Origin of the sequence: Agromyces sp. NPDC058064 (assembly GCF_042885275.1) — a bacterium.
Taxonomy (GTDB): Bacteria; Actinomycetota; Actinomycetes; order Actinomycetales; family Microbacteriaceae; genus Agromyces.
Genome location: NZ_JBHVSE010000005.1, coordinates 244,371 through 302,041 on the forward strand (window position 1 = coordinate 244,371; position 57,671 = coordinate 302,041).

At 72.3% G+C, this 57,671-nt stretch carries 51 protein-coding genes (2 of these 51 cut by a window edge); 46 read left to right on the forward strand and 5 right to left on the reverse strand.

Translation table 11 applies throughout. The features are described from left to right. From dapA to ACFVSL_RS16735, 7 genes are all read left to right on the forward strand, one after another. A protein-coding gene (gene dapA, locus ACFVSL_RS16705) for a 4-hydroxy-tetrahydrodipicolinate synthase (RefSeq protein WP_386942101.1) crosses the window boundary here: on the forward strand, positions 1–560 show its 3' portion. The gene continues 415 nt to the left of window position 1, outside the view; the window shows 560 of its 975 coding nt (coding positions 416–975); its start codon lies beyond the left edge, outside the window; its stop codon occupies positions 558–560. Positions 561–646: 86 nt separating this feature from the next. Then, positions 647–2,323 (forward strand): ribonuclease J, encoded by a 1,677-nt coding sequence (locus ACFVSL_RS16710; protein ID WP_386942102.1) that lies wholly within the window; start codon positions 647–649, stop codon positions 2,321–2,323. 105 nt (positions 2,324–2,428) lie between these two features. Continuing rightward, a complete protein-coding gene (locus ACFVSL_RS16715; protein WP_386942103.1) occupies positions 2,429–2,920 on the forward strand; it encodes a GNAT family N-acetyltransferase in 492 nt (163 codons plus the stop codon). Between the two features lie 147 nt (positions 2,921–3,067). Continuing rightward, a complete protein-coding gene (locus ACFVSL_RS16720; protein WP_386942104.1) occupies positions 3,068–4,708 on the forward strand; it encodes a collagen-binding domain-containing protein in 1,641 nt (546 codons plus the stop codon). Positions 4,709–4,786: 78 nt separating this feature from the next. Further along, the gene (locus ACFVSL_RS16725) at positions 4,787–7,705 is read left to right on the forward strand and encodes a DNA translocase FtsK 4TM domain-containing protein (protein ID WP_386942105.1); all 2,919 of its coding nucleotides are present in this window, start codon (positions 4,787–4,789) and stop codon (positions 7,703–7,705) included. A 21-nt stretch (positions 7,706–7,726) separates the two neighbouring features. Next, positions 7,727–8,329, forward strand: a complete 603-nt coding sequence (gene pgsA / locus ACFVSL_RS16730; protein ID WP_376940778.1) for a CDP-diacylglycerol--glycerol-3-phosphate 3-phosphatidyltransferase — start codon at positions 7,727–7,729, stop codon at positions 8,327–8,329. 29 nt (positions 8,330–8,358) lie between these two features. Then, positions 8,359–8,886 carry a CinA family protein gene (locus ACFVSL_RS16735; protein ID WP_386942157.1) on the forward strand — a complete coding sequence of 176 codons (528 nt, stop codon included), beginning with the start codon at positions 8,359–8,361 and terminating at the stop codon, positions 8,884–8,886. A gap of 4 nt (positions 8,887–8,890) precedes the next feature. On the opposite strand, the gene ACFVSL_RS16740 is transcribed toward ACFVSL_RS16735, so the two are convergent. Beyond that, the gene (locus ACFVSL_RS16740; protein ID WP_386942106.1) at positions 8,891–9,601 is read right to left on the reverse strand and encodes a response regulator; all 711 of its coding nucleotides are present in this window, start codon (positions 9,599–9,601) and stop codon (positions 8,891–8,893) included. Further along, entirely contained in the window at positions 9,598–11,244 is a 1,647-nt protein-coding gene (locus ACFVSL_RS16745; RefSeq protein WP_386942107.1) for an ATP-binding protein, read from the reverse strand. Before ACFVSL_RS16745 ends, ACFVSL_RS16740 begins: the two co-directional genes overlap by 4 nt. 226 nt (positions 11,245–11,470) lie before the next feature. Here ACFVSL_RS16745 and ACFVSL_RS16750 point away from each other — a divergent pair, with 226 nt between their 5' ends. From ACFVSL_RS16750 to ACFVSL_RS16800, 11 genes are all read left to right on the forward strand, one after another. Continuing rightward, entirely contained in the window at positions 11,471–12,550 is a 1,080-nt protein-coding gene (locus ACFVSL_RS16750; RefSeq protein ID WP_386942108.1) for a Bug family tripartite tricarboxylate transporter substrate binding protein, read from the forward strand. Next, positions 12,547–13,107, forward strand: coding sequence for a tripartite tricarboxylate transporter TctB family protein (locus ACFVSL_RS16755; protein WP_386942109.1), 561 nt, complete (start codon positions 12,547–12,549; stop codon positions 13,105–13,107). Before ACFVSL_RS16750 ends, ACFVSL_RS16755 begins: the two co-directional genes overlap by 4 nt. Then, positions 13,100–14,659, forward strand: coding sequence for a tripartite tricarboxylate transporter permease (locus ACFVSL_RS16760; RefSeq protein WP_386942110.1), 1,560 nt, complete (start codon positions 13,100–13,102; stop codon positions 14,657–14,659). The genes ACFVSL_RS16755 and ACFVSL_RS16760 overlap by 8 nt, the downstream gene beginning before the upstream one ends. 154 nt (positions 14,660–14,813) lie before the next feature. Further along, positions 14,814–15,122, forward strand: coding sequence for a helix-turn-helix domain-containing protein (locus tag ACFVSL_RS16765; RefSeq protein WP_386942111.1), 309 nt, complete (start codon positions 14,814–14,816; stop codon positions 15,120–15,122). 73 nt (positions 15,123–15,195) lie between these two features. Further along, the gene (locus ACFVSL_RS16770; RefSeq protein ID WP_386942112.1) at positions 15,196–15,441 is read left to right on the forward strand and encodes a DUF3046 domain-containing protein; all 246 of its coding nucleotides are present in this window, start codon (positions 15,196–15,198) and stop codon (positions 15,439–15,441) included. Positions 15,442–15,742: 301 nt separating this feature from the next. Then, a complete protein-coding gene (gene recA / locus ACFVSL_RS16775) occupies positions 15,743–16,810 on the forward strand; it encodes a recombinase RecA (protein WP_386942113.1) in 1,068 nt (355 codons plus the stop codon). A 38-nt stretch (positions 16,811–16,848) separates the two neighbouring features. Next, entirely contained in the window at positions 16,849–17,691 is an 843-nt protein-coding gene (locus tag ACFVSL_RS16780; protein ID WP_386942114.1) for a regulatory protein RecX, read from the forward strand. Positions 17,692–17,703: 12 nt separating this feature from the next. Beyond that, complete coding sequence (gene miaB / locus ACFVSL_RS16785) at positions 17,704–19,302, forward strand: tRNA (N6-isopentenyl adenosine(37)-C2)-methylthiotransferase MiaB (RefSeq protein ID WP_386942115.1); 1,599 nt, start codon at positions 17,704–17,706, stop codon at positions 19,300–19,302. A gap of 1 nt (position 19,303) precedes the next feature. After that, entirely contained in the window at positions 19,304–20,224 is a 921-nt protein-coding gene (miaA, locus tag ACFVSL_RS16790; protein WP_386942116.1) for a tRNA (adenosine(37)-N6)-dimethylallyltransferase MiaA, read from the forward strand. A gap of 5 nt (positions 20,225–20,229) precedes the next feature. Continuing rightward, positions 20,230–21,111, forward strand: coding sequence for a diaminopimelate epimerase (gene dapF, locus ACFVSL_RS16795; protein WP_386942117.1), 882 nt, complete (start codon positions 20,230–20,232; stop codon positions 21,109–21,111). A 49-nt stretch (positions 21,112–21,160) separates the two neighbouring features. Beyond that, positions 21,161–22,417, forward strand: a complete 1,257-nt coding sequence (locus ACFVSL_RS16800) for a CynX/NimT family MFS transporter (RefSeq protein ID WP_386942118.1) — start codon at positions 21,161–21,163, stop codon at positions 22,415–22,417. A 36-nt stretch (positions 22,418–22,453) separates the two neighbouring features. On the opposite strand, the gene ACFVSL_RS16805 is transcribed toward ACFVSL_RS16800, so the two are convergent. Further along, positions 22,454–23,065 carry a class I SAM-dependent methyltransferase gene (locus tag ACFVSL_RS16805; protein ID WP_386942119.1) on the reverse strand — a complete coding sequence of 204 codons (612 nt, stop codon included), beginning with the start codon at positions 23,063–23,065 and terminating at the stop codon, positions 22,454–22,456. A gap of 42 nt (positions 23,066–23,107) precedes the next feature. On the opposite strand from ACFVSL_RS16805, the gene hflX reads away from it, so the two are divergent. The 3 genes from hflX to metE all read left to right on the forward strand — a co-directional run bounded on the left by hflX (position 23,108) and on the right by metE (position 28,282). Further along, the gene (gene hflX / locus ACFVSL_RS16810) at positions 23,108–24,634 is read left to right on the forward strand and encodes a GTPase HflX (RefSeq protein ID WP_386942120.1); all 1,527 of its coding nucleotides are present in this window, start codon (positions 23,108–23,110) and stop codon (positions 24,632–24,634) included. Between the two features lie 307 nt (positions 24,635–24,941). Further along, positions 24,942–25,931, forward strand: a complete 990-nt coding sequence (locus ACFVSL_RS16815) for a methylenetetrahydrofolate reductase (protein ID WP_386942121.1) — start codon at positions 24,942–24,944, stop codon at positions 25,929–25,931. Then, positions 25,928–28,282 carry a 5-methyltetrahydropteroyltriglutamate--homocysteine S-methyltransferase gene (gene metE / locus ACFVSL_RS16820; RefSeq protein ID WP_386942122.1) on the forward strand — a complete coding sequence of 785 codons (2,355 nt, stop codon included), beginning with the start codon at positions 25,928–25,930 and terminating at the stop codon, positions 28,280–28,282. The genes ACFVSL_RS16815 and metE overlap by 4 nt, the downstream gene beginning before the upstream one ends. 106 nt (positions 28,283–28,388) lie before the next feature. Here metE and lexA read toward each other — a convergent pair whose 3' ends face one another. After that, positions 28,389–29,072: a transcriptional repressor LexA gene (gene lexA, locus ACFVSL_RS16825; RefSeq protein WP_386942123.1), complete on the reverse strand. Its 684-nt coding sequence runs from the start codon at positions 29,070–29,072 to the stop codon at positions 28,389–28,391. A gap of 258 nt (positions 29,073–29,330) precedes the next feature. Between lexA and ACFVSL_RS16830 the strand changes: the two genes are divergently transcribed. The 9 genes from ACFVSL_RS16830 (at position 29,331) to ACFVSL_RS16870 (ending at position 40,943) form a co-directional block, all read left to right on the forward strand. Continuing rightward, positions 29,331–29,756 carry a LysM peptidoglycan-binding domain-containing protein gene (locus ACFVSL_RS16830; RefSeq protein ID WP_386942124.1) on the forward strand — a complete coding sequence of 142 codons (426 nt, stop codon included), beginning with the start codon at positions 29,331–29,333 and terminating at the stop codon, positions 29,754–29,756. 67 nt (positions 29,757–29,823) lie between these two features. Beyond that, on the forward strand, positions 29,824–30,939 hold the full coding sequence (locus tag ACFVSL_RS16835) for a histidinol-phosphate transaminase (protein ID WP_386942125.1): 1,116 nt from the start codon (positions 29,824–29,826) through the stop codon (positions 30,937–30,939). After that, positions 30,936–31,550 (forward strand): imidazoleglycerol-phosphate dehydratase HisB, encoded by a 615-nt coding sequence (hisB, locus tag ACFVSL_RS16840; protein ID WP_386942126.1) that lies wholly within the window; start codon positions 30,936–30,938, stop codon positions 31,548–31,550. Before ACFVSL_RS16835 ends, hisB begins: the two co-directional genes overlap by 4 nt. Further along, complete coding sequence (hisH, locus tag ACFVSL_RS16845; protein ID WP_386942127.1) at positions 31,547–32,185, forward strand: imidazole glycerol phosphate synthase subunit HisH; 639 nt, start codon at positions 31,547–31,549, stop codon at positions 32,183–32,185. Before hisB ends, hisH begins: the two co-directional genes overlap by 4 nt. A 114-nt stretch (positions 32,186–32,299) precedes the next feature. After that, complete coding sequence (gene priA / locus ACFVSL_RS16850) at positions 32,300–33,046, forward strand: bifunctional 1-(5-phosphoribosyl)-5-((5-phosphoribosylamino)methylideneamino)imidazole-4-carboxamide isomerase/phosphoribosylanthranilate isomerase PriA (protein ID WP_386942128.1); 747 nt, start codon at positions 32,300–32,302, stop codon at positions 33,044–33,046. Beyond that, on the forward strand, positions 33,030–33,857 hold the full coding sequence (locus ACFVSL_RS16855) for an SseB family protein (RefSeq protein ID WP_386942129.1): 828 nt from the start codon (positions 33,030–33,032) through the stop codon (positions 33,855–33,857). Before priA ends, ACFVSL_RS16855 begins: the two co-directional genes overlap by 17 nt. A gap of 169 nt (positions 33,858–34,026) precedes the next feature. Beyond that, a complete protein-coding gene (locus tag ACFVSL_RS16860; protein ID WP_386942130.1) occupies positions 34,027–35,454 on the forward strand; it encodes a pyridoxal phosphate-dependent decarboxylase family protein in 1,428 nt (475 codons plus the stop codon). A 133-nt stretch (positions 35,455–35,587) separates the two neighbouring features. Then, positions 35,588–40,162 carry an ATP-dependent helicase gene (locus ACFVSL_RS16865; RefSeq protein WP_386942131.1) on the forward strand — a complete coding sequence of 1,525 codons (4,575 nt, stop codon included), beginning with the start codon at positions 35,588–35,590 and terminating at the stop codon, positions 40,160–40,162. Further along, entirely contained in the window at positions 40,149–40,943 is a 795-nt protein-coding gene (locus ACFVSL_RS16870; protein ID WP_386942132.1) for a DNA-formamidopyrimidine glycosylase family protein, read from the forward strand. The genes ACFVSL_RS16865 and ACFVSL_RS16870 overlap by 14 nt, the downstream gene beginning before the upstream one ends. A gap of 33 nt (positions 40,944–40,976) precedes the next feature. Here ACFVSL_RS16870 and ACFVSL_RS16875 read toward each other — a convergent pair whose 3' ends face one another. After that, complete coding sequence (locus ACFVSL_RS16875) at positions 40,977–41,375, reverse strand: DUF1844 domain-containing protein (RefSeq protein ID WP_386942133.1); 399 nt, start codon at positions 41,373–41,375, stop codon at positions 40,977–40,979. Positions 41,376–41,624: 249 nt separating this feature from the next. Here ACFVSL_RS16875 and infC point away from each other — a divergent pair, with 249 nt between their 5' ends. The 16 genes from infC to argH all read left to right on the forward strand — a co-directional run. After that, entirely contained in the window at positions 41,625–42,245 is a 621-nt protein-coding gene (gene infC, locus ACFVSL_RS16880; protein ID WP_386942158.1) for a translation initiation factor IF-3, read from the forward strand. Positions 42,246–42,298: 53 nt separating this feature from the next. After that, positions 42,299–42,493: a 50S ribosomal protein L35 gene (gene rpmI, locus ACFVSL_RS16885; protein WP_386942134.1), complete on the forward strand. Its 195-nt coding sequence runs from the start codon at positions 42,299–42,301 to the stop codon at positions 42,491–42,493. Between the two features lie 32 nt (positions 42,494–42,525). After that, positions 42,526–42,912: a 50S ribosomal protein L20 gene (gene rplT / locus ACFVSL_RS16890; RefSeq protein WP_157422736.1), complete on the forward strand. Its 387-nt coding sequence runs from the start codon at positions 42,526–42,528 to the stop codon at positions 42,910–42,912. A gap of 126 nt (positions 42,913–43,038) precedes the next feature. Then, on the forward strand, positions 43,039–43,839 hold the full coding sequence (locus ACFVSL_RS16895; RefSeq protein ID WP_386942135.1) for a TrmH family RNA methyltransferase: 801 nt from the start codon (positions 43,039–43,041) through the stop codon (positions 43,837–43,839). 91 nt (positions 43,840–43,930) lie between these two features. Continuing rightward, positions 43,931–44,719, forward strand: a complete 789-nt coding sequence (locus ACFVSL_RS16900; RefSeq protein ID WP_386942136.1) for an amino acid ABC transporter ATP-binding protein — start codon at positions 43,931–43,933, stop codon at positions 44,717–44,719. Between the two features lie 64 nt (positions 44,720–44,783). Continuing rightward, positions 44,784–45,650, forward strand: coding sequence for a glutamate ABC transporter substrate-binding protein (locus ACFVSL_RS16905; protein ID WP_386942137.1), 867 nt, complete (start codon positions 44,784–44,786; stop codon positions 45,648–45,650). A 65-nt stretch (positions 45,651–45,715) separates the two neighbouring features. Beyond that, positions 45,716–46,366, forward strand: coding sequence for an amino acid ABC transporter permease (locus tag ACFVSL_RS16910; RefSeq protein WP_386942138.1), 651 nt, complete (start codon positions 45,716–45,718; stop codon positions 46,364–46,366). Next, positions 46,363–47,292: an amino acid ABC transporter permease gene (locus ACFVSL_RS16915; protein WP_386942139.1), complete on the forward strand. Its 930-nt coding sequence runs from the start codon at positions 46,363–46,365 to the stop codon at positions 47,290–47,292. The genes ACFVSL_RS16910 and ACFVSL_RS16915 overlap by 4 nt, the downstream gene beginning before the upstream one ends. A gap of 48 nt (positions 47,293–47,340) precedes the next feature. Next, positions 47,341–48,381 carry a phenylalanine--tRNA ligase subunit alpha gene (pheS, locus tag ACFVSL_RS16920; protein ID WP_386942140.1) on the forward strand — a complete coding sequence of 347 codons (1,041 nt, stop codon included), beginning with the start codon at positions 47,341–47,343 and terminating at the stop codon, positions 48,379–48,381. A gap of 5 nt (positions 48,382–48,386) precedes the next feature. Then, on the forward strand, positions 48,387–50,912 hold the full coding sequence (gene pheT, locus ACFVSL_RS16925; protein WP_386942141.1) for a phenylalanine--tRNA ligase subunit beta: 2,526 nt from the start codon (positions 48,387–48,389) through the stop codon (positions 50,910–50,912). A gap of 303 nt (positions 50,913–51,215) precedes the next feature. Next, a complete protein-coding gene (gene argC / locus ACFVSL_RS16930; protein ID WP_386942142.1) occupies positions 51,216–52,259 on the forward strand; it encodes an N-acetyl-gamma-glutamyl-phosphate reductase in 1,044 nt (347 codons plus the stop codon). Then, the gene (gene argJ / locus ACFVSL_RS16935) at positions 52,256–53,413 is read left to right on the forward strand and encodes a bifunctional glutamate N-acetyltransferase/amino-acid acetyltransferase ArgJ (protein WP_386942143.1); all 1,158 of its coding nucleotides are present in this window, start codon (positions 52,256–52,258) and stop codon (positions 53,411–53,413) included. The genes argC and argJ overlap by 4 nt, the downstream gene beginning before the upstream one ends. A 4-nt stretch (positions 53,414–53,417) precedes the next feature. Next, entirely contained in the window at positions 53,418–54,347 is a 930-nt protein-coding gene (gene argB, locus ACFVSL_RS16940) for an acetylglutamate kinase (protein WP_386942144.1), read from the forward strand. Between the two features lie 32 nt (positions 54,348–54,379). After that, a complete protein-coding gene (locus tag ACFVSL_RS16945; protein ID WP_386942159.1) occupies positions 54,380–55,531 on the forward strand; it encodes an acetylornithine transaminase in 1,152 nt (383 codons plus the stop codon). Between the two features lie 25 nt (positions 55,532–55,556). Beyond that, the gene (argF, locus tag ACFVSL_RS16950) at positions 55,557–56,486 is read left to right on the forward strand and encodes an ornithine carbamoyltransferase (RefSeq protein WP_386942145.1); all 930 of its coding nucleotides are present in this window, start codon (positions 55,557–55,559) and stop codon (positions 56,484–56,486) included. After that, positions 56,486–57,671 carry the 5' portion of an argininosuccinate lyase gene (gene argH, locus ACFVSL_RS16955; protein ID WP_386942146.1) on the forward strand. The gene runs 245 nt beyond the window's last position, so only the first 1,186 of its 1,431 coding nucleotides appear in the window; it begins with the start codon at positions 56,486–56,488; its stop codon lies beyond the right edge, outside the window. Before argF ends, argH begins: the two co-directional genes overlap by 1 nt.

A 57,671-nucleotide genomic window follows, 5' to 3' on the forward strand; every position in this document is an offset into this window, starting at 1 on the left:
ACATCCCCGGCCGCACGGGCGTGCCGATCAAGTACGAGACGATCCTGCGGCTCGCGAAGCACCCGAACATCCTCGCCGTGAAAGACGCGAAGGGCGACTTCTCCGAGGTCAGCCGGGTGCTGAACCAGACCGACCTCATGTACTTCTCGGGCGACGACGCGAACGTGCTGCCGCACCTCGCGATCGGCGCGACGGGCCTCATCGGCGTCACGGCGAACATCGCCCCTGCGCCGTACCGCACGATCGTCGACGCGGTGAACCGCGGCGACCTGAAGGCGGCCACCGAGGCGCACCAGCAGCTCGAGCCGCTCGTGCGCGCCGTCATGACGCACGTGCCCGGCACCGTCGCGGCGAAGTACATCCTGCACGGCCTCGGCCGCATCTCGAGCCCGCGGGTGCGTCTGCCCCTCGTCGGTCCCGAGGAGTGGGAGGCCGCGCTCATCGAGGACGAGATCGACCTCGTGAGCGGCATCCCGGGCGTCGACTTCCACAACTTCCGACCCGACCGCAACGCCGCCGCCGGCGGCGCACTGCCGAAGGTGGCCGGCACCACCCGCTGAGCGGGCGGCGGTCCACCTCACCACGAGACATCCGCGGCGCCGTGAGCGTCGCACCGAACTGAACACCGCAACGTTAGGAGGGCACTGTGCCCGACACCGTCATCGATCCCGCTCCGCTCGAAGCAGGGACGCTCCGCATCATCCCGATCGGCGGCCTCGGAGAGGTCGGCCGTAACATGACGAGCTACGAGATCGACGGCAAGATCCTCATCGTCGACTGCGGCGTGCTCTTCCCCGAGGAGCACCAGCCGGGCGTCGACCTGATCCTGCCCGACTTCGGCTTCCTCCGCGACCGCCTCGACGACATCGTCGGCGTCGTGCTGACGCACGGCCACGAGGACCACATCGGTGCGGTGCCGTATCTCTTGAAGCTCCGTCGCGACATCCCCCTGATCGGCTCGCAGCTGACCCTCGCCCTCGTCGAGGCGAAGCTCAAGGAGCACCGCATCGCTCCCTTCACGCACACCGTGAAGGAGGGGCAGACCGAGGAGATCGGCCCGTTCGACCTCGAGTTCATCGCGGTGAACCACTCCATCCCCGACGCGCTCGCCGTCGCGATCATCACCGATGCGGGCACGGTGCTCGCGACCGGCGACTTCAAGATGGACCAGCTGCCGCTCGACGGCCGCCTCACCGACCTGCGCGAGTTCGCGCGCCTCGGTGAAGAGGGCGTCGACCTGTTCATGGTCGACTCCACGAACGCGGACGTCCCGGGCTTCACCCCGCTCGAGCGCGAGATCGGCCCCGTGCTCGACCAGGTCATCTCGCGGGCGCCGAAGAAGGTCGTCGTGGCGAGCTTCTCGAGCCACGTGCACCGCGTGCAGCAGGTGCTCGACGCGGCGCACGCGAACGGGCGACGCGTGGCCCTCCTCGGCCGCAGCATGGTGCGCAACATGACCATCGCCGCCGACCTCGGCTACCTGAACGTGCCGGAGGGGGTGCTCGTCGACTACAAGAAGGCCGGCGACATCCCCGATGAGAAGATCGTGTACATGTCGACGGGCTCGCAGGGCGAGCCCATGGCGGTGCTCAGCCGCATGGCGAACCGCGACCACCAGATCGAGATCGGCGAGGGCGACACGGTGATCCTCGCCTCGAGCCTCATCCCCGGCAACGAGAACGCGGTCTACCGCGTGATCGACGGGCTGACGAAGCTCGGCGCGAACGTCGTGCACAAGGCCAACGCGAAGGTGCACGTCTCGGGCCACGCGGCCGCGGGCGAGCTGCTCTACTGCTACAACATCCTGAAGCCGGCGAACGTGCTGCCGATCCACGGCGAGTACCGCCACCTGCAGGCGAACGCGAAGCTCGCCCGCGACACCGGCATCCCCGCCGAGAACACCTTCATCGGCGAGAACGGCACGGTCTACGACATGACCGACGGCGTCGTGCGCGAGGCCGGCCAGCTCGACCTCGGCTTCGTCTACGTCGACGGGTCGACCGTCGGCGAGATCACCGACGCCGACCTGAAGGACCGCCGCATCCTGGGTGAAGAGGGCTTCATCTCGGTCATCGTCGTCGTGGATGCCACGACCGGACGCGTCATCTCGGGCCCCGAGATCCACGCCCGCGGCTTCGCCGAGGACGACGCCGTGTTCGAGGACGTCAAGCCGAAGATCGTGGCCGCACTCGCCGAGGCGGCGCAGAACGGGGTGCGCGACTCGCACGCCCTGCAGCAGCTCGTGCGCCGCACGCTCGGCACCTGGGTGAACCGGCGTCTGCGCCGCCGCCCGATGCTCGTGCCGCTCGTCATCGAGGCGTAGGCGGCGCGCCGCCGGCCGGCACGACCGACCGGGGCGGCGCGCCCGGGAGCACCCGCGCGCGTCACACGAAACACGGCCGAAACACCCCGGTCGTAGCATCCGCGCATGTCGACGTTCACGCTGCGCCCCGCCGCCCCCTCCGACGGGGCGTTCCTCGCCGACATGGTCGTCGAGGCCGCGAACTGGCGGCAGGGCGCGGCGCGGCCGCGGCCCGAGGTGCTCGCCGATCCGGTCTCGCGGGGCTACATCGCGGGCTGGCAGCGGCCCGCCGATCGCGGCGTCGTCGCCCTCGACGAGGGCGGACGACCGGTCGGCGCGGCCTGGTACCGCCTGTTCTCGGTCGAGCAGCGGGCGCACGGATTCGTCGCGACCGGGGTGCCCGAGCTCATCATCGGGGTGCGCCCGCTGTGGCGGGCGCAGGGCGTCGGCCGGGCGATGCTGCAGGGGCTCGCGGATGCCGCGCGCTCGGCCGGGTTCGCGAGGCTGACGCTCTCCGTCGAGCACGGCAACTTCGCGGGCGTGCTCTACCGCTCGGAGGGGTTCGCGGTGGTCGAGACGGCCGGCGGGCGCGACACCATGGTGCGCGTGCTGAGCTGATCGGGCCGGCGGGGTCGGTGTCCTTCCGGGCGTTCGGTCGAGCGTCCGGCTAGATTGGAGATGCGCGGCGACGTTCGTCGAACCCGAGGTTCCGAAACGACGACGACCACCCCTGAGTGGCCCGCTCGTGCGCGCGCTGGGGGAGAAATGGCACGCAACATCCGACGCGGTCGCCGTCTCGCGGTCGTCGCCGCACTCGGCATCGGCCTCGCCGCACCGGCGGCCGCGGGAGTCGGCGACGTCCCGACGGCGCAGGCCGCGACGCCCGAGACGTTCAATCCGTTCGTCGCGGCGGGCGGCTATTCGATCTACGCGCGGGGCGACGCGGACCTCGGCGGCAGCGAGACCGAGGGAGCGGTCGCCGTCGGCGGCACGTTCAGCGTGCGCGCGGGCAGCACCTACCCGGTCATCCACTTCACGGCCGGCACCGCGGACTACGGGATCCCGACGGTGAACGGCGACCCGACCCGGCTGCTCATCGGCTCCTACGACGCGGCGTCGGACGGGCGGGTCCAGATCTCGAACGCCGGCAGCGGGGGAGACCCCGCTCGCGACGGGATCCTCAAGGTCGCCGACGGCGATCCGGCGTTCGGCTACTTCGAGCGCGGCGGGTTCACCCGCTACCGGCTGTCGTCGGCCGGCGCGGACGATCCGCCCCTCATCGACGTCGAGGCGCTGCCCTTCGTCTCCGCGGCCGAGTCCGAGGCCGCCATCACGACCGAGCTGCCGGCGGTCGCCGACTACGTCGAGGCCGACATGACGTGGACGTACGACGAGGCCGCCCAGTGCCTCGCCGACGTCGCCGACCCCGCGAACGGGCTCGCCGCCTTCCCGACGATCCTCGAGGAGTCGGGCGGTCGCCTCGTGCTCACCGGCCTGGCGACCGATCGGCCCAACGTCGTGACCTACGAGGATCGCGGCGCCATCCAGATCCAGTTCGAACCCGACGTGCAGCTCGGGCCCGCCAATCCGCTCATCGTCCGCGTGCCGGCGGGCACCACCGTGATCAAGGCGCCCTTCGGCGCCGAGGGCGAGACCAAGAACTACATCTTCTACGACCTGAGCGAGGTGACCGGCGCCGTGACGATCGAGTCGGCCGTCGGCGAGGGACGCATCGACGGCTCGATCTACGCGCCGGACGTCGACCTCACGGTGGGCGGGTCGCCGCTCGACGGCCAGGTGATCTCCGACGACCTCACGACGAGCCTCGGCAGCGGCGAGACGCACGCCTACTTCTTCAAGGGCGAGGTGCCCTGCGCCGCGTCGCCCGGCACCAGCACCTTCACGATCGAGAAGACGCTGAACGGCGCCGCCGCCGGTCTCGTGCCCGACGGCACGGTGTTCGTCGTCGACTACGTCCGCGACGGCACCGACACCGGCTCGCTCGTGGTGCCGGTCGGGCAGACCGTCGTCATCGCCGACCTGCCGCCGGGCACCGTCATCTCGCTCACCGAGATCGAGTACCCCGAGATCGACGGCGTCGTCTGGGGCACGCCGACGTGGACGGTCGACGGCGTGGTGCTCGTCCCCGACGCGGACGGCACGGTCTCCTTCACGGTCGGCGAGAGCTCGATGGTCTCGATCGAGCTCGACAACGTCGCGAACGCGCCGACGCCCACGCCCACGCCGACGCCGACGCCGACCCCGACCCCGACGCCCGGCGGCGGGGGAGAGCTCGCCGAGTCGGGCGTCGAGCCCGGCACGTGGGGGGCGCTCGGCGGCGGCGTCCTGCTGCTCGGGGCGCTGCTCGCGGCCGCGGGCCGCGGTCGCGCACTCGGGGGTCGCTGACCCGCGGCGGCACACGGATCGCGGACACTCGCGGCGGCCTGACGGGTGCCGTCGGCGGTCGGCCCTAACGTAGACCGCATGGCTACGAGCACCAGGTCGAACGGACGCGCCTCCGGCACGCCCGCGCGCGGGGGTTCGAGGTCGACGAGTGCCAAGTCGTCGGGCGCGAAGACCGCGCCCACGAAGAAGCTGCCCGCCACGACCTCGCGCGCGACATCCGCGAAGGCCGCGGCCGCGGCATCCGATCGTCCCAACCTCCTCGTCCGCATGTGGATGGGGCTCGCCCATGTCACCGGCGGCGCGGCGCGCGCCCTCGGCCCAGAGACGCTCACCAAGGAGGAGCGCCGCGACGGCCTCCCGTTCTTCCTGGTGCTGCTCGCGATCGCCGGCGCGGTCGTCGAGTGGTTCTTCATCAACGAGCCCGTCGCGCAGACCCTCGACGCGTGGACCTTCGGCATGCTCTTCGGCCGCGTCGCGTTCGCGCTGCCGATCATCCTGCTGATCTTCGCCGTCTGGCTGTTCCGCCACCCGAGCTCGGTGCACGACAACACGCGCATCGGCATCGGCGTCGGCATCTTGCTCGTCAGCGTCTCGGCACTGTGCCACATCTTCGGCGGCCAGCCCGAGCCGAGCGAAGGCATGGCCGTGCTCGCGCGCGCGGGCGGCATCCTCGGGTGGATGCTCGCAGCCCCGCTGATCCTCCTCCTCACCGAGGTGGGTGCGACGATCGTCGTGATCCTGCTGGTGCTGCTGGCGCTCCTCATCATCACCAAGACGCCGCCGAATCGCATTCCGGCTCGGTTCCGCGAGCTGTACGCGTGGCTGTTCGGCGCCCCCGAGGAGGCCGAGCAGCCCGAGGCCGAGCTGAAGCCGTCGCGCCGCGACCGGCGCAAGAGCGTGCAGACCGAGCTCGACGGCATCGACGGCGAGGGCGACGACGACGAGCCCACCGGGCTCCTGCCGTGGTGGCGCCGCAACGCCTCGAACCGCGAGGAGGACCCCGAGTTCGAGGCGCCCGGCGTCGACGGGCTCACCGAGGTCTTCGGCCAGGGCTCTGCGGCGGGCAGCTTCGAGAGCCCGATCGAGGGCGTCGGCGGCGGTGCGGGCGCGGTCGCGGGGGAGTACGGCACCGAGGTGCTCGGCGACCTCGAGCGCGCCGAGTCGGCGCTGCAGCAGTTCACCGGGGAGGCGCCGCAGGGCGGCCGCGGGCTGCGCGGCGACGATGCCGGGGCCACCCAGGCGGTGCCGCTCTACGACGCGGGCGCCGACTTCGCCGACGACCAGGCCGGCGCTGCGGCCGGCGCCGGCGGCGAGGCATCCGAGTTCGACGGGATGGGCGACGACGCCCCCGAGCGCCCGTACTTCCTGCCGTCGGCCTCGACGCTCGCGGCGGGTCCGCCGGCGAAGACGCGTTCGCAGGCGAACGACGAGGTCGTGCGGCAGATCACCGGCGTGCTCGACCAGTTCTCGGTCGACGCGAAGGTCACGGGCTTCTCGCGCGGCCCGACCGTCACGCAGTACGAGATCGAGCTCGGCCCCGGCGTGAAGGTCGAGCGCGTCACCGCGCTCTCGAAGAACCTCGCCTATGCGGTCGCCTCGAACGAGGTGCGCATCCTCTCGCCCATCCCGGGCAAGAGCGCGATCGGCGTCGAGATCCCCAACGCCGACCGCGAGACGGTGACCCTCGGCGACGTGCTGCGCTCCCAGGCGTCCGTCGGCGCGAAGCACCCGATGACCATCGGCGTCGGAAAGGACGTGGGCGGCGGCTACGTCGTCGCGAACCTCGCGAAGATGCCCCACCTGCTCGTCGCCGGTTCGACCGGCTCGGGCAAGTCGAGCTTCGTCAACTCGATGATCACGAGCCTCCTGATGCGGGCGAAGCCGTCCGACGTGCGCATGGTGCTCATCGACCCGAAGCGCGTCGAGCTCGCGCCGTACGCCGGCGTCCCGCACCTGATCACGCCCATCATCACGAACCCGAAGAAGGCGGCCGAGGCGCTGCAGTGGGTCGTGAAGGAGATGGACATGCGGTACGACGACCTCGCGTCGTTCGGGTTCCGCCACATCGACGACTTCAACAAGGCCGTCGTGAACGACGAGATCATCCTGCCCGCGGGCAGCGAGCGCAAGCTCAAGCCGTATCCGTACCTGCTCGTCGTCGTCGACGAGCTCGCCGACCTGATGATGGTCGCCCCGCGCGACGTCGAGGACTCGATCGTGCGCATCACGCAGCTCGCGCGCGCTTCGGGCATCCACCTCGTGCTCGCGACGCAGCGTCCGTCGGTCGACGTCGTCACCGGCCTCATCAAGGCGAACGTGCCGTCGCGGCTCGCGTTCGCCGTGACGAGCGTCACCGACTCGCGCGTCATCCTCGACCAGCCGGGCGCCGACAAGCTCATCGGGCAGGGCGACGCCCTGTTCCTGCCGATGGGCGCGTCGAAGCCGCTGCGCGTGCAGGGCGCCTGGGTGACCGAGGCCGAGATCGAGAAGGTCGTCACGCACGTCACGCGCCAGGCGCGGCCCGAGTACCGGCAGGATGTCGCGGCCGCCGTCGAGCGGAAGGAGATCGACTCCGACATCGGCGACGACCTCGAGCTGCTGCTCGCCGCAGCCGAGCTCGTGGTGTCGACCCAGTTCGGGTCGACCTCGATGCTGCAGCGCAAGCTGCGCGTGGGCTTCGCGAAGGCCGGCCGCCTCATGGACCTGCTGGAGTCGCGCGAGATCGTCGGCCCGTCGGAGGGTTCGAAGGCGCGAGACGTCCTCGTCACCGCCGAGCAGCTGCCGGGCGTGCTCGCGAAGCTCCGCGGTGAGCCCAGCGGGCCGAGCGCGCCGTCGGCGCCGCAGGTCGTGCCCGCGGCGGCCCCGGTCGCGCCGAGCGAGGCGTACGACGCGCCCGACGACCGCTACGACGACCCGGTCGGGCGCATCCCCGAGGGGCTCGAAGAGGTCGAGGCCGACGGCGACGAGGACGCCTGGGGGCTCACCGGCCGCGACTGATCGGCCGCTATCCTTGGGCGTATGACCTCCTCCGCCGGCACCCCCGGGCGATCGGCGAACTGGAATCTTCCGAACGCCATCACCGTGGTGCGCATCCTCGCCGCGCCCGTGTTCTTCTGGCTGCTCCTCGCCGACGACGGCGCCGACGGCCCGCTCCGCTGGTGGGCTGCGGCGCTGTTCATCGTGGCGATCGCGACCGACGGCATCGACGGGCACATCGCCCGCTCGCGGGGGCTCATCACCGACCTCGGCAAGATCCTCGACCCCATCGCCGACAAGCTGCTGACGAGCGGCGCACTCGTCTGCCTCTCGATCCTCGGCGAGCTGTGGTGGTGGGTGACGATCCTCATCATCGTGCGCGAGGTCGGCATCACCGTGTGGCGCCTCGTCGAGCTGCGCCGCGGCAACGTCGTGCCCGCCTCGTCGGGCGGCAAGCTCAAGACCGTGGTGCAGGCCGTCGCGATCTCGCTCGCGCTCGTCCCGCTCTGGACGATCGTCGGCGACTGGATCCTCTGGGTCAACTGGGCGGTCATGGGCCTCGCGCTCGTCCTCACGCTCTGGTCGGGCCTGCTCTACGTGCGCGACGCGGTGCGCCTCGCGCGGGGCGCCGGCGCCGCGAGCTGAGCGTCGTGAGCGCCGAGACGAGCGATCGGATGCCGCGCCCCGACGAGTCGACGAGGGCGCTCATCGAGCTGCTCACCCGCCGGAACCTGCGCGTGGCGGTCGCCGAGTCGCTCACGGGCGGCCTGGTCGCGGCCGAGCTCACCTCGGTGCCGGGGGCCTCGCTCGTCGTCTCCGGCGGCATCGTCGCCTACGACACCGCGGTGAAGGCCTCGCTGCTCGGCGTCGACGGCGCGCTCCTCGACCGCGAGGGGCCGGTGCATCCCGAGGTCGCGCGGCAGATGGCGCGCGGCGTGCGCGCGGCGCTCGCGATCGACGGTCGCCCGGCCGACGTCGGCCTCGCGACGACGGGCGTCGCCGGCCCCGACTGGCAGGGCGGTCGCCCGCCCGGCACCGTCTTCCTCGGGATCTCGGTCGACGGCGGCGGCGGCGGCCGCGGTGCCCGCGGCGACGACGCGGACGCGATCGAGCTCGCACTCACCGGGGACCGCGCCGAGATCCGGCAGGCCACCGTGCGCGCGCTCGTCGAGCACGCCCTCCGGCGTCTCGGCGACGGCTGACGGCCTACCGCGGCAGGCGGTAGCGGTGCTCGGGTCGCCCGGCCGAGCCGTAGCGCGGCGCGACCTCGGCGGCGCCCGTGGCGACGAGGTGCTCGAGGTAGCGCCGTGCGCTCACCCGCGACATGCCGAGCGTCTCGGCGATCTCCGCAGCCGACGCGTCGCCGGCTCGGGCGGCGAGGCCGGCGGCGACCCGCTCGAGGCTCACGGCCGAGAGCCCCTTCGGGAGCGTGCCCCGACGGACGGGAGCCGAGCCGAGCGCGGCGTCGACCGCGCGCTGGTCGAGCGCGGCGGGCGCGGCGCGGTCGGCCGCGATGCTGCGGCGCACCTCGTCGAGGCGGTCGCCGAGGCTCGCCCCCGAGAACGGCTTGACGAGGTAGTGCCGCACGCCCAGCAGTCGGGCCGTGCGCACGGTGTCGAGATCGCGGGCCGCGGTGACGGCGATGACCTCGACCTCGTCGCCCGCGGCGCGCAGGCGACGCAGGACGTCGAGGCCGCCGAGATCGGGCAGGTAGATGTCGAGCAGCACGAGGTCGGGGCGGAGGCGTGCGATCGCGGCGAGCGCCTCGGCCCCGGTGTGCGCCTCGGCGACGACGGCGAATCCGGGGTGGGCGGCGACGAACGCCCGGTTGACGCGGGCGACCGCGAGGTCGTCGTCGACGACCACGACGCGGAGCTCGGCGCCGGCGGGGGAGCTCGCCGAGGAGGCGGCGGTCATCGTGCAGGTCCCGTCGAGGCGTCCGAACCGCCTGCGCCGCCGGTACCGACGCGCCCGGCCGTCGCACCGACCGCTTCGCCCGCGCCGCCCCACGGCAGCCGCACCGTGAAGCGGGCGCCGCCGAGCGGCGAGTCGCCGACGCGCGCCTCGCCGCCGAGGCGGCGGGCGATCCGTTGCACGATCGCGAGTCCGATGCCGCGCCGGGCCTTCCCGGGCACGGGGGCCTTGCCCGACACATCGGGCTCGAAGATCGCCTCGCGCTGGGCGGGAGGAACCCCCGGACCGTCGTCGTCGACCCGCACGACGACGGCGCCCGGCTCGAGGTCGTCGCGCACGTCGAGCACGACCCGGCCGCCGAGCACGCACGCCTCGATGGCGTTGTCGATGAGGTTCGCGACGATCGTCACGAGCTCGGTCCGCGGCTCGGCGCCGTGCGTGGCGTCGAGGTGCGCGTCGGGGGCGAGCTCGACGGCGATGCCGAGCTCCTGCGCGCGGGTGCGCTTCGCGAGCACGAGCGCCGCGATCTCGAGGTCGGCGAGGCCCTCGTGGGCGTCGAGCGTCGAGAGCGCTCCGCCGCTGCCGACGCGTTCGATGAAGTCGAGCGCAGCGTCGAGGTGCCCGAGCTCGAGCAGCCCGCTCACGACGTGCAGCTTGTTCGAGAACTCGTGCGACTGCGCGCGCAGCCCGTCGGCGAGGGTCTGCGCGCCCTCGAGCTCGCGGAGCGTCGTCTCGAGCTCGGTGCGGTCGCGGAGGATGGCGATCGAGCCGATCTCGCGGCCGTCGACGCGCACCCGGTCGCCGTGCACGAGCAGCACGCGTTCGCCCGAGAGCACGGGGCTCTCGCGCTCCTCGCCGGAGGTGATGAAGCGGGCGAGCTCGGGGTCGAGCACCTCGTCGACGCGGCGACCCAGTACCTCGGCGGTCCCGTCGAGGTCGAGCAGCCGGGCGGCGGCGTCGTTCACGAGGACCACTCGGCCCCGGTCGTCGACGGCGACGAGACCCTCGCGGATGCCGTGCAGCATCGCCTCGCGGGTCTCGAGCATGGCGCGGATCTCGTCGGGCTCGAGGCCGTAGATGCGGCGCCGGATGAGCCGGCCGATCCAGGCCGAGCCGATGACGCCGATGACGGCGGCGATCACGAGTGCGACGAGCAGGAGGGTGAGGTTGCCGAGGAAGTCGGCGCGGAGCTCGGACTCGAGGATCCCGACGGAGACCTGCCCCATCACCTCGCCGTCGTCGTCGAAGATCGGCACCTTCACCCGCCACGACTCGCCGAGGGTGCCCGTCTGCGTGCCGACGTAGATCCGCCCCGAGAGCGGGATGGCCGGGTCGGTCGACACCCGCTCGCCGATGCGGTCGGGGTTCGGGTGCGAGTAGCGGATGCCCGCGTCGTCCGAGACGACCACGTAGGTGACGTCGGATGCCTCGCGCACGACCTCGGCGACCGGCTGGATCGTCGCGGCGGGGTCGGCGTCGTCGAAGGCGGAGGTGATGACGGGGAGCCCGGCGACCGACTGCGCGACCGCGATCATGCGGTCCTGGTAGCCCTCGCGGAGCTGCTGCTCCTGGAGCCACATCGCGGTGAGGCCGGTGCCGACGACGGTGACGAGCACGATGGCGAGCTGCAGCAGCAACAGCTGCATGCCAAGCGTCATCGACCGGACCACCTGTCAAGTGTGCCCCACCGGCGGGCGGCCCACGGCATCCCGCCCGCGACCAATACGACCGAATCGACCAGTACGACCGAAGTCTCCGAAACGACCACTACGACCGTTACGACCGCAGCGTTCCGCAGCGCGGGCGCCGTCCCTAGCGTCGAGCCGAATCGATCGTCGCCCGTCGGAGCCGCCGGGCGCTCAAGGAGGAGAATTGCGATCTCGCAGCGGGCCGAGCACCTCGGCCGTCCATTTCCGCATCACGTCCGGTCGTCCCGTCCGCCGGGGCCTCGCGGGCCTCGGGCTCGGGCTCGCCGGAGCGCTGGCCCTCGCGGCGTGCAGCGCCCCGGCGACCGGAGCCGACTCGGGCGGCGACGGCGGCGAGGCCGTCGCGCTCGACTCGGTGAACCTCATCGCCCCCGCAGACCCCGGCGGCGGCTGGGACCAGACCGCCAGGGCGATGTCGCAGGTGCTGACCGACGAGGACCTCGTCGGCTCGGCGCCCGTCGAGAACATCGGCGGCGCCGGCGGCACCGTCGGGCTCGCCGCCCTCGCGAACGAGCAGGACCCGGCGACGCTCATGGTCACCGGACTGGTGATGGTCGGCGCGGTCGAGACGAACGCCTCGGCCAGCCGCATCGAGGACACGACGCCGATCGCTCGCCTCACTGAGGAGGCGCTCGTGCTCGTCGTGCCCGCGGACTCGCCGTACGAGAGCGCCGAGGACCTGGTGGAGGCGATCGTCGACGAGGGCGCCGCGATCTCGGTGACCGGCGGCTCGGCCGGCGGCGCCGACCACATCCTCGCCGGCATGCTGCTCGTCGAGGCGGGGGTCGACGCGGCCGACGTCCCGACGACCCTCAACTACATCCCGAACTCGGGCGGCGGCGAGGCCGTCACGATGCTGCTCGGCAACACCGTGCAGGCGGGCATCTCGGGCGTCGGCGAGTTCGTCGAGCAGATCGAGGCGGGCGAGCTCCGCGCCTTGGCGGTCTCGTCGCCCGAGCGGGTCGAGCTGCTGCCCGACACGCCTACGCTCGTGGAGGAGGGCTACGACGTCGAGCTCACGAACTGGCGCGGCGTCCTCGCACCCGGCGGCATCTCCGACGACGAGAAGGCGGCGCTGACCGAGCTCGTGACCGAGATGCACGCCTCCGGCGGGCGGACCTCGACGCTGGAGGAGAAGGGCTGGAGCGACGCGTTCCTCACGGGCGGCGACTTCGACGACTTCCTCACGAGCGACATCGCCGAGGTGACCTCCACCCTCCAGACGATCGGCCTGGTCTCCCAGTGACCTCCCCGATCCCGGTTCCCCCCGACGCCCCCACGTCGGGGGGAACCCCCTCACGGGCACGCCCGCCCGTCGGCGAGCTCGTCTTCGCCGGCATCTGCGCGGCGCTCGGCGTGTACACGATCGTGGGCGCCGGCTTCATCAGGGTGCCGCCCGGCTCGGCGAGCGTGCTCGGGCCCCGGGTGTTCCCGTACGCCGTCGGGGCGCTGCTCCTCGTGGCATCCCTCGTCGTCGTCGGCCAGGTGCTGCGCGGGCATCGCGGCACGCCCGACGACGGCGAGGACGTCGACCCCGACGCCCCGACCGACTGGCTGACGGTCGCGAAGCTCGTCGTGTGCTTCTGCACCCAGCTCGTGCTCATCGAGCTCGCCGGCTGGCCGATCGCGGTCATGGTGCTCTTCGCCGGCGCCGCCTGGTCGCTCGGCGCGAAGCGCTGGTGGGTCGCGCTCGCCGTCGGCGCGGGCCTCGGGCTCGTGACGCAACTCGTCTTCGGCGCCTGGCTCGGGCTCTCGCTGCCCGCCGGCCCCCTTCTCGACTGGATCCCGATCTTCCATGGATAGCCTCACCGCGCTGCTCGAGGGCTTCGCCACCGCCCTCCAGCCGCAGTACCTGCTCTACGCGCTCTTCGGCGTCTTCATCGGGACCGCCGTCGGCGTGCTGCCCGGCATCGGTCCGGCGATGACCGTCGCCCTGCTGCTGCCGCTCACCTACTCGCTCGACCCGACCGGGGCGCTCATCGTCTTCGCCGGCATCTACTACGGCGGCATGTACGGGGGCTCGACGACCTCGATCCTCCTGAACACGCCGGGGGAGTCGTCCTCGATCGTGACCGCGCTCGAGGGCAATCGCATGGCGAAGGCGGGCCGGGGCGCCGCGGCGCTGGCGACCGCCGCGCTCGGGTCCTTCGTGGCCGGCACCGCGGCGACCCTCGCGCTGACGTTCCTCGCACCCGGCATCTCGAAGCTCGCGGTGCAGCTCGGCCCGGCCGACTACTTCGCGCTCATCGTCGTCGCGTTCCTCACCGTCGGGGCGCTGCTCGGTTCGAGCGTGCCGCGCGGGCTCGTCTCGCTCGGGCTCGGGCTGTTCGTCGGCCTCGTCGGCACCGAGGTCCTCTCGGGGCAGCAGCGCTTCACGCTCGGCGTGCCGAGCCTCGCCGACGGCATCGACGTCGTCATCATCGCGGTCGGGCTCTTCGCCCTCGGCGAGACCCTCTACGTCGCGTCGCGGCTCCGGCACGGCCCGGTGCGGGTCATCCCGGTGACGAAGGGGTGGCGCAGCTGGATGTCGCGTCGCGACCTCGCACGGTCGTGGCGGCCCTGGCTCCGGGGCACGGCGATCGGGTTCCCGATCGGCACGATCCCGGCGGGCGGCGCCGACGTCGCGACGTTCCTCTCGTACGCGACCGAGCGCAGGCTCGCGAAGGGCAACGCCAGGGCCGAGTTCGGCCGGGGCGCGATCGAGGGCGTCGCGGGACCGGAGGCGGCGAACAACGCGGCCGCCGCCGGCGTGCTCGTGCCCCTGCTCACGCTGGGACTGCCGACGACCGCGACGGCGGCGATCATCATCTCGGCGTTCCAGTCGTACGGCATCCGTCCGGGGCCGATGCTGTTCGAGAACCAGTCGGGGCTCGTGTGGGCGCTCATCGCGAGCCTCTACATCGGCAACGTCATGCTGCTCGTGCTGAACCTGCCGCTCGTCGGCATGTGGGTGAAGGTCCTCCGGATCCCGCGGCCGTACCTCTACGCCGGAATCCTCGCCTTCGCGGGCCTCGGCGCCTACGCGCTGCACTTCAACGTGTTCGACACCTTCGTGCTGCTCGTCGTCGGGCTCGTCGGGTTCCTCATGCGGCGCTACGGGTACCCGGTCGCGCCGATGGTCGTCGGCGGCATCCTCGGGCCGATGGCCGAGGAGCAGCTGCGCAAGTCGATGGCCATCAGCCAGGGCGACCTCTCGTACCTCGTGCACAGCCCGTTCGCGATCATCGCGTACTCGGCGCTCGCGGTCATCGTCGTCGTCGGGGTGTGGCTGAAGCGCCGGCGGGCCAGGTTCGAGGCCGCCGGAGCCGAGCCGATCACCGCCTCGCTGCCCGCTTGGGAGGAAGAACGGCGGTGACGGAATAGTCTTCGTGAACACCCTGTTACATGTGGCAGGTTCACACGAAAGGCCCAGTGTGCAACGCTAGATTCGGAAGCACGAGCATCAGGTAGACTGACGCTCCCGTTTCCGGCTCCGGCGGAGTCGAGGCAGTGTAGAAGGAGGTTCCCCGATGGTTCTGGTTCGACAGGAGATCGGCGACGTGTTGAGGGACTTCCGCCTGCAGAAGGGGCGCACGCTCCGGCAGGTCGCGTCCAAGGCGAGCGTCGCCCTGGGTTACCTGAGCGAGGTCGAGCGGGGTCAGAAAGAGGCCTCGTCCGAGATCCTCGCCTCGGTCGCCGAGGCGCTCGACACGCCCATCTCGGTGATCATGCACGAGGTCGGCGACCGCATCGCGGTGCTCGAGGGCCTCTCCGTGGTGCCCGACAGCCTGCCCGACGAGCTCGTCGCCGAGTTCGACGCCGACCTCATGGTCCGCTGAGCACGCTGACCCGATCGTTCTTCTCTCGCTTCGGCCGGTCTTCGGACCGGCCGAAGCCATGTCCGGAGGTCCCGTGAAGCTCAGTGAATTCCAGATCGCCGTCGACGCGGAGTTCGGCGCCGGCTACGGCGGGGTCGTCGTGAACGACCTCGTGCTCGCCTCGCTCGGCGGTCGCACGGCGCGCGAGGCGCTCGCCGCTGGGGTGCGGCCGCGCGAGGTCTGGCTCGCGCTCTGCGAGGCGACGGACGTCCCCGAGTCGCACCGGCACGGCGCGGGCCGCCCGGTGCCGGGGGAGCAGCGGGGGGCCTCGGGGCGCTGACTCCCGCCCCGGCCCGGGCTCACGTCGTTCCGAAGACGCGTTCGACACGCGGGGCGTCGGTTCGAACATTCATTCGGATCCTGCGCTAGGCTCCTCAACAGCAGGAGGAACGGCGCGACCGTCCACATCCCGGCCCGAGCGGGCGTCGGATGTCGGTGGTCGACCATACGGTCGATGCGTCGGAACACACCGCAACCGCCTTGTCGCGAGACGCCGCGGGTCAGCACCGGTCAGCCGGGGCCCGCGACGTGGAACGACAGCCTAGAGGCAGCAGCACACGAGCATCGAAGGAGTCCACACCATGGCATCACCCGCAGACCGCGAGAAGTCGCTCGAAGCCGCGCTCGCGCAGATCGACCGCCAGTTCGGCAAGGGGTCGGTCATGCGCCTCGGCAGCGAAGAGCGCGCCCCCGTCGAGGTCATCCCCACCGGTTCCATCGCCCTCGACGTCGCCCTCGGCGTCGGCGGACTCCCGCGCGGCCGCATCGTCGAGATCTACGGTCCCGAGTCGTCGGGCAAGACGACGCTCACGCTCCACGCGATCGCCAACGCGCAGCGCGCCGGCGGCATCGCCGCGTTCGTCGACGCCGAGCACGCGCTCGACCCCGAGTACGCGAAGAAGCTGGGCGTCGACATCGACGCGCTGCTCGTCTCGCAGCCCGACACGGGCGAGCAGGCCCTCGAGATCGCCGACATGCTCGTGCGCTCGGGCTCGATCGACCTCATCGTGATCGACTCGGTCGCGGCGCTCGTGCCCCGCGCCGAGATCGAGGGCGAGATGGGCGACTCCCACGTCGGCCTCCAGGCCCGCCTCATGTCGCAGGCGCTCCGCAAGCTCACCGGTGGCCTCAACCAGACGAACACCACGATGATCTTCATCAACCAGCTCCGCGAGAAGATCGGCGTGTTCTTCGGCAGCCCCGAGACGACCGCCGGCGGCAAGGCGCTGAAGTTCTACGCTTCGGTCCGTCTCGACATCCGTCGCATCGAGACCCTGAAGGACGGCACCGAGGCGGTCGGCAACCGCACCCGCGTGAAGATCGTGAAGAACAAGATGGCGCCGCCCTTCAAGCAGGCCGAGTTCGACATCCTCTACGGGGTGGGCATCTCCCGCGAGGGCAGCCTCATCGACTACGGCGTCGACCAGGGCATCGTCAAGAAGTCGGGTGCCTGGTACACCTACGACGGCGACCAGCTCGGTCAGGGCAAGGAGAACGCACGTAACTTCCTGCTCTCCAACCCCGACATCGCCGCCGACATCGAGCAGAAGATCCTCGTCAAGCTCGGCATCGGCCAGGCGGGTGCGGCCGCTGCGAACACGGCGCCGGCGAACGTCGAGTCGATCACCGCGAAGCGCAAGGGCGCCTGAGCGGCGAGCAGCACCAGATGACCGGGGAGGGGAGCGGTATGAACGACCCGTCGGCCGAGCACCTCGCCCCGGTCACCTACCTTCCGTGGGTGCGGCACGATGCCGCGCCTCCGGTCGAAGAACGTCCCGGTGAGGCGGGTACGGCGCGTCGATCTGCACCGGCGCGCCGGCCTCGCCGGGCATCCGACCTGCTCGGTGAACAGCCCGCTCCCGACCCCGCCGACGGTTGGTACGTCGATCCCGACGAGGAGGGCGCGGCGACGTCCCCCGGCGGCGAGTCGGCCGAGGCACGAACCCCGCACCCGAAGCGCGAGACGCGTGCGGCGCGTGAGCGTCGCGCGCCTCGGCCTCCTCGGGCCGTCAGGAGCATCGGCGAGGCCGAGTCCGAAGCGGAGCCCGTCGAGTCGGGGGTCGAGCGCGACGAGCGCATCGACCGGCTCGTGGTCTCGCGGCTGCGGCGCTCCGCCCTCTCGGTGCGCGAGGTGCGGGCGGTGCTCGCCGAGCACGGGCTCGACGACTCCGAGCTCGACGAGTGGATCGAGCGGTACGAGCGGCTCGGCTACCTCGACGACGCGCGCCTCGCCGAGCAGCTGGTGCACAGCCAGGGCGTGCGCCGCGGCAAGGGCAGCGGCGCACTGCTCCAAGAGCTCGGGCGCCGGGGCGTCGACCAGGCGCTCGCGCGCGCGGCGGTCGACGACCTCGACCCCGAGACCGAGGTCGAGAACGCCCGCACCGTCGCCGAGCGACGGGCACGACAGCTGCGCGGTCTCGATCGTCAGACGGCCGAGCGTCGCCTCTCGGCCTTCCTCCAGCGCCGTGGCTACCCCGGCGACATCGTGCGCGAGGCGGTGACGGCGGCACTCGCAGGTGAGGGCTCGTAAACTGGTTCGATCATGAGCACCATTCACGAGGTCGCCCGCGCCGAGGCGACGACGCCGGTACCGCGCACCTACGAGGTCCGCACCTTCGGGTGCCAGATGAACGTCCACGACTCCGAGCGCCTCAGCGGCTCCCTCGAGGCGGCGGGCTACGTGCCGGCCGACGGCGCCGAGGCCGACATCGTGGTCATCAACACGTGCGCCGTGCGTGAGAACGCCGACAACAAGCTCTACGGCAACCTCGGCCACCTCGCCGGCGTCAAGCGCCGTCATGCGGGCATGCAGATCGCCGTCGGCGGCTGCCTCGCCCAGAAGGACAAGAACCTCATCCTCGAGAAGGCGCCGTGGGTCGACGTCGTCTTCGGCACCCACAACATGGGCGCGCTGCCGAGCCTGCTCGAGCGGGCCCGCCACAACGACGAGGCGCAGCTCGAGATCCTCGACGCGCTCGAGGTGTTCCCGTCGACGCTGCCGACCAAGCGCGACTCGAGCTACAGCGGCTGGGTGTCGATCTCGGTCGGCTGCAACAACACCTGCACCTTCTGCATCGTGCCCGCCCTGCGCGGCAAGGAGAAGGACCGCCGGCCCGGCGAGATCCTCGCCGAGATCCAGGCGCTCGTCGACGACGGAGCGATCGAGGTGACGCTGCTCGGCCAGAACGTGAACTCCTACGGCGTCGAGTTCGGCGACCGGCAGGCGTTCGGCAAGCTGCTGCGTGCGGCCGGGCAGATCGAAGGGCTCGAGCGCATCCGCTTCACGAGTCCGCACCCCGCGGCGTTCACCGACGACGTCATCGACGCGATGGCCGAGACCCCGAACGTCATGCCGCAGCTGCACATGCCGCTGCAGTCGGGCTCCGACCGCATCCTCAAGGCGATGCGCCGCTCGTACCGCTCCGAGAAGTTCCTCGGCATCCTCGACCGCGTCCGTGCGAAGATCCCGAACGCGGCGATCTCGACCGACATCATCGTCGGATTCCCGGGCGAGACCGAAGAGGACTTCCTCGAGACCATGCGCGTCGTCGAGGCCGCGCGCTTCGCCTCGGCGTTCACCTTCCAGTACTCGATCCGGCCGGGCACGCCCGCCGCGACGATGGACGACCAGGTGCCGAAGGAGGTCGTGCAGGAGCGCTACGAACGCCTGATCGCCCTCCAGGAGCGCATCTCCTGGGAGGAGAACCAGAAGCTCGCGGGGCAGGCCGTCGAGGTGCTCGTCGCGAACGGCGAGGGCAAGAAGGACGCCGAGACCCACCGTCTCAGCGGTCGCGCCGAAGACAGCCGACTCGTGCACTTCGAGGTGCCCGAGGGTTCCGAGCTGCCGCGTCCCGGCGACGTCGTGTCGGTCGTGATCACGCAGGCCGCGCCCTTCCATCTCATCGCCGACTCGACCGACGACACCCCGTTGCGGGTGCGCCGCACCCGCGCGGGCGACGCCTGGGACCGGGCGCAGGCCGAGAGCTGCGCCGTGCCGGCCGCGGGCTCGGGCGAGGGCTCGTCGACGCCGGGCCGGGTCTCGCTCGGCCTGCCGACGCTTCGGGCCCGCGGCGCCGAGCCGCTCGTCGCCCCGGGGGTCGGCACCATGCCGATCTACGACCCGACCGACGGCCAGCGCTGACGTGAGCCTCATCGCCGTCGTCGGCGCCACCGGCACCGGCAAGTCGGCGTTCGCGCTCGACCTCGCCGACGCGCTCGAACGCACCGGCCGCCGTGCCGAGGTCGTGAACGCCGACGCCATGCAGCTCTACCGCGGAATGGACATCGGCACCGCCAAGCTCCCCGTCGACGAACGCCGCGGGGTACCCCACCACCTGCTCGACGTGCTCGACGTCACCGACGAGGCCTCCGTCGCCGAGTACCAGTCGCTCGCGCGTGCGCGCATCGACTCGATCGTCGACGGCGGGGCGGTCGCCCTGCTCGTCGGGGGATCGGGGCTCTACGTCTCCTCCGTGATCCACGACTTCCGGTTCCCGGGCACCGACCCCGAGGTGCGGGCCAGGCTCGAGTCCGAGCTCGCCGAGCACGGACCGGGGATGCTGCACGCGCGGCTGCGCGGCATCGACGCCGAGACCGCGGCGAAGGTCGACCCGCAGAACGGCCGGCGGGTGGTTCGCGCGCTCGAGGTGATCGAGGTCACGGGCGAGCCCGCCGCCGCGCGGCTCCCCGACGAGCCGGTGCCGTGGCGCGAGCACCGCATCGTGCACCTGCGATCCGATCGCGGTGCGCTCGTCGAACGGCTCGACGAGCGGGTGCACGGCATGTGGCGGCAGGGCATCGTCGACGAGGTGCGCGGGCTCGTCCCCCTCGGCCTCGAGCGCGGGGTCACCGCGCGCAAGGCGATCGGTTACGCGCAGGCGCTCGCCGAGCTGCAGGGGCGGATGCCTCGCGCCGACGCCGTGGCCGAGACGCAGCAGCTCACCCGCACCTACGCCAGGCGCCAGGTCGGGTGGTTCAAGCGCTACCGGCACGCCGCCGTGATCGACGCCGACGACGTGGCGGCCAGGGGCGCCGAACTGGCCCGTCAGGCCGCCCTAGACTGAGTCGCATGCCGTTCGATCTGCGATTCACCAAGGGCCAGGGCACGGGCAACGACTTCGTGCTCTTCAGCGATCCCGAGGGTGAGAACGCGCTGACGCCGACGCAGATCGCCGCCGTGTGCGACCGGCACTTCGGCGTGGGGGCCGACGGCGTGATCCGTGCGGTGCGGTCGAAGAACCTCGACGACGGTGCCGCCGCCCTCGCGGCCGATCCGCGTGCGGTCTGGTTCATGGACTACTGGAACGCCGACGGCACGGTCTCCGAGATGTGCGGCAACGGCATCCGCGTGTTCGTGCGCTACCTGCTCGACCAGGGGCTCGCCGAGCTCCACCCCGGTGCCGAGATCGCGATCGGCACCCGCGCGGGCGTCCGACTCGTGACCCGCACGGCGACGGGCTTCCAGGTCGACCTGGGGCCGTGGCGTCTCGCGGGCGGCGAGCCGCTCGTGCGTGCGAAGCAGCTGCCGGTCGCCCGGCCTGGCCTCGGCATCGACGTGGGCAACCCGCACGTCGTCGTCGCCCTCGCCGACGACGACGAGCTCGAGGGGCTCGACCTGGCGTACTCGCCGATCCTCGACCCCGACCCCGTGGCGGGCGCCAACGTCGAGTTCGTGGTGCCGGCCGAGCCGCTCGTGGAGGACGGCGTGGGGCGCATCCGCATGCGCGTGCACGAGCGCGGCTCAGGCGAGACGCTCTCGTGCGGCACGGGGGCCGTCGCCTCGGCGCTCGCCGTGCGGCACTGGGCCGGCGCCTCCGCGCCGAACGACTGGCGGGTGCAGGTGCCGGGCGGCGTGGTCGGGGTGCGCATGTTCGAGGCCGCCGACGGCGAGCACGTGGCCCTCGCGGGCCCCGCCGAGCTCGTCTTCGACGGCGTGCTCACGCTCGCCTGAACGAGCGCAGGGCCTCCGGCCGGCCGAACGGGCGGGCTACGCTCGAACGGTGACCCGCGACGCCCCCATCCCCGCTCGCGGCGGTGCCTTCCCCTGGCTGCTGCTCGTCGGCATCGCGCTCGTCGCGGTGAATCTGCGCGGACCCCTCGTCGCCATCGCGCCGGTGATCGGCGACATCGAGGCGGAGCTCGGTCTCTCGGCGACCGCCGCGGGCCTGCTGACGAGCCTGCCGGTGCTGTGCTTCGCGCTCGGCACGCCGATCGCCGCGTGGACGATCAGGCTCACGGGCGCCGAGCGGGCGGTCGCCGTCTCGCTCATCGGCGCCCTCGCCGGCACGATCATCCGGTCGGGCGGCACGACCGCGGCGGCGTTCGCCGGCACCATCGTGATCGGCCTCGCCATCGCGATCGGCAACGTCGTCATCCCGGTGGTCATCCGGCGCGATGTGCCGCCCGAGCGCGCGCAGCTGGTGACGGGCGTGTACGCCGCCATGATGAACATCGGCTCGCTGGCGACCGCCCTGCTCACGGCGCCGCTGGCGGAGGTGATCGGCTGGCAGCTCGCGATCCTGTCGTGGTCGGCGTTCATGATCGTCGCGCTCGTGGTCTGGGGCGTGCACCTGCGTTTCACCACGATCGAGAACGCGGCGGCGAGGGAGGCGGAGGTGCTCGCGGTGACGGGGTCGCTCGCCGCGGTCGACCCCGAGCGTCGGGCGTCGTCGCGATCGGCCTGGCGCAACCCGATGACCTGGCTCCTGGCGGCGGCGTTCGCGGCGCAGTCGTTCTCGTTCTACGGCCTCACCGCGTGGTTGCCGAGCCTCGTCGCCGACGAGTTCGGCCTGAGCGACGTGGCGGCCGGGGCGGTCGCCTCGTTGTTCCAGCTGTCGGCGATCGCCGGTGCGCTGGGCGCGCCGCTGCTCTCGAACGCACGACCGGTGTGGCCGCAGCCCGCGCTTGTCGGGGCGCTCTGGATCTCGCTGCCGCTCGGACTCCTCGTCGCCCCGGCGGGATACGGGCTGTGGATCTCGCTCGGCGGCGTGGCGCAGGGGGCGGGCTTCGTCGTCATCATCTCGACCGTCGTGCGCATCACGCGCGACGACCGCGAGGCGACGCAGATGTCGGCGCTCGTGCAGGCCGGCGGCTACGTGCTCGCGGCCGCGGGTCCGCCACTGCTCGCCGCACTGCACGAGTCGAGCGGCGGCTGGCAGCAGCCGATGCTGGTGGTCCTCGTCGCGACCTTCTCGTTCCTCGTGCTCACCACCGTGGCTGCGGTGCGCTCCGGGCGGGACGCTCGGGCGTACGGCTGAGCGCACCTCGGGCCCGCGGTACGGGCACAGCGCGGCTCAGGCCGCGCGGGCGACGCGCAGCACGCGGAAGCCCTTCGCGTTCGCGGCACGCTCGACGTCGAGCCCGAGCTCCTCGCCGATCCAGCGCTGCAACGACTCGGCACCGAGGTGCTTCGCGACCACGAGCCAGGCGGCCGCGACCTCGCCCTCGTCGAGGCGGGGCAGCCAGCGCGCGAGCAGCGCGTGGAGCTCGGCCTTGCCGACCCGGATCGGCGGATTCGACCAGATCGCGGCGAAGCCGACGCCGTCGGGAACATCGTCGGGCAGTACGGCGTTGACATTGTGCAGACCGAGTCGTGCGGCGTTCTGCCGCGTGAGCTCGAGCGCGCGTTCGTTGACGTCGACGGCCCACACCGTGGCATCCGGCGACCGGAGCGCGAGCGAGAGCGCGATCGGGCCCCACCCGCAGCCGAGGTCGAGCAGGTCGCCCGACGCCGGGGGAGCCGGCACCGCGTCGAGGAGCACGCGGGTGCCCTGATCGAGGTGCTCGGGGCTGAAGACGCCGCCGGCGGTCGTGAGTTCGACCTCGCGGCCGGCGAGGGTCGCGCGGATGGTGCGGGTGCGCGAACTGCTCGACGGAGACGCGGAGAAATAGTGGTCGGAACCCATACAGGGAACCTATCGCAGCGATTGGAACTAGTCTTGAACGTGATGAATGAAGCCGAACAGAACACCGCGGACGACGCTGTCGAGCGGGTGCTGCGCGGCGCTGAGACGAAGGCCGGGCTGACCCGCTTCGGCTCCGGTGCCGCCGAGGCGCTGATGGAGCAGGGCTCCGACGCCGCAGCCGGTGCCGAGACCGACGGCGAGCAGTTCGAGCGAGAGGAGCGCGCGGCTCTCCGCCGCGTCGCCGGGCTCTCGACCGAGCTCGAGGACGTCACCGAGGTCGAGTACCGGCAGCTCCGGCTCGAGAACGTCGTGCTCATCGGCGTCTACTCGCAGGGCTCGCTCGACGACGCCGAGAACTCGCTGCGCGAGCTGTCGGCCCTCGCTGAGACGGCGGGCGCACGCGTGCTCGACGGCGTACTGCAGCGGCGTCCGCACCCCGACCCGAGCACCTACCTCGGTCGCGGCAAGGTCGAGGAGCTCCGGCACATCGTCGCCTCGCTCGGCGCCGACACCGTCGTCGCCGACACCGAGCTGGCACCCAGCCAGCGGCGTGCCCTGGAAGACGCGGTGAAGGTGAAGGTGATCGACCGCACGGCGGTCATCCTCGACATCTTCAGCCAGCACGCGAAGAGCCGCGAGGGCAAAGCCCAGGTCGAGCTCGCGCAGCTCGAGTACCTCCTGCCGCGCCTGCGCGGCTGGGGCGAGTCGATGTCGCGTCAGGCCGGCGGCCAGGTCGGCAGCGGCGGCGCGGGCATGGGCTCGCGCGGTCCGGGTGAGACGAAGATCGAGCTCGACCGACGCCGCATCCACTCGCGCATGGCGAAGCTGCGCAAGCAGATCGCCGGCATGAAGCCCGCTCGCGACGCGAAGCGCGCGAACCGCCGGCGCAACGCCATCCCCTCGGTCGCCATCGCCGGGTACACGAACGCCGGCAAGTCGAGCCTGCTCAATCGCATCACGGGCGCAGGGCTCCTCGTCGAGAACGCCCTGTTCGCGACCCTCGACGCCACCGTGCGCCGCAACACGACGGCCGACGGTCGCGTCTACACGCTCGCCGACACCGTCGGCTTCGTGCGCAACCTCCCGCACCAGCTCGTCGAGGCGTTCCGCTCGACCCTCGAGGAGGTCGGCGACTCCGACCTCATCGTGCACGTCGTCGACGCGGCCCACCCCGACCCGGCCGGCCAGATCGCCACGGTGCGCGACGTCATCGGCGAGGTCGGGGCACGCGACATCCCCGAGCTGATCGTCTTCAACAAGGCCGACCTCGTGACGCCCGAAGACCGGCTGGTGCTGCGCGGGCTCGAGCCCGGCGCCGTGTTCGCCTCGGCGCGCACGGGCGAGGGCATCGACGAGGTGCTCGCGGCGATCACGCGCATGCTGCCCGACCCCGCGGTCGAGATCGACCTCGTGGTGCCCTACGACCGCGGCGACGTCGTCTCGACGCTGCACGAGACCGGTCGGGTGCTCTCGGTCGACTATCTCGAGGAGGGCACCCGCGTGCGCGCGCTGGTCTCGCCCGAGCTGTCCGCGCAGCTCGCCGACTTCACGGCGCCCGTCGACGCCTGAGGCCGCCCGACCGCGGTGCCGGGTCGTCGGAGGACGGCCGGGAGCTCGGTCGCGGGGCCCGGACGGCGAGGCCATCGGGGACGGGCAGGGACGCGCGGGGACGCCTCGCGTCACCTCGCGTCATAGAGCCCCGGCGCGTGGGATCGGCGCGTATCGTCGCTCCTGATCGTCGGTGCACGGCCGGATGCCGGGCACCAGGAGCGACCGCCGAGCCCGGCACCCGCCCGCGAGACCCACCCGCCGATTCCGGCCGGGGGACGCGGCCTGCCGCGCTTCCGCCGCATCGGCTGCGCCACGCAGGAGTCCCATGGCAGCCACCGGCCCCGACCCCCGGGATGCGGACTGTCGGCCGCGCCCGCCCGTCTCGTTCGAGCTCTTCCCGCCTCGATCGGATGCCGCGGCGCTCGCGCTCGGCCGCACGATCGACCGGCTCGCCGAGGCCGACCCCGCGTTCATCTCGGTGACCTTCGGCGCCGGCGGCTCCTCGCGCGACCGCTCCCTGACGGTGCTCCGCTACATGCTCGAGCACACCTCGGTCGAGCCGATGGCGCACCTCACCTGCGTCGGCTCGTCGCACGAGGAGGCGAACCGGCTCGTGCGCGAGTTCCTCGACGCCGGGGTGACGAGCTTCCTCGCGCTGCGGGGCGACCCGCCGGCCGGCGCGGGCCCCGACGCGGGCATCGGCGACCTCGGCAGCGCGGCCGAGCTCGTGCAGCTCATCCACCGCGTCCAGGAGGAGCGTGAGCCGTTCGCCCAGGTCGGCGTCCCCGGGGTCCCCGGGGCCGCACGCATCCGCGAGCGTCCCCGGCCCGAGCGCGTCGCCGTCGCGGCGTTCCCCACGGGGCATCCGCGTTCACGGAGCGCCCACCAGGACGTCGACGCCCTGCTCGCGAAGGAGATCGCGGGCGCGACCCTCGCGATCACGCAGCTGTTCTGGCACGCCGACGACTACCTCGGCTACGTCGAGCGCGCACGCGCGGCGGGCGTGACCATCCCGATCCTGCCGGGCATCATGCCCGTCACGACGCCCGCCAGGCTCGCCAGGCTCACCGAGCTCACCGGGGTCGAGGCCCCGTCGGAGCTCGCCATCGACCTCGAGATCGAACCCGATCCCGAGGCCCAGGCCGAGCTCGGCGTCGCCTACGCGGCGGAGCTCGCCGACGGGGTGCTCGCGGGCGGCGCGCCCGGCCTGCACCTCTACACCTTCAACCGTCACGAGGCCGTGCTGGGCGTGCTCGCCCGGCTCGATCTCGGAGTCTCACCACAGCTCGTCAATGAGAGGAACACCGCACGATGACCGCACCCGCCTTCCCCACCGGCACGATCCTGGGCTACCCCCGGATCGGCCGTCGCCGTGAGCTCAAGCGCGCCGTCGAGGCGTTCTGGGCCGGCACGATCGACGCCGACGAGCTCGAGGCGCGCGCCGCCGCGCTCCGCACCGCGACCCGCGAGCGCCTCGCCGCGCAGGGCCTCGGCCGCACCGGCTCCGCCATCCCCGAGTCGTTCTCGTTCTACGACCAGGTCCTCGACGCGGCGGTCGCCGTGGGCGCCGTGCCGACGCGCTTCGCCCGCTTCCTCGGCGAGGACGGCAGCGTCGACCTCGGCGCCTACTTCACCATCGCCCGTGGTGTCGGCGACGACGCCCCGCTCGAGATGACGAAGTGGTTCGACTCGAACTACCACTACCTCGTGCCCGAGATCGGCCCCGACACCGACTTCTCGCTGCACGCCGACCGCATCCTCGCCGAGTTCGCCGAGGCGAAGGCGCAGGGCTTCCTCACGCGTCCCGTGGTCGTCGGCCCGGTCACCTTCCTCCTCCTCGCGAAGCCCGCCGACGACGCACCCCAGGGCTTTCGGCCGATCGACCGCCTCGCCGAGCTCGTGCCGGTCTACGGCGAGCTCCTCGCCGAGCTCGCCCGCGCGGGCGCCGAATGGGTGCAGCTCGACGAGCCCGCCCTCGTGAGCGAGTCGATCGACGAGCCGCGGGCCCGCGTGCTCGAGTCGGCGGCCGCAGCGTACGACGCGCTCGGCGCGCAGGACGAGCGCCCCGCGATCTTCGTCGCCGCTCCGTACGGCTCGCTCGACGACGCGCTGCCGGTGCTCGCCGCGACCCCCGTCGAGGCGATCTCCCTCGATCTCGTGCGCGGATCGCTGCCCGAGGGCCTCGACCCCGTCACCGCCGAGTCGCTCGCCGCGAAGACCCTCGTCGCGGGCGTCGTCGACGGGCACAACATCTGGCGCGGCGACCTCGCCGCGGCGTACGAGCGGGTCGCCGCGGTTCAGCACCTCTCGGGCAGCGTGGCGGTCTCGACCTCGACCTCGCTCCTGCACGTTCCCCACGACGTCGAGGACGAGCAGTCGCTCGACGCCCGCCTCGTCTCGTGGCTCGCCTTCGCCGACCAGAAGGTCGCGCAGGTCGCGACCCTCGCCCGCGGCCTCGCCGAGGGGCGCGACGCGATCGCGGCCGAGCTCGACGAGGCATCCGCCGCGCTCACCGACCGCAGCGCCGCGCCCGGCGTGCGGGTTCCCGCGGTGCGCGACCGCCTCTCGGCGCTCGCCGACGCCGACTTCGACCGCGGCGACTACGCCGCGCGGGTCGCGGCCCAGGCCGAGCTCGAGCTGCCCGAGCTGCCGACCACGACGATCGGCTCGTTCCCGCAGACGAGCGACATCCGTCGCGCCCGCGCCCGCCTGGGCAAGGGCGAGCTCGACGCCGACGGCTACGCGCAGCTCATGCGCGAGGAGATCGAGCGCGTCGTGCGGCTCCAGGAGGAGATCGGCCTCGACGTGCTCGTGCACGGCGAGCCCGAGCGCAACGACATGGTGCAGTACTTCGCCGAGCTCCTCGACGGCTTCGCCGTCACCGAGCACGGCTGGGTGCAGTCGTACGGGTCGCGCTGCACGCGCCCCTCGATCCTCTGGGGGGACGTCTCGCGTCCGGCGCCGATGACGGTCGAGTGGTCGGCGTACGCGCAGTCGCTGACGGAGAAGCCCGTCAAGGGCATGCTCACCGGCCCCGTGACGATCCTCGCCTGGTCGTTCGTGCGCGACGACCAGCCGCTCGGCGACACCGCGCGTCAGGTGGCGCTCGCGCTGCGCGACGAGATCGCCGACCTCGAGTCGGCCGGCATCAAGGTGATCCAGGTCGACGAGCCCGCGCTCCGCGAGCTCCTGCCGCTGAAGCTCGCCGACCAGCCGGCCTACCTCGACTGGTCGGTCGGCTCGTTCAAGCTCGCGACGGCGGGTGCGGCGGCGGCGACGCAGGTGCACACGCACCTCTGCTACTCGGAGTTCGGCGTCGTCATCGACGCGATCAAGAACCTCGACGCCGACGTGACCTCGATCGAGGCGGCGCGCAGCCGCATGGAGGTCGTCGACGACCTCTCGACGAGCGGGTTCGACCACGGCATCGGCCCGGGCGTCTACGACATCCACTCGCCGCGCGTGCCGTCGACCGCCGAGGTGCAGGCGCTCCTCGAGCGCGCGGTCGCCGAGATCCCGGCGTCGCGCCTCTGGGTCAACCCCGACTGCGGCCTGAAGACGCGCGGCTACGACGAGACGGTCGCCTCGCTCGAGAACATCCTCGAGGCGACGCGCGCCGTGCGCGCCGAGCTCGGGGCCCGCACCGAGCCGGCGCTCGCGGGCTAGCCGGTCGACGAGAGAGAGGGGCGGATGCCGTGGCATCCGCCCCTCTTCGGCGTTCCGGCGCGGCCGGACCGAGCCATTCGCGCGGCGGACCGAACGTGAACGGGGGTCAGACGGCGCGGAGCACCGAGACCACCTTGCCGAGCACCTCGGCGTGGTCGCCGACGATCGGCTCGAACGCGCTGTTTCGGGGGAGCAGCCAGGTGTGGCCGTCGCGCTGCCGGAAGACCTTCACGGTCGCCTCGCCGTCGAGCATCGCGGCGACGATCTCGCCGTTCTCGGCGGTGCGCTGCGATCGCACGACCACCCAGTCGCCGTCGCAGATCGCGGCGTCGATCATCGAGTCGCCGACGACCTTGAGGATGAAGAGCTCGCCCTTGCCGACGAGCTGGCGGGGGAGCGGGAAGACCTCTTCGACCTGCTGCTCGGCGGTGATCGGCACGCCGGCGGCGATGCGCCCGACGAGCGGGACCATCGCGGCGTCGCCGACGGGAGCCGCGTCGCCCGTGGTCGGGGTGCGCTCCTCGAGGCCAGGCACCTCGATGAGGATCTCGAGCGCGCGGGGGCGGTTGGGGTCGCGCCGCAGGTAGCCGGCGAGCTCGAGCTGGTTGAGCTGGTGGGTGACGCTCGAGAGCGAGGAGAGCCCGACGGCGTCGCCGATCTCGCGCATGCTCGGCGGGTAGCCGCGGCTCGCGACCGAGCGCTGCACGACCTCGAGGATGGCGAGCTGCTTCGCGGAGAGGCTCTTGCGTCGACGCGCCTTCCCGATCTCACGCACGTCGTTGTCGCTCACGGTCTCCGCCCCTCGTTGCGATCGCCTCGCGATCGGATGTCGGTGGTGTCTGCTGCACTGTTCTCCAGACATTCGAAACTGTATCCGCCTCGCAGGGGTGCGGCAAACATTCGTTCGAGTGTGTCGGGGTATTCGTGCACGAGAACGTGCGTGTCCGGGTGCTTGCCTTCGAATTCATTCGAAGATATATTCGGAACATAGATTCGCATTCGGCCCTCCCGGCCGAGGGCCGGATGCGATTCACTCAGGAGGTGTGAGATGAGCGCAGCGATCATGACCGGCGGCTACGGCCCGGTGCAGTCCCGCCCGGTGCCGCTCCGCGAGCCCGAGCGCGCCGTTCGGGCGACCGCGGCCGCCGAGGGGGTCGTGGTCCGCACCCGCCTGCGGCTGACCCCCCGCGGTCGATTCGTCTTCACGACGCTCGCCGCACTCCCGCTCGTCGTCTGGGCGTTCGCGCTCGTCCTGGGTGCGGGCGGCGCGGCCGCCGACGTCGCCGGGGCGGGCGCCGGAGCGGCGCTCGAGTACGTCACCGTCGAGGTGGGCGGCTCCCTCTGGGAGATCGCCGAGTCGGTCGCGCCCACCGCCGACCCGCGCGACACGATCGCCGAGATCCTCCGCCTCAACGGTCTCGACGAGGCCACGATCGTCCCCGGCCAGCAGCTCGCCGTTCCGGCGGGCGAGTGATCGAGACCCCCGGTCATACGGGGTCGCACGGGCCGACCGCCCGCGCCCGCGTGGCTAGCATGGTTCGGTGACGAGTCTCGAAGACCTCCCCATCCGTGACGACCTCAGAGGGCGTTCGCCGTACGGCGCTCCGCAGAAGTCCGTCCCCGTGGCGCTCAACGTCAACGAGAACACGCATCCGATCCCCGAAGACGTCGCGCACGACATCGTGGCCCGCGTCGCGGCGGCGATCCTCCGGCTCAACCGCTATCCCGACCGCGAGTTCACCGAGCTCCGCGAGGCGCTCGCGGGCTACCTCGGCCACGGGCTGACCCCCGACCACATCTGGGCCGCGAACGGGTCGAACGAGGTGCTCCAGCACCTCCTGCAGGCCTTCGGAGGTCCCGGCCGACGCGCGCTCGGGTTCGACCCGACCTACTCGATGTACGGGCTGCTCGCCTCGGGCACCGGCACCGAGTGGATCGGCGCGCCCCGCGACGAGGAGTTCGAACTCACGCCCGAGACCGCGGTCGCCGCCGTGCGCGAGCACGACCCCGACCTCGTGCTGCTCTGCGCGCCCAACAACCCGACCGGCACCCCGCTCGACCTCGACACGATCCGGGCGGTCGCCGACGCGGCCCGCGGCATCGTCATCGTCGACGAGGCGTACTTCGAGTTCGCCGACCCGGGCACGCCGAGCGCCCTCACCCTGCTCGAGGGGCGTCCGCGCCTCGTCGTCTCGCGCACGATGAGCAAGGCGTTCGCCTTCGCGGGCGCCAGGGTCGGCTACCTCGCCGGCGACCCGGTGACGATCGACGCGCTGCGCCTCGTGCGGCTGCCGTACCACCTCTCCGCGCTCACCCAGGCGGCCGCGCTCGGCGCCCTCGCCCACTCGGGAGAGATGCTCGCGATGGTCGACGAGATCCGCGGCCAGCGCGAGCGCATCTCGGTCGAGCTCGCGCGGCTCGGCTTCGCACCGCACCGCAGCGGTTCGAACTTCGTGCTCTTCGGCGGCGTCGACGACCCGCACGCCGTCTTCGAGGCGCTCCTCGCGCGGGGCATCCTCATTCGCGAACTCGGCATCCCGGGGCACCTGCGCGTGACCGCGGGCACCGAGGCCGAGACCACCGCGTTCCTCGAGGCGATCGCCGTGTTCGCCCCGAACCGGGCGGCGGGCGCCGCCGAGAATAGGATCGACGCATGAGCGGCCAGACCCAGAACCGCGCGGTGCGCGTGCAGCGCGAGACCAGCGAGTCGAGCATCGACCTCTCGATCGACCTCGACGGCACCGGGGCGAGCGACATCGAGACGGGGGTGCCGTTCTACGACCACCTGCTGACGGCGTTCGCGAAGCACTCGCTCACCGACCTCACGGTGCGCGCGGCCGGGGACATCCACATCGACGTGCACCACACCGTCGAGGACACGGGCATCGTGCTCGGCCAGGCGATCCGGCAGGCACTCGGCGACAAGCGCGGCATCTCGCGCTACGGCGACGCCCTCGTTCCCCTCGACGAGGCGCTCGCGCAGGCCGTCGTCGACATCTCGGGTCGTCCCTACCTCGTGCACACGGGCGAGCCCGCCGGCTTCGAGTTCCACCTCATCGGCGGCCACTTCACGGGGTCGATGGTGCGCCACGTCTTCGAGGCGATCACGTACAACGCGGGGCTCACCGTGCACGTCAACGTGCTCGGCGGCCGCGACCCGCACCACATCGCCGAGGCCGAGTTCAAGGCGTTCGCGCGCGCGTTCCGCCAGGCGAAGGCGTTCGACCCGCTCGTCACCGGCGTCCCGTCGACGAAGGGCGCGCTGTGAGCCGCACCCGTCGCGTCGTCGTGCTCGACTACGGCTCGGGCAACGTGCACTCGGCCGCGAAGGCGCTCGAGGCCGCGGGCGCCGACGTCGAGGTCACGTCCGACCGCCGCGCGGCGAGCGAGGCCGACGGCCTGCTCGTGCCGGGCGTCGGCGCGTTCAAGGCCGTCATGGAGCAGCTTCGCGCGGTGCGCGGCGACGAGATCATCGATCGGCGCCTCGCGGGCGGCCGTCCGGTCCTCGGCATCTGCGTCGGCATGCAGGTGCTCTTCGAGCACGGCGTCGAGCGCGGCGTCGACACCGAGGGGCTCGGCGAGTGGCCGGGCAGCGTCACCGAGCTGCCGGCCGCGGTGCTGCCGCACATGGGCTGGAACACGGTGACGCCCGACGCGGGCTCGGTGCTGTTCGACGGCATCGAGGACGAGCGCTTCTACTTCGTGCACTCCTTCGCGGCGCAGGAGTGGCACCTCGACGTGATCCCGCCCTTCCCCGGCCCCAAGCTGACCTGGGCCGAGCACGGCGGCTCCTTCCTCGCCGCGGTCGAGAACGGCCCGCTCTCGGCGACCCAGTTCCACCCCGAGAAGTCCGCCGAGGCCGGCATCCGGCTGCTGTCCAACTGGATCGGCACCCTCGGCTGACGACCCGCCGAGACCGGGCCCGTCACGAACACGTCGCCCGAGCGCGAGGCGACTAAGATTCTGTGACTGTGCCGACCGTCGATTCCCGGCGGCATTCCGCGAACGAGGACAGTGATGAGTGAGTTCAACAAGACCCCCGGCCTCGTGCTGCTTCCGGCAGTCGACGTGGCCGGCGGCAAGGCCGTCCGCCTGACGAAGGGCGAAGCCGGCACCGAGACGAACTACGGCGACCCGGTCGACGCGGCCGTCGACTGGGCCGATCAGGGTGCGGAGTGGATCCACCTCGTCGACCTCGACGCGGCATTCGGTCGCGGGTCGAACGGCGGCATCCTGAAGAAGGTCATCCGTCAGGTGCGCGGCGTGAACGTCGAGCTCTCGGGCGGCATCCGCGACGACGAGTCGCTCGAGCACGCACTCGAGATCGGTGCGAAGCGCATCAACCTCGGCACGGCGGCGCTCGAGAACCCCGAGTGGGCCGCCTCGGTCATCGCCCAGTACGGCGAGGCGATCGCGGTCGGCCTCGACGTGCGCGGCACCACGCTCGCCGCCCGCGGCTGGACGAAGGACGGCGGCGACCTCTGGCAGGTCATGGACCGCCTCGAGGAGGCGGGCGCCGCCCGCTACGTCGTCACCGACGTCACGAAGGACGGCACCCTCCAGGGCCCGAACCTCGACCTGCTCCGCCAGGTCATGGAGCGCACCGAGCGCCCGGTCGTCGCCTCCGGCGGCATCTCCAGCCTCGACGACATCGTGGCGCTGCGCGAGCTCGTGCCGCTCGGCCTCGAGGGCACGATCGTCGGCAAGGCCCTCTACGCCGGCGCGTTCACGCTGGCCGAGGCGCTGGATGTCGCCTCACGCTGACGACCGGGCGGGCGAGCACGGGGATGCCGCGGCGCCCCGGCCGCCCGCCGCGGACTCCGCCGGCGTCCCCTGGGCGGGGCGCTCGTTCGAGGCGAACCCGCACGCCGCCGACGACGGCAGCGCTCCGGCCGGTCTCGCGTCGGCGATCGAGCGGTTCCGTGCGGGCGAGGGCGGTCAGGCCGAGGTCGTCCGAGCGTTCGCGGGCTCGCGCCTGCTGATCCCGCTGCTCGCCGAGCTCGGCGACGGCGGCACCGAGACGGGCGCGCACGGGCTCGCGGTCGACAAGAGCCAGGAGCTCTCGATCGTCACCGTCGCCGGCCCCGACGGGCGTGCGGTGCTGCCGGTGTTCTCCTCGGTCGAGGCGATGTCGCGGTGGAACCCGGTCGCGCGGCCGGTGCCGGCCGACGGCGTGCGCGTCGCGCTCGCGGCCGCCGACGACGGCACCGAGCTCGTCGTGCTCGACCCCGGCTCGCCCGGCGAGTTCGTGCTGCGGCGCCCCGCGGTCTGGGCGGTCGCCCAGTCGCTGCCGTGGCAGCCGCCGTTCGAGTCGGAGGCCGTGCGCGACGCGTTCGCGCGCGCGGCGGAGCGCGAGCTCTCGGTGCTCGGGGTGACGCTCCTGGCGGGCGACCCCGAGGCGAGGCTCGCCGGTCCCGAGCTGATCGTGCGCCTCGAGCTCGTCGCCGGCCTCAGCCGCGAGGCGCTCGACGCGACGACGACCCGGCTGGCGCACCGCTGGGCGGCCGACGAGGCGATCGCCACGGGCGTGGACTCGCTCGCGGTCAAGCTCGTCGCCGCGGCATCCGACGCCTGAGCCGACGCGCGCCCGACGCGCCCGACGCGCAGCCGACGCGCGCCCGACGCGCCCGAACGCGCGCCCGCGTCGCGTCGTGCGCGGCGACCCCGTTCTGGTGGCTTGCCGCCCGATGGGCCGGGGGAGCATGATCGGAGGGCGCGACGGCGCGGAATCCAGGTGTGCGGCCATGACCGATCAGCCCGAGGCGGAACGACGAGACGACGGCGGTGACCGCCGCGACGACGGCTACGGCGCCGCGCTCGACCGCGCCGTGCTGCACGCGCGCGAGTGGCTCGACGGCGTGCGGGAACGCGCCGTCCCGCCCCGCGCGACGATCGAGGAGATGCTCGACCGGCTCGGCCGCGAGCTGCCCGAGCACGGCGAGCCCGCCGCGGCCGTGATCGACCACCTCGCCGTCGCGGCGGAGCCCGGGCTCATCGCGATCGGCTCGCCGCGCTTCTACGGCTGGGTGATCGGCGGCACGCAGCCCGCGGCGCTCGCCGCCGACTGGCTCGTGTCGAGCTGGGACCAGAACACCGGGCTGCGCACGATCACCCCGGCCGCGGCCGCGGCGGAGGAGCTCGCGGGGGCGTGGCTGGTCGACCTGCTCGGGCTGCCGCACGGGAGCGAGGTCGGCTTCACCACCGGGGCGACGATGGCCCAGTTCACGTGCATGGCGGCGGCGCGCGACGAGGTGCTCGCCCGGGTCGGCTGGGACGTCGAGGAGGACGGGCTCGCGGGCGCCCCGCGCATCAGGTACCTCGCAGGCGAGGAACGGCACGGCACGGTCGACCTCGCCGCCCGCTACCTCGGGCTCGGGGCGCCGATCGTCGTGCCGAGCGACGCCGAGGGGCGCATCCGCGTCGATGCGCTCCGCGCGGCGCTCGCCGCGGGCGATGGGCCGGCGATCGTGCTGCTCCAGGCCGGCAACATCCACTCGGGCGCCTTCGACGACTTCCGCGGTGCGATCGCCGCCGCGCACGAGGCGGGCGCCTGGGTGCACGTCGACGGCGCGTTCGGGCTCTGGGCCGCGGCGTCGCCGAGCCTCCGGCACCTCGCGGACGGCATGGCCGACGCCGACTCGTGGTCGACCGACGCGCACAAGACGCTCAACGTGCCCTACGACTCGGGCCTCGCGATCGTGCGCGACGGTCGTGCCATGCACCGCGCGCTCAGCATGCACGCGAGCTACCTGCAGGCGACCGAGGTCGGCGCCGACCCGCACGAGCGGGTGCCCGAGCTCTCGCGACGGGCGCGCGGCGTGCCGGTCTGGGCGGTGCTGCGCGCGCTCGGCCGCTCGGGCGTCGCCGAGCTCGTCGACGGTCTGGCGGCCGCCGCGAGCGGCCTCGCCGACGGCGTCGGGCGCCTGCCCGGCGTCGAGGTGCTGAACGAGGTCGTCTTCACCCAGGTCTGCATCGCGCTCGCCGACGACGCCGCGACCGAGGCGCTCAGCGAGCGGCTCTGGGCCGACGGCGAGGTGCTCGCGATGACCTCGCGCTGGCACGATCGCGCCGTCGTGCGCTTCTCGGTCAGCAACTGGCGTACGGATGCCGCGGAGGTGCGCCGCACGGTCGACGCCGTCGCGCGTGCGCTCGCCGCGGGCGAGCACGGCTGAGCCCGCGACGTCCGTCCGTCCGCCGCCGCGCCGCCGCGCCGTCGCGCTGTCGCACCGTCGCGACGCGGGGCGTGTGCGGCGCACCGGCGCTCGCCTCGGGGTCCGCGTCGGTGGCATCCGCTTGAATGGAGGCATGACCGAGGCGCTCGCGGAGTTCTCACCCGCGACCAGGGCGTGGTTCACCGAGTCGTTCACCGAACCGACCGCGGTGCAGCGCGGTGCGTGGCAGGCGATCTCGCGGGGCGAGCACGCCCTCGTCGTCGCGCCGACCGGCTCCGGTAAGACGCTCGCCGCGTTCCTGTGGGCGATCGACCGGCTGCACCACGAGGCATCCGACCCGGCGACCGCCGGCACCCGGGTGGTCTACCTCTCGCCGCTCAAGGCGCTCGGCGTCGACGTCGAGCGCAACCTCAGGGCACCGCTCATCGGCATCGCCCGCACCGCCGCGACGCACGGCCTCGAGGTGCCCGAGGTCACGGTCGGCGTGCGCTCGGGCGACACGCCGGCCTCCGAGCGCCGGGCGCTCGTCGCGAGGCCGCCCGAGATCCTCATCACGACCCCCGAGTCGCTCTACCTCATGCTCACGTCGCAGGCGCGCGAGACGCTGCGCGGCGTCGAGACCGTCATCATCGACGAGATCCACGCGGTCGCCGGCACGAAGCGCGGCGCGCACCTCGCGGTCTCGCTCGAGCGGCTCGACGCCCTGCTCGCGAAGCCCGCCCAGCGCATCGGGCTCTCCGCGACGGTGCGCCCGCTCGACGAGGTCGCCCGCTTCCTCTCCGCAGCCGCCCCGGTGACCGTCGTCGCTCCGCCGAGCGAGAAGCGGTTCGAGCTGCGCGTCGAGGTGCCGGTCGAAGACATGGCGCGACTCCCCGCGAGCGACGACGCGACGGGGTCGATCTGGCCGCACGTCGAGCAGGCGATCCTCGACCGCGTGCTCGCGCATCGCTCGTCGATCGTGTTCGCGAACTCCCGGCGCCTCGCCGAGCGGTTGACGGCCCGGCTCAACGAGCTCGCGCTCGAGGCTGACGAGCAGCAGGCCCTCGTCGCGGCCGCGGCCGCGAGCGGGCCGCCCGCCGCGCTCATGGCGCAGTCGGGGCAGACGACCGGGGCCCCGCCCGTCGTCGCCCGCGCCCACCACGGCTCGGTGAGCAAGGAGCAGCGCGCCGAGATCGAGGACGACCTGAAGTCGGGTCGCCTGCGCTGCGTCGTGGCGACCTCGAGCCTCGAGCTCGGCATCGACATGGGCGCGGTCGACCTCGTCGTGCAGGTCGAGTCGCCGCCGTCGGTCGCGAGCGGGCTGCAGCGACTGGGTCGGGCCGGCCACCAGGTCGGCGAGGTCTCGCGGGGCATCATGTTCCCGAAGCACCGCGCCGACCTCGTGCACACCGCCGTCGCCTCCGAGCGCATGCTCGCGGGGCAGATCGAGACCCTCAGGGTGCCGGCGAACCCGCTCGACATCCTCGCCCAGCAGACGATCGCCGCCGCGGCCGTCGACGAGCTCGACGTCGAGGCGTGGTTCGAGACGGTGCGGCGCAGCGCCCCGTTCCAGCACCTGCCCCGGTCGGCGTACGAGGCGACCCTCGACCTGCTCGCCGGCCGCTACCCCTCCGACCGCTTCGGCGAGCTGCGGCCGCGCGTCGTGTGGGATCGTGAGGGCGGCACGATCTCGGGGCGGCCGGGTGCCCAGCGCCTCGCGGTCACGAGCGGCGGCACCATTCCCGACCGCGGCATGTTCGGCGTCTTCCTCGTCGGCGACGACGCCACCGGTCGCCGGGTCGGCGAGCTCGACGAGGAGATGGTCTACGAGTCCCGGGTCGGCGACGTCTTCGCGCTCGGCGCCACGAGCTGGCGCATCCAGGAGATCACCTTCGACCGGGTGAACGTGGTGCCCGCGTTCGGGCAGCCGGGGCGCGTCCCGTTCTGGAAGGGCGACGCGATCGGGCGGCCCGCCGAGCTCGGCCGCGCGCTCGGCGGCTTCATGCGCGAGCTCTCCTCCGCCGACGAGCCCGAGGCGCTCGCGCGCGTGGCCGCCGCGGGCCTCGATGCGAACGCCTCGACGAACCTGCTCGGGTTCCTCGCCGACCAGCGCGCCGCGACGGGCGCCGTGCCGAGCGACCGCACGCTCGTCGTCGAACGCTCGCGCGATGAGCTGGGCGACTGGCGCATCATCCTGCACTCGCCGTACGGCATGCCCGTGCACGCGCCCTGGGCGCTCGCCGTCGGCACCCGCGTGCGCGAGCGGCACGGCGTCGACGGCGCCGCCATCGCGGCCGACGACGGCATCATCGTGCGCATCCCCGACACGGGCGGCGAGGCACCCGGCGCCGAGCTCTTCGTCTTCGACGCCGCCGAGCTCGAGCCCCTCGTGACCGAGGAGGTCGGCGGCTCCGCCCTGTTCGCGAGCCGGTTCCGCGAGTGCGCGGCGCGGGCCCTGCTGCTGCCGCACTACCGGCCCGGCCAGCGCTCGCCGCTCTGGCAGCAGCGGCAGAAGTCGGCCCAGCTCCTCGAGGTCGCGAGCGAGTACCCGACCTTCCCGATCATTCTCGAGACGCTGCGCGAGGTCCTCCAAGACGTCTACGACGTGCCGGCGCTCGTCGCCGTCGCCGGCGAGATCGCCTCCCGCAAGATCCGGGTCGTCGAGACGACGACCGAGTCGCCGAGCCCGTTCGCGAGTGCCCTGCTCTTCGGCTACGTCGGCGCCTTCATGTACGAGGGCGACGCCCCGCTCGCCGAGCGTCGTGCCGCCGCGCTCGCGATCGACCAAGCGCTCCTCGGCGAACTGCTCGGCCGCGTCGAGCTGCGCGAGCTGCTCGATCCCGCCGTGCTCGACGAGGTCGAGGCCGAGCTGCAACGGCTCGCCCCCGAGCGGCGCGCCCGCGGCGTCGAGGGCGTCGCCGACCTGCTGCGGGCGCTCGGCCCGCTGACGCTCGACGAGATCGGCGCCCGCGTCGATGCCGGCACCGACGCGCCGTCGGCGGTCGCCGAGCTCGTCGCCGCCCGCCGGGCGGTCCGCGTCGGCTTCGCGGGCCGCGAGCAGGTCGCCGCGGTCGAGGACGTCGGTCGGCTGCGCGACGCGCTCGGCGTGCCAGTGCCGCCCGGGGTCGCCGCGGCGTTCGAGGCGCACGTCGCCGACCCGCTCGGCGATCTCGTCAGCCGCTACGCCCGCAGCCACGGGCCGTTCACCGCCGACGACGTCGCCGCGCGCTTCGGCGTGGGCGTGGCGGTCGCCCGCGGCGCGCTGCGCCGGCTCGCCGACGACCGCCGGGTGGTCGAGGGCGAGTTCCGCCCGCACGGCACGTCGACCGAGTGGTGCGACGCCGAGGTGCTGCGGCGGCTCCGGCGCCGTTCGCTCGCGGCGCTGCGGCACGAGATCGAGCCGGTGCCGCAGCTCGCCCTCGCCCGGTTCCTGCCGGCGTGGCAGCGGGTCGGCACGGGGGTCCGCGGCATCGACGGCGTGCTCTCGGCGATCGAGCAGCTCGAGGGGGCGCGACTGCCGGCCTCGGCGTGGGAGTCGCTCGTGCTGCCGGCCCGCGTCGCCGACTACTCGCCGGCGATGCTCGACGAGCTCATGAGCTCGGGCGAGGTGCTCTGGGCCGGCTCCGGCGCGCTCGCCGGCGACGACGGGTGGGTGAGCCTGCACCTCGCGGAGTCGGCCCCGCTCACCCTGCCCTGGTCGCCCGAGGTCGACCTCGACGCGCTCGAACGCGAGGTGCTGCTCGCACTCGGCTCGGGCGGCGGCTTCTTCTTCCGCCAGCTCGCCGACGCGGTCGGCGCCGCGGGGTCGTTCGAGGCCCCGCCCGACGACGCCGCCCTCGTCGACGCACTCTGGTCGCTCGTGTGGTCGGGCCTCGTGACGAACGACACCGCGGCCCCGCTGCGCGCACTCGTGGCGGGCGGCCGCAGCGCGCACAAGCCGCAGCGCCCGAGCCCTCGGGCCCGTGCGCTCCGCGGCCGCACCCTGCCGCGCGCCGCCATGCCGAGCCGCACGGGCCCGCCCTCGGTCGCGGGGCGCTGGTCGATCCTCCCGGTCGCCGAGACCGACGCCACCCGTCGAGGCCATGCGCTCGGCGAGACGCTGCTCGACCGATACGGCGTCGTCACGCGCGGCACCGCCGTCGCCGAGGGCGTGCTCGGCGGCTTCGCCCTCGTCTACCGCACCCTGCGCGGCTTCGAGGAGTCGGGGCGCGCTCGCCGCGGCTACTTCGTCGAGCGCCTCGGCGCGGCGCAGTTCGCCGCTCCCGGGGCGGTGGACCGCCTGCGGGCGCTGGCCGATCCGGCCGCCGAGTCGAGCGCGGGCTCGTCCGAGTCGGCCCGCTCCGGGCGCGACACCGGCCCCGCACTCGTGCTCGCCGCGACCGACCCGGCGAACGCCTACGGCGGGGCCCTGCCCTGGCCCGAGCCGCCGGGCGAGAGCTCGCACCGCGCGGCGCGCAAGGCCGGAGCCATGGTCGTGCTCGTCGACGGCGAGCTCATCGCCTACGTCGAACGCGGCGGCAAGACGGTGCTCGTCTATCACGACGACGACGAGCGGCTCGCGCTCGCCGCAGGCGCCCTCGCCGCAACGGTCGTCGCCGGTCGCGTGCGGCGCCTCGCCGTCGAGTCGGTGAACGGGGCGTTCGTGCTCGGCACCCCCTTCGGCCGGGCGCTCGGAGCGGTCGGCTTCGGCGAGACCCCTCGCGGAGTGCGGCTCGATGCCCGAAGGTGACAGCGTCTACCAGGCGGCGGCGCGACTCCGGTCGGCGCTCGCCGGCGAGGTGCTCACCCGCACCGACTTCCGCGTTCCCGCGTTCGCGACGACCGACCTGGCGGGCGAGCCCGTCGACGAGGTGCTCGCCCGGGGCAAGCACCTGCTCATCCGCACGCCGACGCGCACGGTGCACTCGCACCTGAAGATGGAGGGGGAGTGGCGCGTGCTCGCGCCGGGGGAGCGCTGGCCGAAGCCGGCGCACCTGGCGCGGGTCGTGCTCGAGACACGGCGGTCGGTCGCGATCGGCTTCGAGCTGGGGCTCGTCGAGGTGCTGGCGCGGGCCGACGACGAGCACGCGCTCGCGTACCTCGGCCCCGACCTGCTCGGGCCCGACTGGAGCGCGGAGGAGGCCGTGCGCCGGCTCGCGGCGGACCCGGCGACGCCGATCGCGGTGGCCCTCCTCGACCAGCGGAACCTCGCCGGGCTCGGCAACGTGTACGTCAACGAGCTGTGCTTCCTCCGCGGCATCCGGCCCGACCGCCTCGTCGGCGACGTGCCCGAACTGCCCGCCGTCGTGGCGCTCGCACGCCGGCTGATCGCGGCGAACCGCGATCGTCCGGCGCGCGTGACGACCGGGGTCGACCGGCGCGGCCGTCGACTGTGGGTCTACGGCCGCGCGGGGTCGCCGTGCCTGCGCTGCGGCACGACGATCGAGCGCGGTTCGCTCGGCCGCGAGTTGCTGGCCGGCGACGACCCGCAGGCGCGCATCACCTACCGGTGCCCGAGCTGCCAGCGCTGAGGCGGCGGCCGGGGCGCCGGCGCCGTCGCGGCCTCAGCTGACGGGGCCGGTCCACTTCTCGCCGGGGCCCTGCCCGATCGGGTCGGGGATGGACGAGGCCTCGCGGAAGGCGAGCTGCAGCGAGCGGAGCCCGTCGCGCAGCGATCGCGCGTGCATGTCGCTGACCTCGGGCGCGCCGGCGGTGATGAGTCCGGCGAGGGCGTTGATGAGCTTGCGGGCCTCGTCGAGGTCGAGCTGCTCGTCGGGGTCGTCGGCGAGTCCGAGCTTCACGGCGGCGGCGCTCATGAGGTGCACCGCGGCGGTCGTGATGATCTCGACGGCGGGCACGTCGGCGATGTCGCGCACCGCGCCCTCGACCGACTCGTTGACGGCCTCCTCGTAGCGGTGGGTGGACTCGTCGGAACCCGGGTTGGTGGGCGAACTATGTGACACAGACTTCCTCTGCTAGACTACTTCGGGCTCCGGGGCTTCTCCCCGGTACGAAAGTGGAGATTCTCCCACCCGCGCATACCGCTTCATCAAGGTTACCGGGTCGATTGCACTCCGCTTCCACGCGGTGGTCCGTCAGGGCCACGGCAGGGAAGTAGACAGGGTGCCGTACGAGCAGCGGTGAGATTCCGCGCGAACTACGTGAATTCTCCTCCTTCGGCGCACAGACAGCTTGAGTAGAGGAGTACACGCATCAGCGATCCCCGTACCAATGACCGCATCCGCGTTCCCGAGGTCCGCCTCGTGGGCCCCGGCGGAGAGCAGGTCGGCGTCGTGAAGATCGAGGTGGCCCTGCGGCTCGCGCAGGAGGCCGACCTCGACCTCGTCGAGGTCGCACCGAACTCCAAGCCGCCGGTCGCCAAGATCATGGACTACGGCAAGTACAAGTACGAGGCTGCGCAGAAGGCGAAAGAGGCCCGGCGCAACCAGGCGAACACCATCCTCAAAGAGGTCCGGTTCCGCCTCAAGATCGACAAGCACGACTATGAGACCAAGATGAAGCGCGCCGTCGGCTTCCTGAAGGCCGGCGACAAGGTCAAGGCGATGATCCTCTTCCGCGGCCGCGAGCAGTCGCGTCCCGAGATGGGCGTCCGCCTCCTGCAGCGCTTCGCCGAAGACGTGGTCGAGTTCGGCACGGTCGAGCACAACCCCACGATCGACGGCCGCAACATGGTCATGGTCATCGCGCCCCTGAAGAACAAGTCCGAGGCCAAGGCCGAGGCGAATGCACAGCGTGCTGCGGCGAAGGTGCGACCGGCGGCGGATGCCCCGGCCGACGCCGAGTCGCAGACGGCCGAGTCGACCGAGGCTTAGCCAACACCCGCGTCCGTCACCCGCGTGACGGCAGAACCAAGGAGAAACACGAGATGCCGAAGCAGAAGACCCACTCCGGGTCCAAGAAGCGCTTCAAGTTGACCGGCACCGGCAAGGTCAAGAAGCAGCAGGCTGGTATGCGCCACAACCTCGAGGTCAAGGCGTCGAAGCGCAAGGCCCGCCTCAACCAGGACAAGGTCGTTGCGGCACCCGACGCCAAGAACATCAAGAAGCTTCTCGGCCACTGAGCCGCGAGACCCGTTAAGGAAGAAACAGAGCAATGGCAAGAGTCAAGCGCGCAGTCAATGCGCACAAGAAGCGTCGGGTCATCCTTGAGCGTGCAGAGGGCTACCGCGGCCAGCGGTCGCGCCTGTACCGCAAGGCCAAGGAGCAGGTCACTCACTCCCTCGTCTACTCGTACAACGACCGCCGCAAGAAGAAGGGCGACTTCCGTCGCCTCTGGATCCAGCGGATCAACGCGGCCTCGCGTCAGAACGGCCTCACCTACAACCGCCTGATCCAGGGCCTCGGCCTTGCCGGCATCGAGGTCGACCGCCGCATCCTCGCGGAGCTCGCGGTCAACGAGCCCGCGACCTTCGCCGCGCTCGTCGAGTCGGCCAAGAAGGCGCTGCCCGCCGACACCTCGGCTCCGAAGACCGCCGCGTAAGCGCAGGCTTCTCCTCGAACGGCCCGGCGCTCTGCCTCAGCAGAGCGGCCGGGCCGTTTCGCATGTCGCCGCGCGGGTGTTCCGAGGATGCCTCGACCGGGGCATCCCGCTGAATAGACTGTGATCATGCTCGAGAACCCCCGCTCGCCGCGCGTCCGTGCCGTCGCGAAACTCGCGAAGAAGGCCGCCCGCGCCGAGAGCGGGCTGTTCCTGCTCGAGGGGCCGCAGGCGGTCGCCGAGGCGCTCGAGTTCCGGCCCGAGCTCGTCGTGGAGCTCTACGCCACGCCGACCGCACTCGAGCGCTACACCGGCATCGCCGAAGACGCCGTGCGCGCCGCCGTCGAGGTCGAGTTCGTCACCGAGGAGGTGCTCGCGGCGATGGCCGACACGGTGACGCCGCAGGGCTTCGTCGCGGTCTGCCGGCAGTTCCCGACCGCCGTGAAGGACGTCTTCGCCGCGGGGCCCCGGCTCATCGCGATCCTCGAGGAGGTGCGCGACCCGGGCAACCTCGGCACGATCGTGCGTGCCGCCGACGCCGCGGGCGCCGACGCGGTCATCCTCACGGGTCGCGCCGTCGACCTGTACAACCCGAAGGTCGTCCGCTCCTCGACGGGGTCGATCTTCCACCTGCCGGTCGCGGTCGGCGCCGACCTCGACGACGTGCTGCAGCGCGCCCGCGCCGCCGGGCTCACCGTGCTCGCGGCCGACGTCAAGGGTGAAGACCTCCTGACCGCCCGCAACGAGGGCGTGCTCGCGAAGCCGACGGCGTGGCTCTTCGGCAACGAGGCCCGCGGCCTTCCCGACGAGCAGCTCGCCCTGGTCGATCGCGTCGTCATCGTGCCGATCTACGGCAAGGCCGAGTCGATGAACCTCGCGACGGCCGCCTCGGTGTGCCTCTACGAGAGCGCGTTCGCGCAGCGCAGCTGAACCGCGCCGAGCGCGCACCGCGGGTCACGAATCGGTAACCGCGGTGTCGAACAGTGGCGGTCGGGGTCGGAATCTCCCTAGTTTTGGGGGTATGGAGCCCACCCAGCCCGCGCCGCCGACCTCGAACATCAGCGTCCGCCGCGGCGAGCCGCTCGTCGTGATCGACCACGTCGACAAGCACTACGGCGAGCTGCACGTGCTCAACGACATCAACACGGTCGTGAACCGCGGCGAGGTCGTCGTCGTGATCGGCCCCTCCGGCTCCGGCAAATCGACGCTGTGCCGGGCGATCAACCGCCTCGAGACCATCGACTCCGGAACGATCTCGATCGACGGCGAGAAGCTTCCCGAAGAGGGGGCGGCCCTCGCGAAGCTCCGCGCCGATGTCGGCATGGTCTTCCAGTCGTTCAACCTGTTCGCGCACAAGACGGTGCTCGAGAACGTGACGCTCGCGCCCATCAGGGTGAAGCGGATGTCGCGCAAGGACGCCGAGGCGAAGGCGATGGAGCTGCTCGACCGCGTCGGCGTCGCGAACCAGGCGAAGAAGCTGCCGGCGCAGCTCTCGGGCGGCCAGCAGCAGCGCGTCGCGATCGCCCGCTCGCTCGCGATGAACCCGAAGCTCATCCTCATGGACGAGCCGACGAGCGCGCTCGACCCCGAGATGATCAACGAGGTGCTCGACGTCATGGTCGGCCTCGCGAAGGACGGCATGACGATGATCGTCGTCACCCACGAGATGGGCTTCGCCCGCAAGGCGGCCGACCGGGTGCTCTTCATGGCCGACGGTCGCATCGTCGAGGAGGCGACGCCCGCCGAGTTCTTCGACAACCCGCAGTCCGACCGCGCCAAGGACTTCCTCTCGAAGATCCTCGACCACTGACGCCCCCAGAGACCTCCGCTGCCACGAGCGGCGAGGAACCAACGGAAAGAGAAGAGGCAGGGACATGAAACGCAGCAGAATCGCACTCGTCGCCGTAGCGGCGGCGTCAGCGCTCCTGTTCGCCGGCTGCGCCGGCGACGGTGGCGGCGGCGACGCCGAGCCCACCGTCGAGGAGACGCCCGAGTTCGATGAGGGCACGACCATGGCCGAGCTCGCCGAGGCGGGCACGATCACGATCGGCACCAAGTTCGACCAGCCTCTCTTCGGCCTGGTCGGGCCGTCGGGCGACCCCGAGGGCTTCGACGTCGAGATCGGCAAGATCATCGCGGGCAAGCTGGGCATCGAGCCCGACAGCATCGAGTGGGTCGAGACGGTCTCGGCGAACCGCGAGCCGTTCATCGAGAACGGGCAGGTCGACATCGTCATCGCGACCTACACGATCAACGACGAGCGCAAGAAGGTCGTGTCCTTCGCCGGGCCGTACTACATGGCCGGTCAGTCGATCCTGGTGCTCGCCGACAACGAGGACATCACCTCCGAGGAGGACCTCGTGGGGCAGCCGGTCTGCTCGGTCACGGGCTCCACTCCGGCCGCGAACCTCAAGGAGCTCGGTGCCGAGGTGCTCGAGACCGACACGTACTCGAACTGCCTCGAGCCGCTCCGCAACGGCCAGGTCGTCGCGGTGTCGACCGACAACGTGATCCTCGCCGGGCTCGCCGCGCAGAACGAGGGCGAGTTCAAGGTGGTCGGTGAGCCGTTCACCGAGGAGCCGTACGGCATCGGTCTCGCGCTCGACGACACCGACTTCCGCATGTGGATCAACGACGTGCTGGAGGAGTCGTACGAGGACGGCACGTACGAAGAGGCCTGGAACTCGACCGCGGGGACCATCCTGCCGTTCGTCGAGCCGCCGGCAGTCGACCGCTACTGATCCGCACGTCCGGGCCCCGTTCGCGGGGCCCGGACGCCGCCAGACCTGCAACCGAGAGGACCCGCGTGGACGTCGTCATCGCGAATCTCGACCTCTACCTCGAGGGCTTCGGCGTGACGTTGCTGCTGCTCGGCGTGAGCGGTCTCGGCGCGCTCGTGCTCGGCACGATCATCGCTGCGATGCGCATCTCGCCGATCGCGACGCTTCGCGGTATCGCCACGGTCTATACCGAGATCATCCGCAACACCCCGCTCACGCTCGTCGTGCTCTTCGCAGTGGTGATCGTGCCGCTGCTCGGTGCGCGCGTGCCGTTCATCATCTCCGGCTTTATCGCGCTCGCGGTCTACACCTCGCCATTCGTGGCCGAGGCGCTCCGCTCGGGCATCAACGGCGTCCCGATCGGGCAGGCCGAGGCCGCTCGCAGCCTCGGGCTCGGGTTCAGCCAGTCGGTGGCGCTCGTGATCTTCCCGCAGGCCTTCCGCATGACGATCCCGCCGCTCATCAACGTCTTCATCGCGCTCGCGAAGAACACCTCGGTGGTCGGCGGTGTCGGCTTCGTCGCCGAACTCTTCGGAGTCGGGCGTACGCTCGCGAACGCGAACGGCAGCGCGGTCATCCCGATCCTCATCGGGGTCGCCTTCTTCTACCTCGTCGTGACCGTGCCGCTCGGCCTCCTCGCGACCCAGCTCGAGCGGAAATGGGTGGTGCAGCGATGAGCGGATCCAACGTCCTCTTCGATGCGCCCGGTCCTCGGGCGCGGCGCCTGTCGACCATCCTCTCGTGGGTGAGCGGTGTGCTCCTCCTCGGCGCCGTCGCCTGGGGGATCATGGTGCTGAATGCACCACGCGAGTCGGGCGGCATCACGCTGCCCGGCATGTTCGACCCATCCCGCTGGGACATCGTCGCCGACCCCGAGTTCTGGGAGTTCGTGATCTTCACGGGTGTCTGGAACACGCTGCGGGCCGCGATCGTCGCCGCCGTGCTCGCCGTCGCGCTCGGCGTCGTACTCTCGCTCCTGCGCAGCTCTCCGATCGGCTGGATCCGCATCCCGACCGCCGTGCTCATCGAGTTCTTCCGCGGCATGCCCGTGCTGCTGATGATGCTGTTCATCCTGCTCGTCGCCGGCACCGGTCAGTACTGGGCCGTCGTCGCCGCGCTCGCCGTCTACAACGGTGCGCTCATCGGCGAGGCGTTGCGCGCCGGACTCGTCGCCCTGCCGAGAGGTCAGCGGGAGGCCGCCCTCAGCGTCGGCATGCGCCCGCTGCAGTCGAAGATGCTCGTCGAATTCCCGCAGGCGTTCCGACAGATGCTGCCGATCATCGTCGCCCAGCTCGTCGTGCTGCTGAAAGACACCTCGCTCGGCTACATCGTGGGCTACCAGGAGCTCCTGCGCGTCACCCTGAACAACCTCGGCAGCTTCTACGGAAACCGCTACCTGTTCACGCTGTGGTGCGTCGCGTTCATCCTGTACCTCGCGATGAACCTCTCGCTGTCGTGGTTCGCGCGCTGGCTCGGACGGCGCGGCGACCGTCGTTATCGCGTCGGCAAGGTCGGGCCCGCGCCCGAGGACCCGAGCCAGGCCCTGCTCATGGCCGATGCCAAGGCGGCCGCTCGCGAGTCGGAGTCGGCCGCCCGAACCTGAGCCGGTGCACGACGAATCGCACGACGTACGCCGCTAGACTCGATCTTCGTGTCCGAGCCCCTCGAAATCACCGAATCCGCGGTCGCATCCGCGGTCGACGCAGCCCTCGCGGCGATCGCGTCGGCCGGCGACTCCGCCGCCCTGAAGACCGTTCGCACCGAGCACACCGGCGAGAAGTCGACGCTCGCGCTGCTGAACGCCGAGCTGCGCAATGTGCCCAACGAGCAGAAGGCCGCCCTCGGCAAGCTCGTCGGCGGCGCCCGGGGCCGTGTCAACCAGGCCTTCGCCGCCCGTGAGGCCGAGATCGTCGAGGCCGAGGCGGCCGCGCAGCTCGCGGCCGAGACGGTCGACGTCACGGCGCTGCCCTCCCGCATCACGGCGGGCGCGAGGCATCCCCTCGCCCTGCTGCAGGACCGCGTGTGCGACGTCTTCACCGGAATGGGGTGGGAGATCGCCGAGGGCCCCGAGGTCGAGAGCGAGTGGTTCAACTTCGACGCGCTGAACTTCGACGCCGACCACCCGGCGCGTGCGATGCAGGACACCTTCTTCGTCGACCCGCCCGAGGCGCACCTCGTGATGCGCACGCACACGAGTCCCGTGCAGATCCGCTCGATGCTCGAGCGCGAGCTGCCGCTCTACGTGCTCGCACCGGGCCGCGTGTACCGCACCGACGAGTTCGATGCGACCCACCTGCCGGTCTTCATGCAGTTCGAGGGCGTCGCCGTCGACAAGGGCCTCACGATGGCGCACCTCAAGGGCACGCTCGACCACTTCGTGAAGTCGATCTTCGGCGACGAGGCCAAGATCCGCCTGCGCCCGAGCTTCTTCCCGTTCACCGAGCCGAGCGCCGAGCTCGACTTCTGGCACCCGACCTTCAAGGGCGGCCCCCGCTGGATCGAGTGGGGCGGCTGCGGCATGATGCACCCGAACGTGCTGCGCGCGGCGGGCATCGACCCCGAGGTGTACACGGGCTTCGCCTTCGGCATGGGGGTCGAGCGCGGCCTCATGCTCCGCAACGACGTGCAGGACATGCGCGAAATGGTCGAGGGAGACGTGCGGTTCTCCCAGCAGTTCGGAATGGTGGTCTGACACACATGCGAGTTCCCCTCAGCTGGCTCGCCGAGTACGTCGAGCTCGTGCCCGGCACGACGCCCGAAGACGTCCACGCCGCCCTCGTGAAGGTCGGCCTCGAAGAAGAGGACGTGCACACGTTCGAGCTCCAGGGCCCGATCGTGGTGGGCGAGGTCCTCGAGTTCGTCGAGGAGCCGCAGTCCAACGGCAAGACGATCCGCTGGTGCCAGGTGCGCGTCGCGCCCGACGGCGAGCAGGCGGCCGACGGCGGCGACGCCGTGCACGGCATCGTCTGCGGCGCCCGCAACTTCTTCGTCGGCGACAAGGTCGTGGTGACGCTGCCCGGCGCCGTGCTGCCCGGGCCGTTCCCGATCGCCGCGCGCAAGACCTACGGGCACGTCTCCGACGGCATGATCGCCTCGGCGCGCGAGCTCGGCCTCGGCGACGAGCACGACGGCATCCTGCGCCTCTCGACGCTGGGCCTCGACGCGCCCGTCGGCAGCGACGCGATCTCGCTGCTCGGGCTCGACGACGCCGCGATCGAGATCAACGTCACCCCCGACCGCGGCTACGCGTTCTCGATCCGCGGCGTGGCGCGCGAGTACGCGCACGCGACGGGTGCGGTGTTCCGCGACCCGGCCCTGCAGACCCCCGCGACGGAGGTCGCCGGCGACGGCTTCCCCGTCGTCATCGACGACCGGGCGCCGCTGCGCGGCCGGCTCGCCTCGAACGCGTTCGCGACGCGCATCGTGCGCGGTCTCGACGCCTCGAAGCCGACGCCCGCGTGGATGATCGCGCGGCTGAAGCTCGCCGGCATCCGATCGATCTCGGTGCTCGTCGACATCACGAACTACGTGATGCTCGAGCTCGGCCAGCCGATCCACGGCTACGACCTCGACGCGCTGCGCGGCGGCATCGTCGTGCGTCGCGCCGAGCAGGGCGAGCGGTTCACCACCCTCGACGGCAAGGAGCGCACGCTCCACGCGGAGGACATCGTCGTCACCGACGACCGCGGCCCCATCGGCCTCGCGGGCGTCATGGGCGGCGCGGAGACCGAGATGGGCGACTCGACGCAGAACGTGCTCATCGAGGCCGCCCACTGGGACCCGGTGTCGATCGCACGCACGGCGCGCCGGCACAAGCTGCCGAGCGAGGCCGCGAAGCGCTACGAGCGCGGCATCGACCCGACCATCGGCGCCGTCGCCGTCGCGCGCGTCGCCCAGCTCATGGTCGACCTCGCGGGCGGCACGGCCGACGCCGGCGGTTCGCTCATCCAGACGACGCCCGACCGCGACGCGATCGTGCTGCCCGACGGCTTCGTCTCGCAGCTGATCGGCGTCGAGTACACGAACGACGAGGTGCACGACGCACTCGCCGAGATCGGCGGGGCGCTCACGCGCGTCGACGGCGGCTTCTCGGTGGTGCCCCCGTCGTGGCGTCCCGACCTGACCGGTCGCGAAGAGCTCGCCGAAGAGGTCGCCAGGCTCGTCGGCTACCACCGCATCCCGTCGGTGCTGCCGGTCGCGCCTCCCGGGCGCGGCCTCACCCGCTCGCAGCGGCTGCGCCGGCAGACCGCCGGCGTGCTCGCCGGCGCCGGCTCGACCGAGGTGCTGAGCTTCCCGTTCGCCACCGAGGCCGAGAACGCGCGCTTCGGCAGCGCCGACGGGTCGCCCGTGGCATCCGTGCGCCTCGCGAACGCGCTCGACCAGTCGACGCCCTACCTGCGCCGCTCGCTGCTGCCCGGCCTCATGGCCGCGGCGAAGCGCAACCGCTCGCGCGGGCTCGTCGACGTCGACCTGTTCGAGCTCGGGCTCGTGTTCCTCCCCGAGCTCGGGCGCGTGTACGGCTCCGCCGAGCTCCCGGTCGGCGACGCGAAGCCGAGCGACGAGACGCTCGCCTCCCTCGACGCCGGCATCCCGCCGCAGCCGCGCCACCTCGGCGTGCTGCTCGTGGGCGAGCGGATCGCGAAGCAGCCGGGCCAGCCGGCCGAGGCGTTCGGCATCGTCGACGCGCTCGACGCCGTGCGCCGGGTCGCGCTCGCGACGGGCGCCGAGCTCGAGATCGTGCAGGGATCGCACCAGGCGCTGCACCCGGGCCGCACCGCCGAACTCCGGGTCGGCGGGCGGGTCGTCGGCTTCGCCGGCGAGCTGCTGCCCGCGCTCGCCGAGGAGCACGACCTCCCGCGCGTGGTCGCCGTCGCCGAGCTCGATCTCGACGCCGTGATCGCCGCAGCCGACCCCGCGGTCGAGGCGTCGCCCATCGGCACCTTCCCCGCGGCGACGCAGGACCTCTCGGTGCTCGTCGACGCGGCCGTGCCGGCCGCCGAGGTCGCCGCCGCGGTGCGCGAGGGCGCGGGCGAACTGCTCGAGCACCTCGGCCTCGTCGACGACTACCGGGGCCAGGGCCTGCCCGAGGGGTCGAAGAGTCTGACGTTCGCGCTGCGCTTCCGCGCGCCCGACCGCACGCTCACCGCGGCCGAGGCCAGCGAGGCGAAGCTCGCCGGCGCGGCCCTCGCGGCCGAGCGCACCGGCGCGGCGATCCGCGACTGAGGCCGCTCGACCAGCTCGAACCCCTGGGACGCCGACGACGGCGCCGCGCACTCCGCGCGGCGCCGTCGTCGCATTCCGACGCACACCGCCCCTCGGTTTGCACCCCGCCGCGCCGCGCGGATATGGTCGATCCATGTCCATCACCCGGTTCGTCGCCACCGCACGCGTCTCGCGTGTCTCGGTCGTGCGCAGCCGACGCCGTGGCGGCCGCCGAATCTCGGCGACCCCTGCGCAGGCGTAGCGGCCTGTCGCGGGGCGTCGCCGGAACATCGCCCCGACCAGACAGACCCTAAGGTGGATTCCATGACGTACTCCGTCGCCGTTTCCGGCGCGTCCGGCTATGCCGGAGGAGAGATCCTGCGGCTGCTCGCCGATCATCCCGAGTTCGAGGTGCGCACCGTGACCGCGCACTCGAACGCCGGCCAGCCGCTCGTCGCGGTGCAACCGCACCTGCGCACCTACACGCACCTCACCTTGCAGGAGACGAGCGCCGCGACGCTCGCCGGCCACGACGTCGTCTTCCTGGCGCTCCCGCACGGCGCCTCGGGGGCGGTCGCGGCCGAGCTGTCGCCCGAGACGCTGGTCATCGACTGCGGCGCCGACCACCGGCTCGAGAACGCCGCCGACTGGGACGCCTTCTACGGGGGCGACTTCCACCCCGCGTGGACGTACGGCGTGCCCGAGCTGCCGCGACTGTCGAGCACCCAGCGCGACCGGCTGGCGAAGTCGCGTCGCATCGCCGCACCCGGTTGCAACGCCTCGACCGTCGCGCTGTCGCTCGCGCCCGGCATCCGCGCCGGCGTCATCGAGGACCACGACCTCGTGTCGGTGCTCGCCGTCGGGCCGTCGGGCGCGGGCAAGAGCCTGAAGGCGCACCTGCTCGGCTCCGAGATCCTCGGGTCCGCGAACCCGTACTCGGTCGGCGGGGTCCACCGGCACATCCCCGAGATCCAGCAGGCGCTCCGCTGGGCCGGGGCGGCGAACCCGACCATCTCGTTCACCCCGGTCATCGTGCCGATGTCGCGCGGCATCCTCGCGACCTCCACGGCGCGTATCATGCCGGGCACCGACCCGAAGACCGTGCGCGCCGCCTGGGAGGACGCGTACGCGGGGGAGCGCTTCGTGCAGCTGCTGCCCGAGGGCCAGTTCCCGCGCACCGCCGACGTGCTCGGCGCGAACACCGCGCTCATGGGCCTCGCGGTCGACGAGCGGGCGGGTCGCGTCGTCGTCGTCACCGCCGTCGACAACCTCGTCAAGGGCACCGCGGGTGCCGCCATCCAGTCGGCGAACCTCGCGCTCGGGCTCACCGAGTCGACCGGCCTTCCCGTGAACGGAGTCGCCCCGTGACCGTCACCGCCCCTTCGGGATTCGAAGCCGCAGGCATCGCCGCAGGCATCAAGCGCACCGGGGCGCTCGACCTCGCCCTCATCGTGAATCGCGGACCGTCGCAGCACGCGGCCGCGGTGTTCACCTCGAACCGCGCCCAGGCGAACCCGATCATCTGGTCGCGCCAGGTCATCGCCGACGGCCGGGTCTCCGCGATCGTGCTCAACTCGGGCGGCGCGAACTGCTTCACCGGGCCCGAGGGCTTCCAGGTCACGCACCGCACGGCCGAGGCGGCCGCGTCCGCGCTCGAGGTGTCGGCCGGCGATGTCCTCGTCTGCTCGACGGGACTCATCGGCGACCAGCTCGACGGCGAGGTCCTCGAGGAGGGCGTGCTCAGCGCCGCGAATCGGCTTTCAGGCGAGGAGCAGGCCGGCGCCGACGCAGCCCGCGCGATCATGACGACCGACACCACGCCCAAGACCGTCGTCGTCGAGGGCGCGGGCTGGAAGATCGGCGGCATCGCGAAGGGGGCGGGCATGCTCGCACCCGGGCTCGCCACGATGCTCGTCGTCCTCACGACCGACGCCGAGCTCGAGGCATCCGCCCTCGACCGGGCGCTGCGGCAGGCGACCCGTGTGAGCTTCGACCGCCTCGACTCCGACGGCTGCATGTCGACCAACGACCAGGTGACCCTCCTCGCGAGCGGCGCCTCGGGCGTCACCCCCGACGAGGCGGCCTTCACCGAGGCGCTGACCGCGGCCTGTCTCGACCTCGCCGCGCAGCTGCAGGCCGATGCCGAGGGGGCGAGCCACGACATCACGATCGAGGTGCGCGGCGCCGAGACCGAGGACGACGCCGTCGAGGTCGGTCGCTCGGTCGCCCGCAACAACCTCTTCAAGGCCGCGATCTTCGGCAACGACCCCAACTGGGGCCGCGTGCTCGCCGCGATCGGCACCACGCAGGCGCCGTTCGACCCGTACCTCGTCGACGTCTCGATGAACGGGGTGCGGGTGTGCCACGCCGGCCGCCCCGATCGCCCGCGCGACGAGGTCGACCTCACGCCGCGCGCGACCCACGTGCTCATCGAGCTGCACGCGGGCGAGGCGACCGCGACCATCCTCACCAACGACCTCACGCACGACTACGTGCATGAGAACAGCGCCTACGCGAGCTGAGCGCATGAGCGAGATCGAGACGGATGCCGCGGGGAGCGGCGCAGACCTCGCCGCCCAGAAGGCGGGCGTGCTCATCGAGTCGCTGCCGTGGCTGCAGCGCTTCCACGGCGAGACGATCGTCGTCAAGTTCGGCGGCAACGCGATGGTCAGCCCCGAGCTGCAGCGCGCGTTCGCCGAGGACATGGTCTACCTGCGCTACGCCGGCATCAAGCCGGTCGTCGTGCACGGCGGCGGCCCGCAGATCTCGGCGATGCTCGAGCGGCTCGGCATCGAGAGCGAGTTCCGCGGCGGGTACCGAGTGACGACGCCCGAGGCGATGGACGTGGTGCGCATGGTGCTCACGGGCCAGGTCAATCGCGAGCTCGTCTCGCTCATCAACGGGCACGGGCCGCTCGCGGCCGGGCTCTCCGGCGAGGACGCGGGGCTGTTCACCGGCCGTCGTCGCGGGGCCGTCGTCGACGGCGTCGAGATCGACCTCGGCCTGGTGGGCGACGTCGTGGCGGTCGACCCCGAGGCGGTGCAGGCGCAGCTCGACGCCGGGCGGATCCCCGTCGTCTCGTCGATCGCGCCGGATGCCGACACACCGGGCCAGTCGCTCAACGTGAACGCCGACTCGGCGGCCGCGGCCCTCGCGGTCGCGCTCGGTGCGGCCAAGCTCGTCATCCTCACCGACGTCGCCGGGCTGTACCGCGACTGGCCGAACCGCGACTCGCTCGTCTCGGTCATCGAGGTGCCCGAGCTCCTGTCCCTGCTGCCCACGCTCGAATCGGGCATGATCCCCAAGATGCGCGCCTGTCTCGACGCCGTCGAGGGCGGCGTCGCGAAGGCGGCGATCATCGACGGCCGCGTGCCGCACTCGATCCTGCTCGAGGTCTTCACCCAGTCCGGAATCGGCACGGAGGTCGTGCCCCAGAACGCCGGAGGTGCCGAGTGAACGACTGGCAGCAGCGGTTCGACACCCGCATCATGCGCTCGATCGGCATGCCCCTCGCCAAGCTCGAGCGCGGCGAGGGCGCGCGCGTGTGGGACGACTCCGGCAAGGCCTACCTCGACTTCCTCGCCGGCATCGCGGTCAACGCGCTCGGCCACGCGCATCCGACCTTCGTGGAGGCGGTCTCCCGGCAGGCCGCAACGCTCGCCCATGTCTCCAACTACTTCACGACCGAGCCGACACTCGAGCTCGCCGAGCGGATCACCCGGCTCGCCGGGGCGGGCGACGAGGGCCGCGTGTGGTTCGGCAACTCCGGCGCCGAGGCCAACGAGGCCGCGTTCAAGCTCGCCCGCCTCAACAACTCGGGCGGCGCGCGCACGCGGGTGCTCGCGCTCGTCGACGCCTTCCACGGGCGCACGATGGGTTCGCTCGCCCTCACCGGCAAGGCGCACATGCGCGACCCGTTCCTGCCGCTGCCCGGCGGGGTCGAGCACATCCCGGCGACGATCGAGGCGCTCGAGGCCGAGATGGACGACGCGGTCGCCGCGCTCATCGTCGAGCCCATCCAGGGGGAGGCGGGCGTCGTCGAGCTGCCCGAGGGCTTCCTCGAGGCCGCGCGCGAGCTGACGCACCGCCACGGGGCGCTGCTCATCGTCGACGAGATCCAGACGGGCGCCGGGCGCACCGGCGCCTGGTTCGGGTTCCAGCACGCGGGCATCGCACCCGACGCGATCACCTTCGCGAAGGGCGTCGGAGGGGGCTTCCCGATCGGCGGCCTCGTGACCTACGGGCACGCGTCGTCGCTCTACACGAAGGGCCAGCACGGCTCGACGTTCGGCGGCAACCCGCTGGCGACCGCCGTCGCGAACGCGGTGCTCGGCGAGATCGAGTCGTCGGGACTCGTCGAGAACGCGCGGACGCGCGGTGCGCAGTTGCGCGAGCGCATCCTCGAACTCGACTCCCCGCTCGTCGCAGGGGTCCGCGGTCGCGGCCTCCTGATCGGCATCGGGCTGACCGAGCCCGTCGCGGGCCACCTCGTCGCCGCGGCGATGGACGAGGGACTCATCGTGAACGCGGCGAACGACGCCACCATCCGCATGGCGCCCCCGCTCATCATCGGCGATGCCGAGATCGACGAGTTCGTCGAGCGCTTCTCCCGGGCCCTCGACGCCGTCGCCAGCCACTGAACGCTTCCCGAACGAAACGGATCCCATGACCCGCCACTTCCTCCGCGACGACGACCTCAGCCCGGCCGAACAGGCCGAGGTCCTCGACCTCGCCGCCCGACTCAAGTCCGACCGGTTCGCCGAGCGTCCGCTCGAGGGCCCGCAGACCGTCGCCGTCATCTTCGACAAGACCTCCACTCGCACGCGCGTGTCCTTCTCTGTCGGCATCGCCGACCTCGGCGGAGTGCCGCTCGTGATCGCCTCGAACGAGAGCCAGCTCGGCGGCAAGGAGTCGGTCTCCGACACGGCCCGCGTGCTCGAGCGCATGGTCGCCGCGGTCGTCTGGCGCACCTATGCCCAGTCGGGCCTGGAGGAGATGGCGGCCGGCACCGCGGTGCCCGTCGTGAACGCCCTCTCCGACGACTTCCACCCCTGCCAGATCCTCGCCGACCTGCAGACCGTGCGCGAGCAGAAGGGCGAGCTCGCGGGGCTCACGATGTCGTACTTCGGCGACGGTGCGAACAACATGGCGCACTCCTACCTGCTCGGCGGCGCGACCGCCGGCATGCACGTGCGCATCGCCGCCCCGGCCGGCTACGCGCCCCGGGCCGACATCGTCGCGGACGCCGAGCGCATCGCCGCGTCCACGGGCGGGTCCGTGCTCGTGACGACCGACCCGGGCGCCGCCGCATCGGGTGCCGACGTGATCGTCACCGACACCTGGGTGTCGATGGGGCAGGAGGCCGAGAAGGCCCAGCGCCTCGCGACCTTCGGCGAGTACCGGGTGACCGGGGCGCTCATGGCGGAGGCCGCCGACTCGGCGATCTTCCTGCACTGCCTGCCCGCCTATCGCGGCGTCGAGGTCGACGCGGAGGTCATCGACGGCCCGCAGTCGGTCGTGTGGGACGAGGCGGAGAACCGCCTGCACGCGCAGAAGGCGCTGCTCACCTGGCTCTTGAACCGGAAGGACGCATGATGGCCGAGCACGGCACCAACGAGGGCTCGCTCTGGGGCGCCCGCTTCGCGAGCGGCCCGTCGCCCGAACTCGCCCGCCTCTCGAAGTCGACGCACTTCGACTGGCAGCTCGCGGGCTACGACCTCGCCGGGTCACGGGCGCACGCCCGGGCGCTCGCCGCGGCCGGCTACCTCGGCGACGACGAGCTCGCGACGATGCTCGCGGGGCTCGACACGCTCGAGGCCCGCGTGCTGTCCGGCGAGATCGTCGCGGCCGAGAGCGACGAGGACGTGCACGGCGCGCTCGAGGCGGCGCTCATCGGCATCGTGGGGTCCGAGCTCGGCGGCAAGCTGCGCGCCGGACGCAGCCGCAACGACCAGATCGCGACGCTCGTCCGGCTGTACCTGAAGGACCACACCGCCGTCATCGGGCAGCAGCTCGTGCACCTCATCGACGCGCTCGCCGCACAGGCCGAAGCGCACCGCGAGGCGATCATGCCGGGCCGCACGCACCTGCAGCACGCGCAGCCGGTGCTGCTCGCGCACCACCTGCTCGCCCACGCGTGGGCGCTCAGCCGCGACCTCGAACGCCTCGTCGACTGGACGAAGCGCGCCGACGTCTCGCCGTACGGCGGGGGAGCGCTCGCGGGCTCGACGCTCGGCCTCGACGCCGCCGCCGTCGCACGCGACCTCGGGCTCGCCTCGCCCGCCGAGAACTCGATCGACGGCACGGCGAGCCGCGACGTCGTCGCCGAGTTCGCCTTCGTCACCACCATGATCGGCATCAACCTGTCGCGCATCTCCGAGGAGATCATCCTCTGGAACACCCGCGAGTTCGGCTTCGTCACGCTCGACGACGGCTACTCGACGGGGTCGTCGATCATGCCGCAGAAGAAGAACCCCGACATCGCCGAGCTCGCGCGCGGCAAGTCGGGCCGCCTCATCGGCAACCTCACCGGGCTCCTCGCCACGCTGAAGGCCCTCCCGCTCGCGTACAACCGCGACCTCCAGGAGGACAAGGAGCCCGTCTTCGACTCGGTCGAGACGCTCGAGGTGCTCCTGCCGGCGTTCACGGGCATGGTGGCGACGCTCACCTTCCACACCGACCGGATGGCGGAGCTCGCGCCCGCCGGATTCTCGCTCGCGACCGACGTCGCCGAGTGGCTCGTGAAGCGGCACGTGCCGTTCCGGGACGCCCACGAGATCA

Bases quoted from the DNA above. Each gene is read 5' to 3' on its own strand.
- ACFVSL_RS16865 (WP_386942131.1), top strand. From the start codon at position 35,588: ATGACCGAGGCGCTCGCGGAGTTCTCACCCGCGACCAGGGCGTGGTTC.
- ACFVSL_RS16900 (WP_386942136.1), top strand. From the start codon at position 43,931: ATGGAGCCCACCCAGCCCGCGCCGCCGACCTCGAACATCAGCGTCCGC.
- miaB (WP_386942115.1), top strand. From the start codon at position 17,704: ATGAGCACCATTCACGAGGTCGCCCGCGCCGAGGCGACGACGCCGGTA.
- hisB (WP_386942126.1), top strand. From the start codon at position 30,936: ATGAGCGGCCAGACCCAGAACCGCGCGGTGCGCGTGCAGCGCGAGACC.
- ACFVSL_RS16740 (WP_386942106.1), bottom strand. From the start codon at position 9,601: ATGACCGCCGCCTCCTCGGCGAGCTCCCCCGCCGGCGCCGAGCTCCGC.
- ACFVSL_RS16715 (WP_386942103.1), top strand. From the start codon at position 2,429: ATGTCGACGTTCACGCTGCGCCCCGCCGCCCCCTCCGACGGGGCGTTC.
- ACFVSL_RS16870 (WP_386942132.1), top strand. From the start codon at position 40,149: ATGCCCGAAGGTGACAGCGTCTACCAGGCGGCGGCGCGACTCCGGTCG.
- argC (WP_386942142.1), top strand. From the start codon at position 51,216: ATGACGTACTCCGTCGCCGTTTCCGGCGCGTCCGGCTATGCCGGAGGA.
- ACFVSL_RS16780 (WP_386942114.1), top strand. From the start codon at position 16,849: ATGAACGACCCGTCGGCCGAGCACCTCGCCCCGGTCACCTACCTTCCG.
- argB (WP_386942144.1), top strand. From the start codon at position 53,418: ATGAGCGAGATCGAGACGGATGCCGCGGGGAGCGGCGCAGACCTCGCC.
- rplT (WP_157422736.1), top strand. From the start codon at position 42,526: ATGGCAAGAGTCAAGCGCGCAGTCAATGCGCACAAGAAGCGTCGGGTC.
- ACFVSL_RS16760 (WP_386942110.1), top strand. From the start codon at position 13,100: ATGGATAGCCTCACCGCGCTGCTCGAGGGCTTCGCCACCGCCCTCCAG.
- hflX (WP_386942120.1), top strand. From the start codon at position 23,108: ATGAATGAAGCCGAACAGAACACCGCGGACGACGCTGTCGAGCGGGTG.
- ACFVSL_RS16735 (WP_386942157.1), top strand. From the start codon at position 8,359: ATGCCGCGCCCCGACGAGTCGACGAGGGCGCTCATCGAGCTGCTCACC.
- rpmI (WP_386942134.1), top strand. From the start codon at position 42,299: ATGCCGAAGCAGAAGACCCACTCCGGGTCCAAGAAGCGCTTCAAGTTG.
- pheT (WP_386942141.1), top strand. From the start codon at position 48,387: ATGCGAGTTCCCCTCAGCTGGCTCGCCGAGTACGTCGAGCTCGTGCCC.
- ACFVSL_RS16895 (WP_386942135.1), top strand. From the start codon at position 43,039: ATGCTCGAGAACCCCCGCTCGCCGCGCGTCCGTGCCGTCGCGAAACTC.
- ACFVSL_RS16805 (WP_386942119.1), bottom strand. From the start codon at position 23,065: ATGGGTTCCGACCACTATTTCTCCGCGTCTCCGTCGAGCAGTTCGCGC.
- ACFVSL_RS16725 (WP_386942105.1), top strand. From the start codon at position 4,787: ATGGCTACGAGCACCAGGTCGAACGGACGCGCCTCCGGCACGCCCGCG.
- recA (WP_386942113.1), top strand. From the start codon at position 15,743: ATGGCATCACCCGCAGACCGCGAGAAGTCGCTCGAAGCCGCGCTCGCG.
- ACFVSL_RS16830 (WP_386942124.1), top strand. From the start codon at position 29,331: ATGAGCGCAGCGATCATGACCGGCGGCTACGGCCCGGTGCAGTCCCGC.
- ACFVSL_RS16765 (WP_386942111.1), top strand. From the start codon at position 14,814: ATGGTTCTGGTTCGACAGGAGATCGGCGACGTGTTGAGGGACTTCCGC.
- ACFVSL_RS16915 (WP_386942139.1), top strand. From the start codon at position 46,363: ATGAGCGGATCCAACGTCCTCTTCGATGCGCCCGGTCCTCGGGCGCGG.
- dapF (WP_386942117.1), top strand. From the start codon at position 20,230: ATGCCGTTCGATCTGCGATTCACCAAGGGCCAGGGCACGGGCAACGAC.
- ACFVSL_RS16945 (WP_386942159.1), top strand. From the start codon at position 54,380: ATGCGCTCGATCGGCATGCCCCTCGCCAAGCTCGAGCGCGGCGAGGGC.
- ACFVSL_RS16860 (WP_386942130.1), top strand. From the start codon at position 34,027: ATGACCGATCAGCCCGAGGCGGAACGACGAGACGACGGCGGTGACCGC.
- ACFVSL_RS16745 (WP_386942107.1), bottom strand. From the start codon at position 11,244: ATGCAGCTGTTGCTGCTGCAGCTCGCCATCGTGCTCGTCACCGTCGTC.
- ACFVSL_RS16815 (WP_386942121.1), top strand. From the start codon at position 24,942: ATGGCAGCCACCGGCCCCGACCCCCGGGATGCGGACTGTCGGCCGCGC.
- ACFVSL_RS16855 (WP_386942129.1), top strand. From the start codon at position 33,030: ATGTCGCCTCACGCTGACGACCGGGCGGGCGAGCACGGGGATGCCGCG.
- argF (WP_386942145.1), top strand. From the start codon at position 55,557: ATGACCCGCCACTTCCTCCGCGACGACGACCTCAGCCCGGCCGAACAG.
- metE (WP_386942122.1), top strand. From the start codon at position 25,928: ATGACCGCACCCGCCTTCCCCACCGGCACGATCCTGGGCTACCCCCGG.
- ACFVSL_RS16905 (WP_386942137.1), top strand. From the start codon at position 44,784: ATGAAACGCAGCAGAATCGCACTCGTCGCCGTAGCGGCGGCGTCAGCG.
- ACFVSL_RS16720 (WP_386942104.1), top strand. From the start codon at position 3,068: ATGGCACGCAACATCCGACGCGGTCGCCGTCTCGCGGTCGTCGCCGCA.
- pgsA (WP_376940778.1), top strand. From the start codon at position 7,727: ATGACCTCCTCCGCCGGCACCCCCGGGCGATCGGCGAACTGGAATCTT.
- priA (WP_386942128.1), top strand. From the start codon at position 32,300: ATGAGTGAGTTCAACAAGACCCCCGGCCTCGTGCTGCTTCCGGCAGTC.